Here is a 56,842-nt window from a genome sequence, read left to right on the forward strand (position 1 = left end):
CAGAAGGAATGCACTTATCGCAGCAAGGCCGATTATCCCTATCTTCGCAAAGGCGGTGTGGAGGGTGCTGTGATCAATGAGGGATTTGCAGGCGATACAGTGATGACGGCTGAAAACTTCGCCAAGCTGACTGATCCGGCCTATGCTTACACACCGGTAACGCCAGCAGGCGAAGAAAATATCAAGGTCCCCGCGTGGCTCAACGATCCGATCTGGTATCACAATCGCGGTGATACGACATTTGAAGGGGAATCATCGCGCTATGGTGATTTTGTCGGCCTTGATGATCTGATGACGGAAAACCCGCGCGTAATAGACGGGTTTATCGCAATATTCGGTAACTGGATCGACAAGTACGGCATTGATGGCTTTCGCATTGATACCGCCAAACATGTGAACCCCGAATTCTGGACCCGTTTCACGCCCGCAATGATGGAACGGGCTAAAGCCAAGGGCATCCCCAATTTTCATATATTTGGCGAAGTCTATGCCCATGAAGTCGATCCCGGTTTTCTCGCCCAGTTTACCAAGCGCGACGAGCTGCCAACGGTGCTGGATTTCGCCTTTCAGGTAGCGGCGCACGATATGCTGACGGGCAAAGCGGGAACCCATCTTTTTGGCAAGCTGATTGATGGAGATGTCCTCTATGCGGGCGGCGAAGCTACGGCTCGCCAACTGCCAACCTTCCTTGGCAATCACGATATGGGCCGGATAGCGCATATGCTCGATAAAGCTTATCCCGATGCCAGCGAAGAGGAGCGGCTGGCGCGCATTTCGCTGGCTCATGTGCTGCTGATGACCACACGCGGTGTACCCACAATCTATTCCGGCGATGAACAGGGTTTTGTTGGCGACGGCGGAGATCAGGCGGCGCGTGAGGACATGTTCCCCAGTCAAGTCGCCAGTTATAATGACAACCGTTTGATCGGCACTGATGCAACCACTGCTGTCGCCAATTTCGATGATCAGCATCCGCTGTATCGGTTAATTGCCCAGCTTAGCGAGATAAGGAAACAGACGCCGCAATTGCGCTACGGCCGAACCAAGCTCCGCGCCAGCAACGAGAAGCCCGGTCTGCTCGCCTTTACCCGCGGAGATGATAACGGAACCGAAACCTTCGTCATGCTCAATATGACTAATCAGCCGATCAACCAAAATGTCGAAGTCGGCATCAACTCGATCAGCTTTTTGACCTTGATCGAACAATGCCCAGCCGCCGTTTCCGCGCCCGGATCGGTTTCCATCAACCTCCCTCCGCTTGGTTATGCAATATGCCAAGCCGCTCCCCAGGACAAGAAGTGAACACGTGCTCCAGAAACTGAAGAAGATGACTGAAATTGATCCCGAAACCTCCACCCCCTGGTGGAAGGGCGCGACCATTTATCAAATCTATCCGCGCAGCTTTGCCGATAGCAATGGCGATGGCATTGGCGATCTCGCTGGTGTTACGGCACATCTCGATTATGTCGCCAAACTTGGCGTGGATGCGATCTGGCTATCGCCCTTTTTCAAATCACCGATGAAGGATTTCGGCTATGACGTTGCCGATTATTGCGATGTCGATCCCATCTTTGGCAATCTGGACGATTTTGATGCTCTTATAAAGCGGGCGCATGAGCTGAATTTGCGCGTCACGATTGATCAAGTCTATTCACACACATCCGATCAACATGCATGGTTTGCCGAAAGCCGCAGTAGCAAGGATAATGCAAAGGCCGACTGGTATGTCTGGGCCGATGCCAAGCCCGATGGCTCACCCCCATCCAACTGGCAGTCTGTCTTTGGCGGTCCAGCATGGACCTGGGATGCCCGGCGCGGGCAATATTATCTGCACAATTTCCTGTCGAGCCAGCCGCAGCTTAACGGGCATAATGCCCAATTGCAGGATACGTTGCTTGGTGTCGGCCGCTTTTGGCTTGATCGCGGCGTCGATGGCTTTCGCATCGATGCACTGAATTTTGCGATGCATGATCCGGAATTGCGGGACAATCCTCCTGCACAGCAGTCGAACAAGAAACGCACGCGCTCGTTTGATTTTCAACAACGGCTCTACAACCAGTCGCATCCTGATATTCCGGTATTTATCGAGCGCATCCGCGCGCTTACCAACGAATATGAAGGCTGTTTCACCGTCGCCGAAGTTGGCGGCGATGATGCCGAGCGCGAGATGAAATTATTCACAGCCGATGACACCCATCTCAACAGCGCCTATGGTTTTAACTTTCTCTACGCCGATGCTTTGACACCCCGCCTTGTGCGGGAGGCGGTCGAGCAATGGCCAGATATTCCGGGCGTGGGCTGGCCCAGCTGGGCGTTTGAAAATCACGATGCCCCGCGTGCCGTTTCACGTTGGGTCGCTCCGGAATATGCTGATGCATTCGCCCGGATGAAGATATTGCTGCTGGTCGCGCTGCGCGGCACGATCATCATCTATCAGGGCGAAGAACTCGGACTGACACAGGTCGATATTGCCTTTGATGATCTGCAGGACCCTGAGGCCATAGCCAACTGGCCATTGACGCTCAGTCGCGATGGCGCACGGACGCCCATGCCATGGCAGTCGGGCGCGCTTCACGGCGGGTTTTCGGAAGTCCAGCCGTGGTTACCTGTGTCCGTTGATCATAATGCGTTAGCCGTCGACGTGCAGACTGATGATCCGTCATCGCTACTAAATCTGACCCGGGCACTGATCCAGTTGCGCAAAAACCACGAAGCTTTGCAGTCCGGCGGATTGACCATCCTGCAAGCCGATGGTGATCTGTTGGTCTTTGAACGCGAAGTTGGCGGTGAAACGCTGGTCTGTGCGTTTAACATGGGCCCTTTTGATCTGACATGGAAAGCAGAAGAGGGCGTTTTGATCCATTCGGTGAATGAAGCCACAAATAGCAACTTGCCCGCCTATTCCGGCATCATGTTGTCCAAAAATCAAGGAGAATGAATGTGGTCAAAACCCCCCTCCGCAATGTCCTGCTGTTGATCGTAGCGTTTCTGTCCACTCCGGCTTTGGCAGAAGATCTTGCCTCCGCGACCTCTCCTAACGGCCAAATCACCGTTTCGGTGATGATCAATGGCGAAGGCCGTGTGCAATATGGTGTGGCAAAGAATGGCGCAGCGATTATTGCGCCGTCGCAAATGGGCTTTCAGTTCACCGATGCCATCCCGATGGCACGGGGTTTTGCATTTGATGGTGCTGAAACCAAAACGGTTGATGCCCAGTGGGAGCTGCCTTGGGGCGAACGCACGACCGTGGTGGATCGTCATAATGAACTGGCCGTCAAAGTTCACGACATGGGCGGCGACAAAGAAACAACCAAGCGTCCTATGACCATCCGGTTTCGGGTGTTCAACGACGGTATCGGATTTCGCTATGAGTTTCCCGCACGGACCGACGGCAAGGCATGGAATATTGCCGACGAAAATACCGAATTTGTGATTGCGCAAGAAGGTAAATCCTGGTGGACGCCTGCTGGCGATTGGAACCGCTACGAATATCTCTACCACGAAACCTCAATTGACAGTGTTTCGTCGGCTCACACACCGATCACCATGAAGCTGGCTGACGGTACGCATTTGTCTTTTCACGAAGCGGCTCTCGTCGACTATTCCGGTATGTGGTTGAAGCGGATTGAAGGGCGGCGTTTTCGTTCTACTTTGGCCCCTTCCAGCCGCGATGCGCGGGTCACCCATGCGGGCGCATTTAACACGCCCTGGCGCACCATCCGTATCGCTGACGATGCGGCAAAATTATATGACAGCGATCTGGAACTTAACCTCAACGAACCCAATAAACTCGGGGATATGAGCTGGGTGGAACCGTTTAAATATATCGGTGTCTGGTGGGAAATGCATCTCGACACGGCCAGCTGGGCTTCCGGTGAAAAACATGGCGCGACCACGGCCAATACCAAACGCTATATCGACTTTGCCGCCAAACATGGTTTCCGCGGCGTGCTGGTGGAAGGCTGGAACAAGGGTTGGGATGGCAATTGGTTTGGCAATGGCCGCGACTATTCCTTCACCGAAACCTATCCTGATTTCGACATCAAGGGGCTGAGTGATTATGCTCGCGAAAAGGGCGTGCGACTGATCGGCCATCATGAGACCGGCGGCAATATCAAAGTTTATGAAGCGCAACTGGACGATGCGATGGCGCTTTATGAAAAGCTCGGTATTGATGCGGTGAAGACAGGCTATGTGGCCGATGCTGGCGGGATTATCGCGCCCGGTGACAGTGCCGATGAGGAACGCTTTGAATGGCATGATGGGCAGGCGATGGTCCGCCATCACATGAAAGTCGTGGAAACCGCCGCCAAGCATAAAGTCGCCGTTAACCCGCATGAACCGATCAAGGATACTGGCTTGCGCCGGACTTATCCCAATTGGGTGAGCCGGGAAGGCGCGCGGGGTATGGAATATCAGGCATGGGGTGAACCGGGTAACGGGCCAGATCATGTACCGACGATGATTTTTACTCGGATGCTGTCCGGCCCGATGGATTATACGCCGGGTGTATTCTCGCTCAAAGGGCGTGGTGGTCGTGATCTGGAATCAACGCTGGCGCGGCAGTTGGCGCTTTATGTGGTGGTCTATTCGCCCATTCAAATGGCGGCGGACCTGCCCGAAAATCTGGCCAAATATCCGAAAGAGCTGGCGTTCCTCGAACAAGTACCCGTCGACTGGTCCGAGACAAAAACACTCTCGGGCGAAGTGGGTGATTATGCGGTTATCGCACGCAAGGACAAAGCGAGCGATGACTGGTATATCGGCGGCGTTACCGATGAAGAGGCGCGTGACATAGCGGTCGATTTATCCTTTCTGCCAGAAGGCACAGACTATGTTGCGACGATCTGGCGCGATGGCGATAAGGCCGATTACCGGACCACCGCACGCCATGATATTGCGATCGAAAGCCGCAAGGTGACGGCTAAGGTCAAGCTACCACTGCGCATCGCACCAGGCGGCGGCTTTGCCATCCGTTTAACGCCAGCGCGCTAAACTGAGCATCAGAATGCCATGACCGATCCCGCAGCCAAAGATTTCGTCATATTGGGCGGCGGGACAGCGGGATGGATGGCGGCCTGCTTGCTGGCAGACCAATGGGGTGACCGCGGCGCGAAGGTCACGCTGATTGAAAGCAAGGATATCGGCATAATCGGTGTGGGCGAAGGTTCCACGCCGCAATTGAAAGCCTTTTTTGACCGGCTTGGCATCGCTGAAAGCGAATGGATGCCTGCCTGTGATGCCACCTACAAGAACGGTATTGGCTTTCACGGCTGGTCCGATCGCCCGGGCTATGAAAGTTACTTTCATCCTTTTCCGACCCCGCTGGACAACCACAGCGCCGCGCAGTTTTTCTATAATACACGAGCACGACGGACCGGACGGGATGTTGTGGCCCATCCTGATCGTTTCTTTCTACCCGCTCTTTTGGCGGCGACAAACAAAGCGCCCATAGCGCCTCAGAATTTTCCATTTGATCCCACTTACGGCTATCATTTCGATGCGCATAAAGTTGGCGCCTTTTTGGCTGGTCATGCGACCGGCAATCTTGGTGTCAGACATATTGAAGGCAGGATCGACACTGTCGAACGCGACGAAAATGGCGATATCAGCGGGTTAATCGCCGAAGATGGTTCCCGCATCACCGGCGACTTCTTCCTCGATTGCAGCGGTTTCCGGGCAGTCCTGTTCAATGGTGCCTTGGAAGAGCCGTTTCTGTCTTTCTCTGATAATCTGTTCAACGACAGCGCGGTGGTCATGCCGACTGCTCGCGCAGAGCAGGCCCCCTTGCCCAGCCAAACCAAGGCGACGGCCCTCTCGGCCGGTTGGGTGTGGGACATTCCGCTAACGACCCGCACCGGCAATGGCTATGTCTATTCCTCTGACCATATTGATGCAGCGGCGGCAGAACTTGAACTGCGCCAGCATCTTGGCGTCGACGATCAGGGCGAAGCGCGGCATCTGAAAATGCGGGTGGGCCGTGTGCGCAACAGCTGGTCACATAACGCCCTGGCCATTGGTTTGTCTCAAGGGTTCCTCGAACCGCTGGAAGCAACCGCTCTGCATATTGTTATGGCAACGGTAGAACAATTTATCGAATCGTTTGAGGCTGGTGCGTTCACCCCGCAACATCGCGATAGTTTCAACGCTGACATTGCGGCCCGTTACGAAGGTATCCGCGATTATATTATCTGTCACTATAAGGTGAATCGCCGGGAAGATGTCGATGGGATTGATTATTGGGCTGCCAGCCGGGGCAACCACAATCTTTCAGATGATTTGAAATCTATACTGACCTGCTGGTACACGGGCGGAGACCTGAGTGCGGAAATCGCGAACCTCGGCATCAGCAAATTTTACAGCCCCATTAGCTGGCACAGTCTTTTGGCGGGCTATGGCACTTTTCCGGATGATACTAAGATCAGCCCGCCCGGTGATGATATTGTCAAGCATGACATGGATGAAATTGGTGTTTTCCTGGATCGCTGCGCGCTTAATTTCACGGACCATGCCTCAGCATTGTCGATGTCCATTCCCAAAGCGCATATCTAAAGAAGATAGCGCTTTCCTACAGCATGCCACCTATGCGATGTCATGCTAGGCGCGTTGAAAATCAAATCTATAGCGCACAGCATTTTGGGCACGAAAATCCGACCGGTTTTTTATCGATTCAGTGTATAAGCCGTATAAACTGTCAGCAAATTGGTAAGAAAGCTGAACGAATCACAAATTTCTATTTGCGATAGTCCAGCGGTGGATCGCGGTCACCGAGCAGGGATTTATATTTATAATCGGGGCCGCGCGCTTTATCGAATTCAGCCTTCGCTTCTTTGCGTAATTCCGGATTGGTATAAAGCTCAATCGCGGCAAGAGTTAGCGTTTTGGCCGCTGCCTGCGTTCCTTTGAAACCGATTGACATGCCGCTTGCCGCAGAGGACTGCCAGCTATGCGCAGAGGTGCCAGGAACCCATGTTGCGGTGCTCAGGCCAACTGTTGGCGTAGCATAAGACACATCGCCGACATCTGTTGAGCCATAGCCCAAGGTTACATCATAGGGTTGAATTTCGGACTCACTGCCGAGTTTCAGTTTCGGACTGTCAAAGCTGGCATAAATGCCTTCGGCAAATTTCTGCTCTTCGGCAGTGTAGCTGATTCCGCCGACCTGACGTAGCTTGGTGTCCATCATCTTGGCTAGTGGTTCGTTGACCAAAAGGGGGTTGTTGCCGTGAATGACTTCCCAATCCACTTTGGTGCCGGTGCCAAGGGCTGCTCCGCGAGCGGCGTCTTCCAGCCGTTTCCAAATCGCATCAACGCCATCTGGATCAGGGTGGCGGACATAGTAAAAGACTTCGGCAAAATCGGGCACTACATTGGGCGCTGTACCGCCTTCGGTGATAACATAATGAATCCGAGCGTCCTGCGGAACATGTTCGCGCATCATGTTGATCATCAGGTTAAATGCTTCCACGCCATCAAGCGCTGAACGCGCTTTTTCGGGCGCACCAGCGGCGTGAGCAGATACACCGCGGAACCGAAACTTGGCAGAGCGATTGGCCAGAGTGGTACGGGCGGCGGCCGAATTTTCGTCATCGCCATGCCAGTGCAGGGCGAAGTCGACATCATCAAATAATCCTGCGCGGACCATATAGACTTTTCCGCTGCCACCTTCTTCTGCCGGGGTTCCATAGAGCCGAACGCGGCCCGGTGTTCCGGTTTCATCCAGCCATTTCTTGACGGCAATGGCGGCTTCCAATGATCCGGCACCGAACAGGTTATGGCCGCATGCATGGGCCGCGGTCTTGCCAGCGATCGGGGATCGTGTAGCCACCGCATCCTGATTGATCCCGGGCAGAGCATCATATTCGGCCAATATAGCGATTACCGGTCCACCCTTGCCATATTCGGCCACGAATGCAGTGGGAATTTCTGCGACGCCGGTTGTTATCTTAAACCCTTGAGCGCGCAGATTCTGTTGCAACAGGGCGCTTGCTTTTTCTTCTTGATAGCCAACTTCTGCCCATTCCCAGATTTGGCGGGCAACGCTGGCGGTTTCATCATAGCGGGCATCAATTCCCTCCAGTATCTTTGCCTCCTGCGCGTCTTGCGCAAAGGCCGCAGAGGGCAGGGCCGCGAGGGCGAACAAGATACCGAAACGTTTCATAAATTTCCCCATAACAAAGCTGATTTTCGTGAGGATGGCATAGTTGAAGGCCCCCACGCAACATTATTACCTGAATCGGGAAATTGCGATAAGTGCAAGTCAATTGCAAAAATGCAACTCGCGGGTGCAACATTTCACATTGCAACTTACTTTTATGTCAATACATTGGCCTGGCAACCTCCCCAAACCTGAATGGAGACTAACCATGAACAAATTTGCTTCAATAATCCTCACAGCGGCTGCCCTTTCTTTGACCGCTCCTGCCGCTTTCGCCGCAGACGTAGAGCGTAATGATCGCCTCTATGACGCCTCTGGATCCAGTGTTGCCAAAGTCAACCGCGTAACGGCAGACGGCGACGTGCTGGTTATCTACAAGGGCAAAGTGCGCCGCGTTCAGGCTGAAACCCTGTCCAATACGGATGGCAAGTTGATGACAACATTGACCAAGAAAGAATTGCGCCGCCTCAAATAAGCGGATGAAAGATTTCTCGCCTTTGGCGAAAATAGGAGCCGGTGCATCCCCTCATGCGCCGGCTTTTATATTTGGGTTTCGGCCTCGGCGAGGTCTTCCGGTGTATTGATATTCATGAACATCGCTTCGTCCGGCCATTCTACCAATTGTGCATCGCATTGCCGTGTCAGCCAATGCAGGGAAGGGGACTGCTCGCCGATTTCATGGGTTCCGCGCACGCTGTTGACGATATCGCAGCGCCAATAGCCAAAGACTGGGTGCAAACGTTCCGGCCCCTGCGCTGCCGCACAGCCCGGCACTGCGCTGAGCCGTCCGATAAGATTATCGGGAGCAAAGGGCGCATCCACCGGTATTGTGACAAAGCCAATGGCTTCGGGACAGAGTATCGGCAAATGAGCGGCTATCGTATAAATCGCGCCAACCGGCCCGCCCGGTGCGTCAGGATCATCGGTGATGATATCAATGCCGGTATCAAAATCACTGGCCGCCGAGAGCCATATCCGGTCGACAAGCGGGCGGTATCGCGCAATTGCCCGATCGACAAGTCGCTCCCCACCCAGCGAGATTTTGGCTTTATCCTTACCCATCCGGCGGGATTGGCCGCCCGCTAATATGACAAGACAGGTGGGAGGATTATCATTCATCGTCATCGGCTCCGGCACAGATGGTGCGGAATCAATTTGCCGTCAGCTGCCGACGCTGTCCAGCAATTCTCTAATTAAATCAGTCGGCTGGGAATCTGCGGACTAGTTTTGATGATGATTGGCAGGCTCTTATCCCAGTCATTCAGGATAGGACTGGGAAAATCACGGCCTGCAACGCAAGCAGGATTGGCACTACTGAACGGCCGAGCTTTGTCAGTGATCGCGTTGCGCGCTTCTGTTGCTCAATCTGCATATTTCATTAGCTGCCGGAAAAAGAAGAACCGACCGCTAAGTTTGATGGTTAACGCTTTGTAACCGTGCCGCCCGCTACCTGAAAATGCAACGCATCATCGGGGACGTCTTCAAAGAGCCCCGGTTCCGTGCCGGTCAGCCAGACTTGCCCGCCCTTTTCCTCCAGCTTGCTGAAAAGCGCTGCTCGGCGCTGCGGGTCGAGATGGGCTGCGACTTCATCGAGCAACAAGATAGGACGGCTTCCCCTCTGTTCGGTGATGAGATCGGCATGGGCCAATATGATCGAAAACAGCAGAGCTTTTTGTTCACCGGTGGAGCATTTCTCAGCCGCCTGATCTTTGGCGCGGTGAAAGACGGTCAAATCCGCCCGGTGTGGCCCAGTCGAAGTTCTGCCAGCTCTGCGATCTGCCTGACGGTTCGCCCGAAGCGCCTCGAGCAGCGCCTGTTCGCTGCGTTGTTGTTTGTCGTCGAGATGGAGCTTTGCCGACGCAAACAGCCCATCGTAGGTGATCGCCAGCGCAGCATTCAAGGCCTCCGTGATGCGAAAGCGGACCTCGGCAACAGCGCTGCCAAATCCGGCTAGTTGTGCGTCTAGCGCATCCAGCCATTCGCTGTCCGGCATATATTCGTCTGCCAATAGCCGGTTACGCTCCCGCCTTGCAGCGTCATAGCGCGTGCAGTTTCTGGCATGTTCCGGTTCCAGGGCCGTTACCAACCGGTCGAGAAAATTCCGCCGTCCAGATGCGCCTTCCATGAATAGTCGGTCCATAGCAGGAGTTAGCCACAATATAGACAGCCATTGCGCCAAATCATTAGTCGGCACGGCGGCTCCATTAACCCGCGTTTTGCGGCGTTCCGGATATTCCATGCTGGTGCCGGTTCCCAGTTGAATGTCGCCTAGCTCTGCCGCCACCGCAAAATCGCCGCTGCTTTCCTCGTTGGCCATATCCTTTATGGAGGCGCGTCTTAGCCCGCGGCCGGGCGATAAGAGTGATACTGCCTCTAATATATTGGTCTTTCCCGCACCATTATCGCCACTGAGCACTACAAAGCCCGGCGTGGTTTCCAGGCGCAGCTGCGGATAGTTCCGAAAATTTTGTAAAGTGAGGCGGGAGATCGTCATGACAGGCCATCCTGTCTAGCCTTGCAGCGATATAATGAGAAGGAAATTCGCCCCCGCCGTCGTCGCTGTTCATTTTTCATTCATAAAATGCTAAAAGTTGGTAAAAAACACCACATATCGGTTTTACAGAATTTGACGTTCACAGCTAATACCGACTAAGTAGCTGAAAAATAAAAATATCTTAAAACTGGCACGGCCTGTGCAGTGTATGAGACATCTTCGCTAACACAACCGCGAAGCCCAGTTTTTAAATTAGAAGGAAATCAAAATGTTCACGAATGTATCAAACAATATCGCCGCCGCTTTCGCCGCCATCGTTTCAGCCAGTGTTCTTATTGGTGCCAGCGTTGGACCAGCGATCAACAATGCCGGTTCTCTTGTAATCTAACTTTACTCCCAACCCCCTGAAAGGAAATATCATGACCTACGACCTACAAAATAAATTTCTCGCTGGCTTCGCCGCTCTTTTCTCCGCCGCAATTTTTGTCAGCGCCAGTATCGCTCCAGCGATCAACAACGCCGGTTCCTTGGTGATCTAATGTCAGACAAAAACAAACCCACCAGCTGGCCCGAACCTATTTCATCAAACAAACGGAAAAATAGCCCTATGAAAAACAAACTTAAACTCGACAAAGCCAATGGCAAGCTGATGGGCGTATGCTCCGGTCTTGCAAATTGGAGCGGTATGGATGCCAATCTTCTGCGGATCATCTTTGTACTTGCAACCATCTTTGGCTTTGGTTCTGCGATCATCATCTATCTCGCGATTGGCCTGATTGTCGATTGATCGCGAGATCACATCTCGCATGAATGATATAACATACAGAAAACATTGAATAATAATCATAGACCGCTCTGATAAATCTGTGTATTTAATGGCAAGCAGCCATTGAGTAATTTATCGGAGCGCAGATGTCCGGCCATCATCACCATCACGGGCATATCTCTCACAGCCACCATGATCGCCACGGCCCGCACGGCCATATGCCTACAAATTTCAGCCGTGCCTTCGCCTTCGGCATAGCGCTCAATACCATCTACATCATCATCGAGGTTATTTATGGCCTCCTCTCCGGCTCCATGGCGCTGCTTGCTGATGCCGGGCATAATTTGTCTGATGTACTGGGGTTGGCGGTCGCATGGGCCGGAGCGGAACTCGCTAAAAAGCCCCCCAGCAAGCAATTTACCTATGGCCTTGGCGGATCGTCGATATTGGCCGCCCTACTAAACGGCTTGTTTCTGTTGGTTGCCTGTGGGGCGATTGCTTGGGAAGCGATAGAGCGGTTTAATGCCCCTCAGGCAGTAGCTTCGCAAACGGTTATCATTGTAGCGTCCATCGGCATCGTGATTAACTTCGGGACCGCAATGCTGTTCATGCGCGGTCAGAAGGAAGACATAAATATCCGCGGCGCATTTTTGCATATGATGGCCGATGCCGCTGTTTCGGCGGGCGTTGTCATTGGCGGCATAGCGATATTCTATACCGGTAAAAACTGGATTGATCCGCTGATCAGCCTGTTCATCGTTGCACTGATCTTCTGGAGCACCTGGGGCCTGTTGACCGAAGCCGTGCGCATGTCATTGGCCGGGGTACCGCGAGGCATTGATGCGGAAGAGGTGCTGGATGCGCTTTCGGAACTTCCCGGGGTAGAGACGGTGCATGATCTGCATATCTGGCCGATGAGCACGAGTGAAAATGCGATGACGGCCCATCTGATTATCCCTGGCGGTCATCCGGGCAAAGGATTTCTCGCCGATGTTCAGACCGCGATGAAAAAGCGTTTTGCGATCCACCATATTACGATCCAGATAGAATTAGAGGATGAAGAGGCGGATATGTGTCAAACGGATTGCAGCGCTTAGGTGCTGTTTTTTTGGACATCGGCTCGGAACAAACGGAGACGAAGTTCACAACATGCACATAGTCCTTTAAGAGTTTTTTGGCCGCAGGATCCATTTCAAAGTTCACACAAATCACACCCTCGCTATAGGCCTTAAAAGCGGGGCCAATGGTCAATATTCAAAGATGAGAAAGAGCCGCCAAATAATATCACAACGCGGCTTATGTAGGAAAGCCTAGCGGGCCTGCCGTGCCGGTTTGCGGTGATCATCGTAACTTGAGCGCCTTTCATCCGAAAAACCTTCGCTGTTCAGCAATCAGAATGAGACCATCGTGTTTATTACCATCCGACGGGGGCAGGTTTTTCAGGAGTTTGGTTATGAGATCATTTGCACAAAAGCTATCAATCCTCTCGATCACCATAGTGTCAGCGATATCCCTTACCGCCTGTGCCGGGAACTATGCCGGCGAAGGCGCGGCAGCCGGTGCGGCCACAGGTGCGATTATTGGCGCGGTAACCGGCGACACGGATGATGCCCTAAAAGGCGCAGCCATTGGCGCCGCGGCCGGAGCAGCAGCAGGCTATTTCATCGACAAGGATGACAATTGCGACGGCTATAATGACGACGGCGAACTGGACGATGATTGCCGTGGAGAGCCCGGCTATCCCGATTGATTGAAGGTTGGGGGCGATTTGCACTAAGTTTCTAGTGTCGGCTTTGAGCGCAAAAGCGGACATTTAGAAAACACTGGTAACTAGCGGTTTTCCATCCAGGAAATTCTCTATGTTGTTTTGTGTCAATTGCGCTTGTGCAAACAGCGTTTCAAAAGTGGTTCCGCCCTGATGCGGGGATAGGATTATATTGGGTACGTCAACCCATCTGGAACTGTTCGTCGGTTCAGGATCGAATACATCAAGCCCAGCGCCACCTATTCGCTTTGATCTTAGAGCTGCAATTAGCGCCTGTTCATCAACGACAGTTCCTCTCGAAACGTTCACGATCACGCCATCACTGCCGAGTTGATCAAGCAGTTTTTCGTCTATCAGATGGTGTGTGGACTGATCAGGGCGGCAACACACGACCAAGCCGCGACTTTGTTGCGCCAGTTCACTCAACGACGCGACGTAAGGAATGGAAATTTCGGTTTTTGGGTTTGGTCCCCACCACTTGATATCGACGCCGAATGGCTCAAGGCGTTTTACAACCTCCTTGCCAATCGAACCCAGTCCAACAATGCCGATGGGCATATTGCGCACTGAATGCCGAATAGGGCCGCTCTTGGTGATCCATTGATCCGACATGATATATTGATGGTTTTGCGGAATGTTCAAAAGCAATGATGTTAACATCGTTACAGCAACATCGGCGACATCGCCGGCGTTTAATCCAGGGGCATTCGTAACAGCAATTTCCCGAACTCTGCATTCATCTAGATCGATATTGCTAAATCCGGCAGAAATGGATGCAATCATTTTGAGATTTGAAAACCGGTCAAGCATCTCTTTGTCGAGTTTTTCAATGCTTGCCGAGAGGAGGATCTCGACGCTACTTCCCACATCCGCGATTGCCTGGTCAACATTGCCCTCGGTATTGATAAACTCCCAGCGATCAGGCCTTGCGGGGAATAGGCCTTGCATACCCGGATGCATCGCCAGAATTTTGGTTGGATTTTCCACAGAGATGTTTCCTTCAAAATATCCTCAAAAAGAAATGACAAGCCCTGAGACTTAGATGCTCAAGTCAAAGAGGTTGTAATCCTTGAGACCAGCCTTGGCCTCCGGGTTCCAAGTGTATGATTCGCCCGATTCCTCGAAGGGTTTGTAACTGTACGGTTGTTCATTTGGATATCTCCTCTGCCGTGCGTCAATCGCATAGCCGATGACCTTGGAGCGTTCCTTGATCACATCCTTGTCGTAAACGGCCACTGGGCTGTGAATTCCTGCGCCTTCAACGTCGAGCACAGATGATCGCTTGTGGAAACCAAAATTGATGGTGAGGCGCGGTTCAAAGCCGGTATTGGCAAAGGAGCCATGGACCAATTGCCGGTTGCACATGACCACGTCGCCGGATGCGCATACAATCGGCACAGCGTCTCTCAGTCGTTCGCCGCCTGATTCATTGACCATCTGCTTGATATCCATCTTACCCAGCTTGTGTGTCCCTGGCACAACCCAAACGCCATTGACCGGCGAGCTGCCATATGCCTGCGCCATAAAATTGAAGCCGTGAATATTCTCGTCAAAATCCGGATTGTCCCAATGGGTATCACCATCCTGATGCCAGGAAACAGCGGCGCCAAGACCAGGGTCCTTGATGAACAATACTTCGTTGAAAGGTGCGAAATCCTCACCATTTATGCTTGCTGCTACTTTGAGCAGTTCCGGATGGCCGTAGGTACGCATCGCCGCATCAGAAAATTGCAGGGAGCCAAGCAAAATGAATGGCGCTGCTTCTGGTGCATCATCCGCAGCTTCCAGTTCTTTCAACTTAATCTGGTGGCGGCCATTGGCAATTTCGGTTCCGCCCAGAGGGTCGCTCAATGGCTTGCTCCAGGTCAATCCGGGAGCCTTGCAGTCAACACCGATAGCCGGGCGCCCCTGCGCATCTACTTCCGAGCCTGGGTGTGTGGGAAAGCGGCTGCGTAGGTCGGTGAGATCTTCCTCAATATCGATCAACTCTTGCGATCCGATCACGCCTTCGAAGACATAGAAACCATACTCAGAGTAAGCATCGATAATATCCTGGTGCAATGCGCCATCTTCATTGAAGCGGATCGGCCCACGATTCCCGAGCGAAAGCGCTTTGGCCTGTCCTTCGAGCATATAGTTTTTTACGGCTTCTGCTTCCTCCCCATAATGAGCAGCACAGGCTTCGATTGATCGCGTGAAGTCAAAGTCAGGCACAATTTATCTCCGACGTGTTTTTAACAATGTTTAAATATTTAACATCGTTAAAATCTTGAGTCAAGCTGCCCCTTGATCTATGCTCACAGCATGGAAAACTTATCGGTTCCCAATAATGGCTCGGCGAGGGTTGTGAACAAAGAAAAGCGACGCAGACGGATACTTGATCACGCTCGTCGGATTATCGCCAAAAAGGGCTTTGATGCTCTGAAATTGCGCGAGCTTGCCGCCAGTGCAGATGTGACCGTTCCCACCATCTATAACTTGATAGGCGGTAAACCAGAAATGCTGCGGTTTATCATCGAAGAACTGGTAGAACGGCTGCAAGAGGTCCAGAATCAGAGTGATTTGGAAGATGTGGAAGCGGCATTTGAATCGCAAATTGAGGACCTCGCCAAGCTTTTTGCTGAAGATGAGGATTATTACAGGGCTGCGTTTATTGCAGGAGACCGGAGCGGTCTTTTTGAACAAAGTTCTAGCTCCGGAATATTTGCCCGTTCGGTCCAGCTCCCGGTGGAAGCATGCAAGGTTGCACAGTCGGCCGGCCTTCTCGCTGGCAGTGTTTCTGCCGAACAGATGGGACGGCAGATTTATGGGTGCTACCGGCTCGCAAGGCAAGATTGGGTCAATGGATATTTTGATCTACCGGGCTTCCGTGATCAGGCTTTGACAGGTATTTTTCTCTGCCTCGCGGCAGATGCAAATCCAGAATTTCACAATCGATTGATCAATAGACTGTCCTCACTCCCGGTCACAATGAGCTAAATCAAGAACTGTGACATTCTCACAAACTACCAATGCTTGCTAAAACTTCGCATCTAAATGCCCGCCATTTCGCATTGGCCGATAAGGTTCTTCCTGTACCGCATGTCCTAGAACCATTTTGACGAAGAGACATGGAATGAACCATTCCAACCCTACTCCCAAGGGCAAGAACAACTGACTTCCAAACAAAGCTAGCAAGGTGATCGCTGTGGCACCAGCACGTCGCAAATAGAGCGGCATAGCAAGCGTTATAGCAACGCTGATTTGAAGTAGAATATACCAACCGACAGCGTTGAAAACGTCGCCGCCGAAAGCATAAGCGGCGATAATTGGATGAACGTGGATCATGGTAAACACTCGTGGGTTTTTGGCCATACGAGCGGCAATTTTTTCGCCGGGCTGTAGCTCACTATGATAGAAGCGTTTGCAGGAATTCAACATGTTGGCGACCGCACCGCCGGCAATATCAAATGTGAAGAAGGCGAGTAGAACCATGCTCCATCCTTCTGCGATTGGCGCATCGCGATAAAAGTCTACAGCAAGAATGATCGCTGTGAGCAGTGTCGCCATCCCATATGCGAGCCATCGTTCAGCGCGCGTAGCTCCGGTGCCGCAAAGCAGGTCGGCATTGCCAGAGTAGCTCCATCCTATTGGCACTATTTGCATGTCCTTGTCCTTTTTTCAAAAATCCGATTGCTTTGTGGCGCACAATGCTTTGAGATTTTATTATGACTAGCTGGTCAGTTTAATATTCAATTTTATTATGACTGTCTAGTCATAATAAATGGTTGCAAAAATGACCGTTCGGTCATAATAAGAAATTTGCCGAGTTGGGACAGCGAGGCAAATCAGGAAGCAATTACAAAGGATGGCGATAAATGCCCAAAGTTGTGGACAAGGAGGAAATGCGAAATGCCATTCTGGACGCTGCCATGGGTGTCTTTGCGGACAAGGGCTATCACGCAACTTCAGTGAGCGATGTCGCGGAAGCGGCTGGCTTAGGAAAAGGTACGATCTACATCTATTTCAAAAGCAAGGATATGCTAACCACGGCAATTGTGGATCGTCACTTCACAAATATTTCTAAGCAAATCATGGATAAAAAACCCTGCGAGACCCTCGATGCGTTTCTAGATGGACTGAAGCAGGCAATTGATATTCCGGCTGAGCAGGTCGGTTTTTACCGGGTGTTTTTCGAAATATTTGGGCCCAGCTTCGGTTCGGATGCGTTTACAGAAAATGTTGCTCGGTTTTTCAACAAGTTAGGATCGCATTATGCAAAACAGATCACATATCTTCAGACGGCTGGAGAGATCGCGGAAGATCACGATGCGGCCTCATTGGGTCGTGTGTTTGCCAGCATGCTGGACGGAATGGTCCTACATCAAGGCCTATTCTCTATTCCTGCAAGACGTCATCGCCGGATGATCAAGGAGGCCGTCGCTGTGTTGGGCATTGGCTTGCAAAGCGGACCTCGCAAAACACATCCTTCATGAGAAAGAACAGAACATGCTAGTAAAACTCGGTGCTGCCCTGGCAACTCTGACAGCCCTCATCCATATTTTTGTTGGCCATTTTGATACGCTTCTGCCGCTTCTATCGAGCGACTTGTCCCCTGCAGTTCTAGGTAGCTTTCACGCATGTTGGCATATCGTGAGCGTGTTTCTTGCCTATTCCGCTTGGCGCTTTTGGTCTGGCGGGCAGATTGCTGTTCACTTAGCAATTATATGGATATTGTTTTCGGTGATCTTTGTTGCCGTTGGAATTTGGCAACTCGGTTTGGGCGGACTGTTGATACTACCGCAATGGGTTCTTCTTGGTCCATCCGGGGGCTTGGTTCTGATTGGATTGCGTTCAGCTAAACAGTCTATGGTTTAAATATCTGAAACAACGGCTTGGTTCCGAGCATAAGCTATATTTGCCTGCCAGAACCATCTAGTCCTAGAAAAACCGCGCAGTCATTGATTTTTGTTTACCTCAAGAATAGACCTATTGTCATCTGTAGAAGGAGTTTCATGCACAGAAGTTAAAAATTGGGCCGCACGGTTGCGGCTTTGGTGACCGACCCTTTCGGGTCGTGTTCTCCTGTGACTACTCAAAATACGGAAATACTATGACAGATTTCAAAATACAGATTCGCGCCTATGAGACAGCGGATCTCTCTCGGCTATCATCAATCTGGTTCGATGCGTCTCAGCAAGCGCACCCTTTTCTTGGAGCAGCTCGCTTGCGGAAACAAGGGACTCTGATCGAGAACGTATATCTACCCAATTCAGAAACCTGGGTTGCATGTGAAGCCGGTGAATCCATTGGCTTTATAAGTTTGCTGGGCACATCTGTTGGTGGTCTGTTTATAGAACCAAGGCTCCAAGGCGGCGGCGTAGGCCGTGCATTGATCACTCATGCATTGAAATTGAAGGGAGAGCTGAGCCTTGAGGTTTATGCAGCCAATGTAAGGGCCTATAAATTTTATCAACGGCTTGGCTTCGAAGAAATTACCCGGCGAGCGAAAGATGACGAAGGCTTACCATTCGAAAATGTTCAAATGCGGCTGACTACCTATAAAATCCTGGAGGGCGCCGACAATTGATCTTTAGCGTATTTCCATCCTTCTCTATGATCAATGAGAGGACAACCGCACTTGCAAAAGATTTGTTCTACAGTGTCCTTTTGCGCGTTTACTAATGCGCGCAGTATATTGCTCTTTGCACACTATAATCGCGTCCAATGTCTAATGTCCGCTTTGCGCCCAAAGCGTGTCCGTCGTCAGATAATTTGAGACAGATGGGCAGTTAAGATAGGCGAGTGTTTGGCATCATCTGGTTGGTTGATATTAAGCTGCGCGCTTGCGGTGAAGCAAGCGCCTTTGTTTAAGTGTTTGTTGTTTGATCCTTTCTCGTTGTTTTAAGATGGTTCGAGCTCTGCCGAAATAGGCATCAGCAGGCGTTACGTTGCTGAGACTCTCGTGATAGCGCTGGTTGTTGTAATGCTCGACGAACGCTTCGACCTGCGCTTCCAGATCATCGGGTAGGTAATAGTTCTCCAGCAAGACGCGGTTCTTCAAGGTCTGGTGCCATCGTTCGATCTTGCCCTGCGTTTGCGGATGGAACGGAGCACCGCGAACATGGCTCATATTCTTATCAGCAAGATATTCGGCAAGCTCCCCTGCAACGTAACTGGGTCCATTATCGCTGAGTAGACGCGGTTTATGCAGCACATGCACCTGATCACAGCCCAATGCCTGTAATGCCATCTCCAGCGTATCAGTGACATCCTCAGCTTTCATCGTGGTGCACAGCTTCCATGAGATAATATAGCGGGAGAAGTCATCGAGGATGGTGGACAGATAATGCCAGCCCCAACCAATGATCTTGAGATAGGTAAAATCCGTCTGCCACAGCTGATTGATGGCGGTCGTCTTGTCCTTGAACTCGCTGACAGCCTTCATCACGATAAAGGCAGGACTGGTAATCAGATCATGGGCCTTGAGGAGCCGGTAAACACTGGCTTCCGACACAAAGTAGCCTTTGGTGTCGGTGAACGTTACCGCCAGTTCTCTGGGCGACAACTCGGATCGCTCCAACGCCATCTCCAGTGTCCGCTTTCGGGATTAAGCAGTCGCAACGTTGGTGTCTGTCATGGTCACAAAGCGCGAACATTAGCTTACATGCGAGCAACAGTTTAGTAGTTGCTCGATGTCGCGCCATTCTGCGCCGATTGCACCGCGCCCGGTTTGGTTGCCTTGGCGATCAGCTCGCGCGCTTTTTTGGTCGCGGCCTCGGCATCCATTTCACCGTCGGCGATCTTGGTTCCCATTTCCAGCAACTCGCCACTGATTACGGTACCGGTTTGGGCTTCTTCTTCAATCGTCACACCATTGTTCGATGCAAAAGTGGTTTCCCATGTTTTGCGTACTTCAGCCCAATAGTCTTTGGTTTTTGCCCAATAATCTTCGGCTGCTTGCACATTATAGCCGTCAAATTTGGTGTAGGTGTTGAGCACATATTCCTGAACAATTGGTGCCAGTTTGCCGTCGACCATCCCCATTTTTGTGTTGTCCTGAAAGTGGATCCAACCATTGGGCATTGGGCTGTGGCGGTTGATGGAATAGTACCGATCATATGCGGGATCCCGCACCGCGTCGCGTCGCGCCAATGGCCGCCAGGTCCAACTGGAGCGCCAGCGCCGGACACCGCCTTGTGTTTCCCATTCGCCAAGACCGGCATAGCGCGGGCTGTCATCCACCTGATAGACGGTTTGCGACCAGCGTCCATTGCGGCGCTTTTCGGATATCGGTTGATATTCCCAGCTGTTGCGGTCCGAGTAAGCGAGAATTTTTTCAGGCTCATATTCCCAATCCTGACGCCAATGTTTGACGATAAAATCGCTTTCACCCGTATCGACGACCAATAGATGCTGGAGCACGATTTTCGTACCAGTATCTTCAACGATTTTCACAACTTCATGGCCGCCGGAAATTTTCCGCTCACGCGCTTCGTAATCCGATGTCCAGGGCGTCGATTCTTGCATGTCAAAGCGGACTTTGAAATTACCTGCCATTGCCAAGATATCGGCGCGGTCGGCCTCAAAGGCGGTCTTTTCGATATCGGCAGGGCGATCCGGTATCGGGGGATGGGCCAATGCTGGCGATGTTATGAGGGCTAGTGAAAATAAGGCGGTGCCTAGCTTTGCGGCATATTTGATAGACATAAAGTTTCTCCCAAAATCTAGAATGACAAACTGATCGATACGCTGGCGTTGCGGCCCGGTTGTGTGAAGGCATCAAATGGAGGCTGCGTCGGCAATCCAGCAGCGTTAAGCGGCACATTATCTCGCAAGCCTCTGACATCACTCCACAAGGAATATTTCCTGTCGGTGATATTGAAGATACCGGCACGGATTTTGACATTATCGGTAATCCGGTAAAATGCCGTAGCATCAAAAATAGCAGATTCTTGCGGGCGGAAACAGGCGTCGGCGCATACGCCAACAGTCTCGTTCGCTTCTTTGCGTGCATTGTAGCTCACGATAAGTTCGCCGCCGAAAGCGCCGTCGGGATCACGATAGCCAACGCCCAATATCGCGTTGAGCGGGTCAATGGTCGAAAGGGATTGGTCTGGTTCGCCCGGCCGGCCAGTTTCGCCATCTGCAAAAGCAATGGCAAAGCGGGCGCGGAAACCATTGTCCGCCTCGTAACTGGCTTGAGCTTCAAATCCCTTCACTTTGACATCGGTAATGTTGACGAACTGGAAAACCGCAGGATCGCCCGGCCGGAATGAACCGCCCACTTGTTCCTGACTGATGAAATCATCATAGTCTGCATAAAAGCCGGTCAGTCCAAGACTGATCCCATCGGCCGCATATCTTATGCCGGCTTCAAAGCTGGCACTCGTTTCCGGCGTGAGGTCAGGATTGGGTTCCGATGTATAACCAAAGACGAGATTCTCGAAGAAATTATTGACCTGGCTTGGCGTTGGTGCACGGAATCCTTGCGCGTAATTTCCGAACAGGCGCACATCTCCCAATTTGACGACGGCCCCCAGTTTTGGTGAGAATTTTGAGCCATTTTGACCGCTTGGAGTGAATGTCGGTAGCAAAGGGTCATTGCGAGTGGGATTGAGATCATAGAAATCAAAGCGGACGGCAGGATATAAAGTCACTACCCCTTCGCCAAATTCGATCGCGTCGCCGAGATAAATGCCGCCCAGCGTGAAATCCGTTGATGGAAAGGCGCGGGATGGAAAGATTTCTGCAAAGGGCGGTTCAACCCCGTCACGCAAACCGTCTTGCTCTGTTTTGCTGACGTCGCCGCCAAAGGTGAGTGTGTGTTTGACAGGCCCGGTGTTGAACGTGGAACGAAAATCGGCAACCGCGCCATAAACCGTGTTGTTGAACGTGTTTAATCTTTCCCGGTCCGGGCGCGGTGTTGCGCCGGTTGGTGAACGATCTTCATCCGCAAATTGCCGATCTTTCCCATCCTGCCAATAGGCAGCGAGATGAGCATAGTCGATAATCCCGCCGCTATCTTCGCCTGCATCATAAGTATAATCGATAGATGCACGGGTCCGTTCGGTTTCGTCATTTGCGGTCAGGCTGTCGACAATCCAGCTGGGCGGTCCAGGGAATAGAAAGACCGGGCCACGACCAGAGAGAATATCGGAAGAAACTTCCCGTTCAAAATATTCACCCGTCAGGCGGATTTTGTGATTTTCATTTTCCCAGACAAGCTTGCCCAAAAAGGCGTTGGACTCTCCGTCCTGCGGATTTGGTGCCGATCTGGTGACCCCTTCGCCGCCGACTGTCCCTTGATTGTCCAGTTCTTCGAAATCGCGGCGTGAATAGGCCAGCATCGCGGAGAAGTTTCCGGTCTGACCTGCGACAGCAATGGTTTCGGAAAATTCCTGATCGGCGGAGCTATATTGCGCTCTCGCAAATCCGCCAAAATTGGAACCGTTGTTTAGGAAGTCGACCGGATCCGATGTTATGAAACTCACCGCGCCGGATAGGCCGTCACTACCATAAAGTGCGGAGGCAGGGCCGCGTAAAATTTCCACGGACTTGATCAAGCCGACATCCGTGGCATTGCCGCGCCCGACATCCTGCGCGCCAAAGCTAAATCCTTGCGGTGACCTAATGCCATCCACTTGAATGAGGACGCGATTGCCGCCGATGCCGCGAATGTTGAAATCTTCGTTCCCGGCGCGGCCCGTGGTTCCAAGCGCGGCACCAAAGCGGGCAGGCGCACGGCGTACTGTAATGCCCGGTTCAAAGCGAATGATGTCGCGGACATCGGTTGCCAGTTCGTCCGCGATGCGTTCTTGATCAATGACCGTCACCGTTGCTGGCGCATCCTCAATCGCGACAGGTGCACGCGTCGCGGTGACGGTGATCGTGTCATCTTCAAAAACGGAGCTACCTTCATTTGCTGCCATTGCAGTCTGAGCAAAACCCAATGCTAGAATGCTGCAAGAAAACGCCATCCCCCGGCGTCGGAAGTCTGATTTCATTATATTGTCCCTCTTTCCCTTGCATTATTGCTAATGCAAATGATTCGCATTTGTAATTAGGGAAGGAGGTTAGAGTCTGTCAATCGCGATTTTCACAATAGCAATATTTTGGCCCGCCAAACCTGTTTACGGGGCGGTACGGATGCGCCTCTGTCATTGGCTAGCGCTGCTGAGAAACCGGCCTGGATCGAGCTTGATCAGGGACCCGATATCGCGCTTGGTAAAAATTCTGAAAGAGTTTCGCTAGCGCCTTTTGTCTGGCTCAGGTAACGGGCAGATATGGTTAGCGCAGCGCACTCTTTTCCATCACCCAATCCGTGGCGTCGCGAAGCCTCGGTAACGTTGAAGCTCGCCTGGCCGCTTATCCTTTCCAATCTGACCATGGCGCTCATTGGCGCGACCGATGTTTTGATGATCGGCTGGCTCGGTGCGCGTGAATTGGCGGCTGCGACACTGGGCTTCAACCTCGCCATGAGCTGCGCGATTTTCTGCATGGGTTTGGTAACCGCGTCCGCGCCAATGATGGCCAGCGAAATTGGTCGTATGGGCCACAGCGTCCGCGATGTGCGCCGGACATTTCGGCAAGCGATTTGGGCGGCCGTGACAGTCATTATACCGTTCTGGATCTTGCTCTCGAATACAGAGGCTATCCTAGTTTTCTTTGGCCAGCAGCCTGATCTGGCGCATAATGCCGGGCTATATATATCCGCCTATATGTGGTCGATACTGCCGTTTTTATGCTTTATCATATTGCGCAATTTCATCTCTGCGTTGGAGCAACCGGTTTGGGCGCTGATTATCAGTGTGATTGCGGTCATGGCCAACGCGCTGTTTAACTATGCTCTGATTTTCGGAAAATTCGGTGTGCCAGCTTTCGGGGTGATTGGGGCCGGCATTGGCAGTGTAATGACCAATGTGCTGATGTTTGGCGGCATGGCTCTGGTGGTTGTTTTGCACAAACGCTTTCGCCGCTACCATCTGTTCGGTCGTTTCTGGCGTGCCGACTGGCAGCGTTATCGCGCTTTATGGAAATTGGGATTGCCGATCGCAGTGACGATGGGACTAGAAGGTTCTGTCTTTGGCATTGCTGCTTTGCTCATGGGTTTGATCAACGCCGAATCCGTTGCTGCTCATGCGATTGCGCTTCAGCTGGCATCGCTGACCTTCATGGTACCAATGGGATTGGGGCAGGCGGCCACCGTCCGCGTGGGCATTCAATATGGCCGGAAAGATCACGCAGGGATTACCCGGGCAGGCTGGGTCAGTTTTGTTCTCGGGACATCCTTTATGGCCGCAATGGCGGCGGTCTTTGTTCTGGCTCCCGATTTCCTCATAGCGATTTTCATTGATGCCAATGCGCCGGGTAATGAGAAGGTGGCGGCGCTTGCGGTCAGCTTTCTGGCCATTGCCGCGATTTTCCAGATTGTCGATGGCGCGCAAGTCGTTGGCGCCGGTATGTTGCGCGGACTGCATGACACGACGGTGCCAATGGTTTTCGCGTTAATGGGCTATTGGTTCATCGGTATCGGTGTCGGCGCGGGGCTTGCCTTTTGGCAGGGCTGGGAAGGCATTGGTGTCTGGACCGGGCTTGCGAGCGGGCTGGGCATTGTTGCGGTGCTGATGTTGGTGCGCTGGATGATGCGGGAACGGATTGGTTTGCTGCCGTAATCAGGCGATGCCCGTGCCGCTCGCATAAGGTGGGACCAGTTTTGATAGCAAAAAGCTATGAATGGCGGGCAATCGTTTCGATTGGATCAATCGGGATATCTTTGGCAGATATTGTTTTAGCAATTCAACCAAGGAGGCCGTTATGAAAAACTATGTCGATGAACTTGTGAGACGCCACTGTCGGTTAAACCGCTTGATCGACAATTGCCGTGCCGCTGGCCGGCAACAGGAAATGCAGAAGCTGAAACGCATACGCCTGAATATCAAGGACAAGATCGCTGCTGCAAAGCGCGATCTGGCGCCTGTTACGACCTAACAGGCCAGAAGTTGGGCGGTATGCACCGTGTTTCACTCCCCGGTCCCCGCCGGAAACTAAGGCATATCGCCCAACATTTTTCCCCCAAATATCCCCCTAAACCCCATTTAGGATATGCAATGACCTCTCATTCTCCCGATGGCTCCGGCGCCCAGCAACCAGCCCCAGCCATGCCTTGCCCGGTTTGCCAAGTCAGCCTGACTATCAGCGAAAGACAAGGGGTGGAGATTGATTTCTGCCCGCAATGCCGCGGTGTATGGCTCGACCGCGGTGAAATCGACAAGATTATTGAAAGGTCACGGCCAGCCGAAGCACTGCGAGCAGAGCAGACCTACCGGCCAGATCGCACTATCTACAGCGATAGCTATGATAACCGGCGCTATAAGAAGAAGCGCCGCAAATCGTTTTTAGAAGATTTGTTTGATTAGGCGTTAGAACGGAACCAATCCAACAAATTGCTCGGCCTGAAAGCCATTTTTCAATCGCGCGCCCTGCTTGAGCAGAAAATCATGCCGGACAATTTCGGCCTGCTGTTCAAGCCCATATTTTTCAAATGGCTTGCCGAGCTCGAGGTCATAGTCATAGCGACAAAATGGATGCCGGGAGAGCGGCAAGAATACGCCCTGCTGATGCTGCCAGACGTGGACCATTTCATGAATGAACAGGCCCTGCAGGTTCAGGTCGCTGTTGCCATAGTCATCCCGGAACAGGCCGCCTTTGGGATGAAACCACATATTACCATCGGGAGCCATCGTGACTTTCCGGGGCTGGAAAGGCCACCATTTGCGGTTAAATATCCGGACATCTCGATAGTCGATGGCATCGCCAAATACGGACCGGCATAAATTTATTTCCGCTTCGGAGAGCGGACGGCCTGAGTTAACGCCTGCAGTCACTTATGGCGCGCTATCTTCAGCCGCATCTGATGTTTCGGCATCTGCTTCCGGTTTTTCAGCCTTTGCACCGCCAACCTGTTTAATGATTCCATCGACCTGAATCCGGTCATCATTGGAAAAGATAAAGATCATCCGCAATGAGCCGCGATGGATAGAACCGCCGCCAACACCCCAGATCATCAGGTGCTTGCCACCGGGCTCGAATTTGACTTTTTCACCAGCAGGCACCGCAACTTCTTTCAAAGTCTGCATTTGTGCCATGCCGTCTTTTTCAACCGTTTCATGCATTTCCATGCGCATAACGTCATCGGCGATCACACTGACCAGCGACACATCGTCCGGACCGCCATGAATAGTCATATACCCAGAGGATGGATTACCATCGACGGGGGAAAGATTGACGACGACTTCATCGACACGGAGCACATCGCCCTGACCACAGGCGCTGAGAAAAATTACCGCAAGGCTCGCAAAAATAATCGAAAGCTGTTTCGTCATGACTCGCAGAAAACTCCTGAATTTGGGGGCAATTGGATCGTTTCTTAATATGTAGAGCCTCCGCGCGCCTGTGCCAAGACTTGTGCCAAAGAAAATGCCACCTATATCCCATTTCGAAGCCGTAGCGGTGCCACTTGAAAAGGGCCGGGCGGTTATTTTGCTAATTTAGAAAATATTTGAAAATTGAATTGAGGGAAAAATGGCTAAAGTTATCGGTATTGATTTGGGCACCACCAATAGTTGTGTTGCCGTTATGGACGGCGGCAAGCCGAAGGTTATTGAAAATGCAGAAGGCGCACGGACGACACCGTCTGTTGTTGCTTTTGCAAAAGACGGCGAACGCTTGATCGGACAGCCGGCCAAGCGCCAGGCGGTCACCAATCCGGAAAGCACCATCTTCGCGGTGAAACGCCTGATCGGTCGCCGGTTCGACGATCCGATGACGAAAAAAGACATGAAACTGGTTCCTTATGAAATTGTAAAAGGCTCCAATGGCGATGCATGGGTGAAAGCGGGCGGTGAAGATTATTCTCCCGCGCAGATTTCTGCCTTCACGCTTCAGAAAATGAAAGAAACCGCCGAGGGCTATCTCGGTGAGACAGTTACACAGGCTGTTATTACGGTTCCGGCTTATTTTAATGACGCACAGCGTCAGGCGACGAAGGATGCCGGTAAAATTGCTGGCCTCGAAGTCCTGCGCATCATCAACGAACCAACCGCTGCGGCTTTGGCTTATGGGCTTGAGAAAAATGACGGTAAAACCATCGCGGTTTATGACCTTGGTGGCGGTACGTTTGACATCTCGATCCTTGAAATTGGCGATGGCGTTTTTGAAGTGAAGTCCACTAACGGCGACACGTTCTTGGGCGGTGAAGATTTTGATGCCAAGCTGGTCGAATTTCTCGCTGAAGATTTCAAAAAGGCTGAAAGCATTGACCTGACACAGGACAAGCTGGCGCTCCAACGTTTGAAAGAAGCAGCAGAAAAGGCGAAGATCGAACTGTCTTCGGCGCAGACAACAGAGGTCAACCTGCCGTTTATCACTGCTGACCAAAATGGTCCGAAGCATCTGGTCAAGTCGATCACCCGCTCAGACCTGGAAAAGCTGGTTGGTGACTTGATCAAGCGCACGCTCGATCCGTGTAAGAAAGCAATCAAAGACGCTGGAATTAGCGCATCGGAAATTGACGATGTGGTAATGGTTGGCGGCATGACCCGTATGCCGAAAGTGCGTGAAACCGTGCAGGAATTTTTCGGCAAAGAACCGCATACCGGTGTGAACCCGGATGAAGTTGTTGCCATGGGCGCCGCCATTCAGGCCGGCGTTTTGCAGGGCGATGTCAAAGACGTTCTCTTGCTCGACGTGACACCATTGTCGCTGGGTATCGAAACTCTGGGCGGCGTATTCACTCGCATGATCGACCGCAACACGACGATCCCGACGAAAAAATCGCAAGTTTACTCGACCGCTGACGATAATCAGCAGGCCGTGACCATCCGTGTGTTCCAGGGCGAACGTGAAATGGCAGCCGACAACAAGATGCTCGGCAATTTCGATCTGGTGGGTATCCCGCCAGCACCGCGCGGTGTGCCGCAGATTGATGTGACGTTTGATATTGATGCCAATGGTATCGTCAACGTTTCAGCCAAGGATAAAGGCACCGGCAAAGAACAGCAGATCAAGATCCAGGCTTCTGGCGGTCTGACCGATAATGACATCGATCAGATGGTTGAAGATGCCGAGAAATTTGCGGAAGAAGACAAGAAGCGTCGTGAAGAGGCTGAAGCCAAAAATAACGCGGAAAGCCTTGTGCACACAACCGAGAAGCAATTGTCCGAACATGGTGACAAGATTGACGCCGATCTGAAAGGTCAGATCGAAGAAGCCGTCAAGGAAACCAAGGAAGCGATTGAAGGCGGCGATCCGGAAGCAATGAAGACCAAGTCAGAAGCACTGGCGCAGGTTTCCATGCAAATGGGTCAGAAAATTTACGAAGCCGAGCAAGCCGAAGGCGGCGATGCTGCAGATGCGGCGGCAGCCGATGCAGCTGCCAAGGCGGATGATGATGTGGTCGACGCAGAATTCTCCGAAGTGGATGATAGCGACGACGCTGATTCTGACACCAAAGAAAAAGCAGCTGAGTAAGTAAAATCCACCTACCGGCACTCTTCCTGAACTTGTTGCAGGGGGAGTGCCGGAGGCTTCGGCAGGCGCGCCCTGAACGAAGTATGAGTATGGCTTCGGGGGAAGCAAAGTAATGGCAACCGAAATGGACTATTATCAGCAGCTTGAGGTCGATCGCAGTTGCGACGGCGCAATGCTGAAATCATCATATCGCAAGCTGGCGATGAAATATCATCCGGACAAAAATCCCGGTGATGCAGCCGCTGAGGCAAAATTCAAGTCGATCAGCGAAGCTTATGATGTTCTGAAAGATCCTCAAAAGCGTGCAGCCTATGACCAATATGGCCATGCAGCATTCACCAATGGCGGCGGCAATAATGCTGGCGGCGGCGGTGGATTTGGCGGCGCAGCGTTTAACGATATTGGTGATATTTTCGAGACGATTTTTGGCGGCGGCGGTGGTGGCGGCTTTGGCGGTCAACAACAGCAGCGCGGCCCAGCCCGTGGTGCGGACTTGCGCTATGACATGGAAATCTCTCTGGAAGATGCTTTCCATGGCAAGCAAACCGAAATTGAAATTGATGTTTCCGTTGGCTGTGATGAATGCGACGGATCAGGCGCAGAACCGGGCACGGGCGTAAAAACCTGTCCGACCTGCCACGGTCACGGCAAAGTCCGCGCGCAGCAGGGTTTTTTCGTTGTCGAACGCACCTGTGCCAGCTGTCAGGGTCGCGGCGAAGTGATCGAGAGCCCGTGCCATGTCTGTCTTGGCGAAGGCCGGGTCGATAAGCCGCAATCTTTGGAAGTTGAAATCCCCGCTGGTGTAGATAGCGGCACACGTATCCGCTTGACCGGTAAAGGCGAGGCGGGTGCACGTGGTGCCCCTCCCGGTGACCTTTATATTTTCATCCACTTGGCCCGCCATGATATTTTCGAGCGTGAGGGTACCACCCTGTTTACGCGTGCACCGATTAGTTTTTCAGTTGCGGCGCTTGGCGGTGAGATTGTGATCCCCGGCCTTGACGGCGCCAAACATGAAATTCGTATCCCGGCCGGCATTCAGTCCGGAAAACAGATCCGCCAGCGTGGCGCTGGCATGCCGGTGCTGCGCGGCCGCGGCCATGGCGATATGGTTGTGCAGATAGAGGTTGAGACCCCAACCAAACTGTCATCCAAACAAAAGGAACTGCTGCGCGAGTTTCAGGAGACCGAGACCGGTGATGAGAGCCCGCAATCGAGCGGCTTCTTCTCGAAAATCAAAGAAGCCTGGGACGGTTTGGCGGATTAAAAAGTTCGCCTTCGCGGCAGATAGTAGTTCCAGCCAAAATCAGGTTTTCTGTTACAAAATACCCATGGCATCAACATGTTCGTATTTTCTATTGGTATCGTCGCACGAATTTTATTCTCAATAACTGATAATAGAGATATAAAGTAATATAGGCGGGGCGTGGGAGCTATTTTTATAATAGGCTTAGCTCGCGCTGAGGGTATGGGATCGTTAGTCGGTCGAAAAAGCGTTTAATGCGATGGCCAGTTGCCTGTATCCGGAGATGAAGCTATATTTGCTTTGTACTTTGGGGAGCACAGTTGGATCAGTTTGAACTAGAATCGGCGCGAGTCGCAAAATTGACTGCCAAGCAACGCGAATGTTTGCATTTGGTGGTGCTCCGGAAATCTTCAAAAGAAATCGCTCGGATATTGGAAATATCAAAGCCAGCAGTCGATCAGCGGCTGGATAGTGCACGGCGTACGCTGGATGTAGCCACGCGGGATGAGGCTGCGATTATCTTTGCCAGGGCTACTGGTGACTATGATCGGATCATATATGATCCGGCCTATCTTCCCAATCAGCCCGATTCCGGCGCAAAAGCTTTTCAGGGCGATCAACCACAGGCCGTCATGTTAGAAGAAGTCGCCGTACCATATGACTTCAATTCCAAGCATGAGACCGATCGTTGGTTGAAAGCCCTGAAGGAACCGAGTGGTGATCTTGGGACCGTTCAACGACTAGCTATTATCGTCGGCATGACTGTCGGCATATTGGCAATAGTTTTGATCGGACTTGCCGTCTCTCAGTCTCTTTCAGGTCTACTGGGCTAACTAAGCCAAGACCTACCTAAAAATTAATTTTTTGGAATTCGCGTTTCGCGGAAAGGGAAGCTTATGTCTTACGAAATCAAAAAAGCCAAAGATCAAATCAGCCAGGATATGCCGCATAGCGAGTATAGCATTGATCAGGCGCTGGTATCTGTGTCTGACCTTATGTCAACATTGGTTAAAGCGCGTTTGAATACCGGCGTACCGGCCTCCACTGGCCAAGCAGCGATCCTGCGTCTAGCCAAAGCGCAAATGGCGCTTGTCGATGCCAGTAGCGATGTACTCCGCGTGCATGGTGAGTTGAAGAAAATTGGCCGGGAGCAAGGTATCGGAGATTCACACAATGAGTGTCCACCCGCACATGGCTCGGTTGATGAAAAAACCCATCTTTCAGTGGTCGGTTGACTGTGACGCTATTGACTAGAATGGTAAGGCGTGTTCCTTTGGCGACATGCGGGTCATGCTGTTCTTTCTGCTCCTCGGTGCGAGCGTTATATATGCATTGTATCGAGGAGGAGGTCCAGAGAGGTGGACCGCTTCGGTCCTCCTTTGCGGAGTTTCTCTGGACCCGCTGGTCCATCTTGTTACTCCTCTGGAATATTCGAAATTGGACCCAGGGCATTTTGTGGTTGACCTATTCGCGTGGCTTGGTTTTTTTGTCATTTCGCTACGGGCAAAAAGGTTTTGGCCGCTGTGGATAGTGGCGTTACACACGATTACAATGGTGGCGCATGTCACGCGTTTTATGGATGTCTCAATACATCCCAGAGCGTATATGATAATGCAAATCGCATCGTCTTATCCCTTGCTGCTTGCGCTCGTATTGGGAACCTATCACCACCAGCGCCGGTTGAAAGCGAACGGTACCGATCCATCTTGGCGCAGCGGCTAGGACAGGCTGTATTTAATCGTTCCAGGCGGTTAGCTGCGTTTCTCAGGTACAGGCATTTTGAACAATGCGAATTGCAATATTCTACATACTATTCGCGATATGCACACTCTATGCTTTTTGGCGAGGAGGAGCACCGGAACGTGCAGTCGCGGGATCTTATTTCGGGATCTGGATATTGGACCAAGCTCTGCATGCCGTTTACACAACGGATTTTACAGAAATGGATCCAGCTCATCTGGTTATTGACGTCACGATCTGGATTACCTTTCTTACCGTGGCTCTCCGGGCGAGAAGATTCTGGCCGTTATGCGTAGTCTCTTTACAAACAACCGCGCTGGTGGCGCATTTGGCGAAGCTGATGGATGTGTCGATACACCCGCAGGCATATTTGATCATGCAAGTCGCTTCTTCCTATCCCTTGCTCATAACAATTGCGATCGGAACATATGGCCACCAGCGCCGGTTGAAGGCCAACGGGACCGATCCGCCCTGGCGCAGCTGATAGCATCTGTGGCCCCTGATCAGGCCTCCGCGTTATCGGATGCGCTGCTGAACGAATTTGGATCTATTGGCCGGATATTGTCTGAATCCGAAGAAGCGCTCCGGCGTGTATTGGGATCGCAGAATGCCGTGATTGGCTTGCTGATCGCAACAGAAAAGCTCTTCATGGCGCAATTGCGAAATGAGTTACCGAAGAAGCTGATATCGACAACAGATGAAAAGCTGATCCGATATTTGCAGGCGAGTATGGGATCGCTTGCGATTGAGACGATGCGAGTTCTTTTTCTCGACAATGCGAACCATTTGATCAGTGATCAGGTCTTTGGTCATGGCTCTCCGCGTAAAGTGGTTGTTCCGCCGCGCAGCATATTGAAACGATCGCTGGAACTAAATGCCAGCGCGATCATCTTGGTCCATAATCACCCTGGCGGCGATGCCAAGCCTAGCCCATCGGACGTGAAATTTACGATGTTGATCAAAATGCTCTGCCGAGAGCTGGAAATAAAATTGCATGACCATATCGTTATCGCGGGCAATAAATGGTCGAGTTTTCGCAAGATGAAATTGTTGTGACCGAACGTCATTCGAACAACTATGAGCGTCCACAATATAAGCACGCTATCTTGGAAGGCTAAATCGCCTCCAACTGCCGATCCTCGGCCTGCCTTTTCCACATTTCAGCATAGAGGCCATTCTGGGCGAGCAGGGCGCGATGATTGCCGCGTTCGGCAATACGACCATCATTCAGCACGATTATCTCGTCGGCATGGGTGATAGTCGATAGACGGTGCGCGATGATCAGGGTTGTGCGACGCTCCGAAATTTTCGCTAGCGTCGTCTGAATTTCATCTTCGGAGCGGCTGTCTAACGCAGATGTGGCCTCGTCCAATATCAGCACCGGGGGATTTTTCAGCAAGGTTCGGGCGATCGCAACCCGCTGTTTCTCTCCGCCGGAGAGTTTCAATCCGCGCTCGCCAACTTGTGTGTCATATCCATCGGGAAGCTTGGCAATGAAGCCATCCAGCGCCGCGCCGCGTGCCGCCGCTTCAATCTCCGCCTGGGTCGCGCCTTCCCGGCCATAGCCGATATTATAGCCGATGGTGTCGTTAAACAGGACGCTGTCTTGCGGTACGATCCCGATCGCGCCGCGCAAACTGTTCTGGGTGACGTCGGATATATCCTGACCGTCAATCAATATGCGGCCAGCTTGCGGATCATAAAAACGGAACAAGAGCCGCGCCAGTGTAGATTTGCCAGCACCGGAGGGTCCAACAATGGCAAGCGTTCCATCGGGCGGCACTTCAAAACTCAAGCCCTGAAGGATCGAACGGTCCTCATCATAGGCAAAGGCCACATCTTCGAACGCCACCTGACCGGCTCCGACATTCAGTATGACCGCGCCAGGCTTGTCAGTAATTTCCGGATCCGTGTCGATCAGTTTGAACATCGCATCCATATCGACCAGCCCCTGACGGATGGTGCGATATACCATGCCGAGCAAATCCAGCGGCCGGAATAATTGCATCAGGAGCGCGTTGACCAGCACCAGATCGCCGACTGTCAGCTGCCCCTGACTCCAACCATAGACACTGTAGCTCATCGCTCCGAACATCGTCAGGTTGGTAATCATCGATTGCCCGATATTGAGCATGCCTAGCGAATTTTCCGATTTGACCGCCGCGTTGGCCCAATCCTGCATCGCCTGATTGTAACGCGCGCCTTCGCGGTCCTCGGCGGTGAAATATTTGACAGTCTCATAATTGAGCAGCGCATCAACTGACCGGCCAATGGCGCGCGTGTCCATGTCATTCATTTCTGCGCGCAGGGCGTTGCGCCAGTCTGTCACCTTGCGAGTGAAGGTGATGTAGATGGCGACCATCGCCATGGTGGCCGCGACCAGACCGAAGCCGAATTTTACCTGAAAAATGATCAGAACCGCGATCAGTTCGATCAGCGTAGGGGCGATATTGAACAGCAGAAAATAGAGCATGATATCGATGCTCTTGGTTCCGCGTTCAATGACTTTGGTGATTTCCCCGGTGCGGCGACCCAGATGAAAGCGCAGCGAGAGTTGGTGCAAATGGGCGAAAACATTGGTCGCGAGACGCCGTGCGGCTTCCTGCCCGACTTTTTCGAACACGATGTTGCGCAAATTATCGAACATCACCTGACCAAAACGCGCCAAACCATATGCGGCGACCAAGGCGAACAGCACGGTAAGCGCGGCTTGGGTACCAGCCGTCATGCCATCGACCACGGCTTTATAAGCAAAGGGCATGGATAGCACCGCCGCCTTTGCGCACAGCACGAGCAGGCCAGCGATAATAATCCGCAGGCGCAAAACCGGCTCATCCTTTGGCCACAAATAGGGCAGGAAGCGCTTAAGCGTAGGGATCATCGGCGGGTCGATCTGACCCTTGGTACTATAGTTGGGCGGCATCCCCCGGATGTAGGGATGCCGCGCTCAATTGTCTATGTACACCGCAATGAGGTTTAGAAACTGCCGCTAACCGTTATGCGGTAAATCAGACCAAATTTCCGGGTACGGTTTTCAACAAATCCAACCGGACCATCGCGGCGACCGCGAATGAAGGCACCTGTATCATCAAATCGACCATAGGCGGTGCGGACAAAACGCTCGCCGCGATTAAACAGGTTACCGAGATTGGCGTTTACGGTCAGTCCGAATACATCCTTATGCTCGACAAAAATCCAAGAATAGGGGGCAAGCACGTCAAAATCGGCTATCTGGTCGAGGCGAATATTGCCGACATCGTCGAAATTCTCGATTCCGGCGCCCCAGGCCCAGTCCGATCCGGGAATGTCGTGGCGCAATGAGACTTCATAGCTGTACCTATCATCCTGACCGATGCGGCGATTGCGGCCGGTGATAGGATCCTGAACACTGCTTTTGACCGCTTCTGCCTCGATATCAATCTTGGCACCCTTCCAGCCGATCGGGTCCAGCAACAGGGTCGAAACCACTTCTATGCCATAGCGGTCAGCACTATCGATATTGCCGCGCGCTTCGGTGGTCGGGCTGATAGGAACGGTGTCCACAATATCGCTGATCTTCTCGCCGAACAGGATCACGGTTGCAGAACCAAACGCGCCCAGCTTCTTGGTCGCTTCCAGTTCCGCGCGCCATTTCTGTGGTGGTACCAGATTAGGGTTTCCGGCGTCGACGACATCATTGGATACTTCAACGGAAGCAATGAAATCGAAAAAGTCGAGCTGGTCCACCTCGCGGGATAATTTGAAGCTGAGATCAAAATCAGCGGCCGGTTTCCAGGCCAGTGCGACCGACCCTTTTGGCCGGACGAACGAACGGCTCTGATCGCCTTGACTGATTTCGCTATACTCACCCCCGAGTGCCGCCTGCAATGTCAAATTGCTTGATAGAGGGCGCCCGTAGGTCGTTATAAATTCAGCCCTTTTCTCTTCGACACGGGTATTGCTGTTATCGAGGTCGCCGCCGGACAACTGCGCTTCACTTTCCAGGAAATTATAGGCCCCCTCCAGACTGAATCCCCAGTCGGTGCCGCCAGTAGTTTTCCAGCCATATTCGGCGCGGAGAACCGATTCCCCTTCATCGACCGTGCGATCGAACTCGCTGATGAAAGGTTGGCGACCATCGGTAAATGTGCGGCTGAAAAAATCTTGCGTGGGACTATGCTCCAGCCGTTGCAACCCGATCAATTTCAACCGACCACCACCCAGATCAAATTCATAGTCTGCACTAAACTCGGCATTCCACTCTCTTTCACGGCCGGTGAACAGTTCAAATATATCTGATTCTCCCGCCTCGGTCCGGAGCGTCTCGACCCGCTGGCTGAAATGGTTGAGCCCATATTCACCGCTGACATTGAACACCGACCCAGCGTCACTGGTACGGCTATAAGAGACATTGATCGAGGGTCGATCGCCGCGCACACGGGCAACTTCGTCCCGCTCAAACAGCAGATTGCCCAGTCCATCGGTGACCCGCTCCGGCCCTTGAGCGCCATTGCGAAAGGCGTCATTTTCGACCGCGATGGTGAAATCACCTTTGCCTAGCTTGCCACTGATCGATGCTTCGCCAGCGAACCAGTTATTACCGGCTCGCCGCCATTGCGGACGCCATTTGAAATTGCCGGTAATGCCAGCGGCTTCGTCGCTGCTGGTGACTAGATTGAGGACCTGACCAGACAGGCCGGAAATGCTGAGGGTTGCTCCATCAACAATTTCCACTCGCAGGACATTAGACGCCGAGATACGACCCAAGACGGTGAAGGCGTCATTATTCTTGCCGGCAATACGGGCACCGTTGATCAAAACATTTTCATCGGCCTGACCAAGTCCGCGCGCGCTGTCATCGCCGGTATCAATGATAAAGCCCGGCACCTGCCGGACAAGGTCTAGCGCTGTACGGGGATTGAAGCGGGAAAATTGCGTGGCATCGTAAATCTGGCGACCATTTTCGGTCCGTGGCTGCAGATTGGTGCTGGCGGGGATTTGATCTTGTGCGCTTGCCGCCGATGGGAAGGCGCAAGATACTGAAATGGCGCAGACTGCAATACCGAAAGATAACCGGTTGGTTTTGTGCAAGATAATCCCCCCTTACGGAATCAAACATATGTTTTTTTGGCTTCGTTCTTGCCCGCCTGCTATGACCGGTTGGTTACATGGGATACCGTCTTTCGACAAACTACATCTGTAGTCGGATCAACAACTTTACACTTCTGATCCGTGATTCAGTTCTATAAACTATTCTGCATTAATGTTTGTTTGAAAATAGGACATATGCGCCAGCACCATTGGCAAGGGTGTATACGCCATAAAAGATTACAGCAGTGAGCATTCCCATATTGGCGAAGATCAGAGCCGCTGCGAGCATGATGAATTCCAATATATAACTGCCATAAGGGCCAAGAAATTTGGAAAAACTTCCCCGCGCTTCAGTGATCATCGGATGTTTGCTCTCCATCATCGCCTTATGCATGGCGAAATTTCCGATCCCGCAGATAAAGATGATGAAAACATACATAGTGCTTATATAGTGCGTGTTAGCGCTATTGTCAGTCATTGCTGGTGATAATTTGTAATGGTGGTTTTCATGTGACAGATAACGGTGCGGCAGGGAGGAACAAATGAATTGTGCAGACAAGACAGTGGTGATCACAGGTGGTGCGACCGGCATCGGCCTGGCCTTGGGGCGCGAGCTCGGAAAGCGGGGTGCGCGGCTAATCCTGTTTGAACCGCGCGCGGAACGCCTTGATGAAGCAGCTGCCAGTCTCGCTGCAGATGATATTGATGTGAAAGTTTTTCAGGGCGATGTCACCAACCCGGATTCGCTTACCGCACTGGCGGACTTCGCATGGGCCGAAAATGGCCGGGCGGATATGCTGATCAACAATGCCGGCGTTGGCGGTTCGATGAAATCGGTGATCAAGACCGACCCGGCCGACGCGCGGCGCATATTCGAGGTGAATTTCTGGGGCATGTGGTCTGGTATTTCCGAATTCGGTCGGCGGTTTCTGGCCGAAGAAAAGCCTTCCGCGATCTATTCCGTCGCGTCGGAAAATTCCCTGTTCAATGCCTTCCCCTTTGGCGGCGGCGGCTATGTTTCCAGCAAGCATGCGATTTTTGGCCTGATGGACGTGCTGCGCCGGGAAGCGCCCGATTGGCTCACCACCGGGGTTATCATTCCCGGCTGGGTGAAGTCCGAACTGTCTGAAGCCAATCTGACGATATCTGCGGCGATGGACACTGCGGCCTACGCGAAGATTATCGCGCCGCAGATCGAGGCAGGCGAATATTATGTGGTCAGCCACGGCTATAATGTCGTCCGGTTCGACGAACGTTATGATGAAATGAAAAAAGCCTTCGATAAATATGCCCCTCGCAGCGAAGGCGACGAGGGTTATGATGTGCAGAGATTTTTTGCAGAGATGCAGAACTGATGAACATTGATCTACCGGACGGCATCGTCCGCGCCGCGCCGGCCGACTGGCGCCGGTTGGCCGACATCACTGCAGAGGCTTTGGTTCTTAATACCTGCGATGCCAAAGACATTCCCTGCTATCTGGAAAACAGCAACCCGGAAAATCATGGCTTCTACGCCCATCATGGATTTGAGCGGCGAGAGATTTTTGCCTGCGGCGAAGGTGGTCCGTCGCTTGAAGCTATGTGGCGTGAACCGAGATAAACGGGCCGTCTGCCGGAATAGTCTGAAACGCCGTTAAAGCGAAGAGGCCAAAGCCATGATGACGCCGATACCGACCAATAATATGCCGGTGAGTTCGCCGCGACTGAGTGGTTCCTTCAGATAGAAACGCCCAAAGCCGAGCGTATAGAGGATTTGCGTCTGGCCAACGATACCGACCAGCGCAACCGGCGCATGGGCATAGGCGATGAACCAGCCCGCCGAAGCTGTGGCGGCTAGCACGCCCACTTGCGCCGTGACACGCCAACGGACCAGCATGGCACGAAACTGGTCCGGTTCGCGGATGATGACATAAGTACCTTGCATCAAGGCCTGAAAGCCGAGAACGGCGGTGAGTACAATTAATCCCGCATAGGTTCGTTCCACATCGACAATTGCGTTGGCTGATTGTTTGATGAAAATAGCGGTCAGTGCGAATAGGAAACCGGCGCTGAGCCCGGTGAGCGCCGCCGGTTGTTTCAAGCCGCGCAACCATTGCCACAGTCCGCGCGCGCCGCCTTCGACCGACACCGACAATATGCCGAGAAAGGCGATGGCTATGCCCAGCCATGCCAGCGGCGCTAGCGTTTCACCCAGGATCAACCAGCCAAGAAATGCTACAATCAGGGTTTCGACCTTCATATAGGCGGTGCCGCTGACCAGATTGCGAAAGCCGAAGGACATGATGATCAGGTTTGTCGCGAGCATCTGTGCAAAGCCGGCGGCCCAGGCAAACCACCAGAAGGAAGCATCAAGCGCGGGCAGGGCGCTGCGTCCAGTCACGGCCATATAGGTTGCCAGCATCGCGCAGGCGATTGGCCAGCCAAAGAAAAAGCGCGATAGCGCCGCCGCATTGACCGACATTTCGGCGCGGATGCGCTGCTGCACCGCCATCCGCCAGGCGAGAAATAGCGCGGCCAGTAAAGCGGCGGGTATCCAGATCGGAAATGTCAAAGAGGTCGCGCGTCCACTGTCTCGGCAAGAAAATCCAATATCTTCTGCGGCGTGCCGGGATCTTCTGGCGGATCGTTGCGGGTTTTATAAGCGGCTGTCAGACCAATGGCGAGCATTACCGCCGGAATACCGGAGAAAATGAGATTGAAAAACAGCGGGGCATCATCGACGAACCAAAGAGCCAGGGAGAACAGGAAAAACAGACCCACAAAACCGTTCCAGAACAGGAAAAACGGCATGGCTTTGCCTTGCTTGATCGTGCCTTCGATCAAGGTGCCGCCCTCATGCTCGCGCATCTTGGCCTTCAGGATTGGTTCCGCACCGACTTTCAGGCCCGGGCGCCGATAGGTGAGGAACATTTTGCGTTCGGTTCCGTTGCCAAAGACATGATAGCCCTTGCGCTTCTTCCGGCGTTTCATTTCCGCTTTTAGCTTTTTAGCTAGCGGGATTGGGACCAATGGGGAATAGAGTTTGATATCTTCTTTCATATAGAAAGCCGATCAAACGCCTTCGAGCAGCTTCTCTTTCTTGATTTTCTCTTGCCAGACCAGTGGCGCGAGATGGTGGACGCTTTGGCCCTCGGCATCGACCGCAACCGTAACCGGCATGTCCTGCACTTCAAACTCGTATATCGCTTCCATGCCGAGATCTTCGAAGCCGACGACCTTGGAGCCCTTGATCGCACGGCTGACCAGATAGGCGCTGCCGCCGACCGCCATCAGATAGGCGCTTTTATGTTTCTTGATCGAACCGACGGTATCGAGTCCGCGTTCAGCCTTGCCGACCATGGCGAGCAGGCCCTGTTCCAGCATCATGTCGGTAAACTTGTCCATCCGCGTGGCGGTGGTGGGGCCGGCGGGGCCGACCACTTCCTCACCGACCGGATCGACCGGTCCGACATAATAGATAACGCGTCCTTTAAACTCGACCGGCAGTTCTTCGCCCTTGTCGAGCATATCCTTGATCCGCTTATGCGCAGCATCGCGGCCGGTGAGCATTTTGCCATTGAGCAGCAGGCGGTCACCATGGTTCCAGCTTGCTACTTCCGCTTCGTCCAGTTGATCGAGATGAACGCGCTTGGCTTCGGATGATGGGGTCCAGTTGACGTCCGGCCATTCATCCAGCTTAGGCGCTTCCAAATAAGCTGGCCCGCTGCCATCCAATGTGAAATGCGCATGGCGAGTGGCAGCGCAATTGGGGATCATCGCAACCGGCTTGCCCGCAGCATGACAGGGCCAGTCATTGATCTTGACGTCAAGGATAGTGGACAATCCGCCAAGCCCTTGTGCGCCGATGCCCAGCGCATTGACCTTATCGAAAATCGTGATGCGCAGTTCTTCGATATCATTGCGCGGCCCGCGTTGCTTAAGCTGGCCCATATCAATCGGATCCATCAGCGATTGCTTGGCCAGCAGCACCGCGCGTTCCGCCGTGCCGCCAATACCGATGCCGAGCATGCCCGGAGGGCACCAGCCAGCACCCATTTGCGGGATCATGTCGAGCACCCAATCGACAATATTATCGCTCGGGTTCATCATCTTGAACTTGGATTTATTCTCCGACCCGCCGCCTTTGGCCGCGACATCCACGGACACTTTGTCGCCCGGCACCATTTCAACATGCAGCACGCTGGGCGTGTTATCCTTTGTATTGCGCCGCGTGAAAGCCGGGTCGGTCAGGATTGAGGCGCGCAGCTTGTTTTCCGGGTGGAGATAGGCGCGGCGCACGCCTTCATCGACAATTTCCTGCATCGATTGCGACGTTTCATCCAGCCGACAATCCATCCCCCATTTGACGAACACATTCACAATGCCGGTATCCTGACAAATTGGCCGGTGTCCCTCGGCGCACATTCTCGAATTGGTCAGGATTTGCGCAATCGCGTCCTTGGCCGCCGGTGATTTCTCTGCCTCATAGGCTTCGCCCAACGCCCGGATATAATCCATCGGATGATAGTAAGAGATAAATTGCAGGGCGTCGGCGACGCTTTCAATCAGGTCGGCGGTCTTTATCGTGACAGTCATCATGGCTCCGGAAATAGTCTAAGGATGCGATCCTGGTGCCTTTTGGCTGATATGTTGAAATTCGGCAAGTTTTCTATGTGTTACGAGCCTGTTGGCCCACGCCGTTAAGCGGATATCAGCACGCCGCGATACAGGGGGTCTTCAAACGCCTGACCTGCGCCTTTGGCGACACAGGTCAAGGGGTCATCGGCAATGGTCACGGCCAGTCCAGTCTGCTCGGCAATATGCTCATCAATCCGGCCGAGCAGCGCGCCACCGCCGGTTAGGACAATGCCTTGATCGACAATATCGGCGGCCAGTTCGGGGGCGGTGTTTTCGAGAGCATTGCGCACGCTGTCGGTAATCTGACCCACCGGCTCTGCAATCGCATAGGCAATTTCGGCTTCGGTGATGATAATCTTTCGCGGCATGCCTTTGACAAGATCTCGGCCTTTGATGTGCATGGTCCGCCCGTTGTCGACCGGACTGACTGCGCTCGCCATTTCATGCTTGATGGTTTCTGCAGTAGACTCGCCGATCGCAAGATTATGTTTACGGCGAATATGCGAGGCTATGGCATCGTCAATCTTGTCGCCACCCATGCGTCCGGATGTACTATAAGCCAGCCCTTGCAGGGATAAAACGGCCACTTCTGTTGTTCCGCCGCCAATATCTACGACCATTGCTCCAATCGGTTCCGCCACTTGTATTCCAGCACCAATGGCCGCCGCCATCGGCTCTTCGATGAAAAAGATACGCGACCCTCCGGCATTGGATGCCGCATCACGCAGGGCCCGGCGCTGCACATTGGTCGAACCGGACGGAATACAAACCGCAATATCATAGCGCCTTAAAAGCCCGGTCTTTTTATCATGCACTTTATGGATGAAATGCTTGATCATCTGCTCCGCGACATCAAGGTCAGCGATCACGCCGTCTTTGAGCGGACGAATGACCTTTATGTTCGCAGGCGTTTTGCCCATCATCAACTTGGCATCCGCACCTACCGCGCGCACTTTGGTTACACCCTCATTGGTCTCCAGCGCGACCACCGATGGTTCATTGAGCACGATTCCTTGATCCCGCAAATAGACAAGCGTGTTGGCCGTGCCGAGATCGATCGCAATGTCATGCGACTGGAGTTTGAAGAAACTACGCATATATAATGGGTTACTTTTAAATAGAGAGACCACATCAAAGATGTGACATGTTTGTGAAGGGATAATGGTTCCGCGCCAATGAACCTATGCTGTCTAGTCAAGCTGTGCTGAAAATGGGTTTGTTCCTGAAAATTTGCTAATTGGATGAAGCTGGTCCAGCATCAAAAGCAGATTGAATAATGATCGGGGAGATGATTCATGCGTATATTTGTAACCGGCGCATCCGGTTTTGTTGGCGGAGCGGCAAGCAAGGCATTGATCGCGGCCGGACACCAAGTCATGGCTATGTCGCGCAGCGAGAAATCAGATGCGGTGATCCGCGATCTGGGGGCGGAGCCGGTTCGCTGCGATCTGGAAACGATCACCGCTGATCATATCGGAAATGCCGAGGCCGTTTTGCACAGTGCTGCCTTTGTGGAGGCCTGGGGTCCAAAAGACGCTTGGCATCGGTACAATGTATTGGGAACACAGGCGGTGCTGGATGCTGCGCAGGCGGCTGGCGTGCAGCGGTTCATCCATATTGGCACCGAGGCGGGCATCTGTCATGGCCAGCATGTGCGCGACGCCGACGAAACGGTTCCGCTCGCGCCCAATTCACCTTATCCCTATTGCGCAACCAAGGCGCAGGCGGAGCAGCGTGTGCGGGATGCCAATCGTGACGGGGTGTTTGAAACCATTGTCCTGCGGCCGCGTTTCATCTGGGGCCCGGGTGACACCACATTGCTTCCGATGGTCGAAGCCATGGCCAAGAGCGGCAAGTGGATGTGGATCAATGATGGCAAGGCGATGACATCAACAACTCATATTTCCAATCTGGTTCATGCGATAATGTTGGCATTGACCAATGGCCGGGCCGGGGAGGCCTATTTCATATTGGATGACGGGACGATCAGTATGAAAGACATGATTGGGGGAATGGCTCAGGCAAAACATCTGACATTGGCAGATAAATCCATATCGTCAGGGCTGGCCGATTTTGTCGGAGGTGCATCGGAAAAAATATGGCGGACATTGGGTTTGAAAAGCGATCCACCACTGACCGCTCATGCCGCCATGGTCATGTCGCGCGACTGCACATTGATCGGATCAAAAGCCGCCGCTGATTTGGGTTATCAACCGATTGTGAGCCGAACGGAAGGACTCGCCGCTTTGTGACAAAGTCTATCCACTCCGGATTGGCGGCATTGAAATAATATTTCCCTGCGTTGAATCATTCAAACACCATATATGGTGTCACAAATGAGTCATTCACACTTGTGCATGAGCTGTGGATAATTTTTTTGTAAAATTTGACCCACCCTATTGCGTTCTTGCCAAGGCCTAGAAGGTCCACGCGTCGCTGCGCTGCACCATGAATCGACCGTCGACGAAGCGATTCATTTATACGACGAACAGAGTCGTTAAAATGTCATTTACCCTCTTGCATATAATTCTGATTCAGCCACTATAGGTTGTGGTTAGGCCAAGGGGGCACACCAACGTCTAGTATTACACGCCGGTAACACCGACTCGGTGAACGGCTCCCTTTGGCTTAAATCGCAAGTGATTTTTTCGGGTTTTTGGGCAAAATAAAATGCCCGCCCAGGCTGTAAAAATGTTATGTTCGCTGGCTTGGTTTTAGATAATCGTCCGAGTCGAACAATACAAGAACAAATGGCCCGGTATTAAACCCACCAGAAGGCTGGCCTTATGGCTGGCAAAAATATTGGTTTGGTAGTTTGATTAGGGGGCTTTGATGGATTTTAGAGATAGCCGGGATGATGCCGGGAATAGTGGTAGAGATATGAGTGAGAGTGATATGGGCGCCGAAGTTTTGGACACGCCGAAAGACAAATCCAAGAGCACTGAAAAAACAGCACCAGTAAAAGAACCCGAGATCAGCAAGAAGGCTGAATCCGAAGCGGCTGCGACAAAGAAAAATGACGAGAAAGAGCTGAAAGCGGAACGCGACAGTCATAGTGTCGAAAAACGCCGGTTCAAAATCGTTCAGGATGATGCGCGCGATGATCTGCTGACCGACTTTGGCAAGGAAACGCTGAAAGACCGTTATCTGCTTCCTGACGAGAGTTTTCAGGATCTCTTCTCCCGTGTGGCCGATGCTTATGCGGATGATCAGGATCATGCGCAGCGGCTCTATGATTATATCTCCAAGCTCTGGTTCATGCCAGCGACACCTGTGCTGTCCAATGGCGGCACCGGTCGCGGGCTACCGATCTCCTGCTATCTGAATAGCGTGGACGATAGCCTTGGCGGAATCGTCAACACCTGGAACGAAAATGTCTGGCTCGCCTCCAAGGGCGGCGGCATTGGAACCTATTGGGGCAGTGTTCGCGGTATTGGTGAGCCCGTTGGCCTCAACGGTAAGACATCTGGTATCATTCCGTTCGTGCGGGTGATGGACAGCCTGACGCTCGCGATTTCCCAAGGCAGCTTGCGGCGCGGTTCGGCGGCTTGCTATCTCGACATTGATCACCCGGAAATTGAAGAATTTCTTGAAATTAGAAAGCCTTCCGGTGACTTTAACCGAAAGGCTCTCAACCTGCACCATGGCGTTCTCCTGACCGATGAGTTTATGGAAGCGGTCCGCGATGGCGCGGAGATGAATCTGAAATCACCCAAGACTGGTGAAGTGCGCGGTACGGTTGATGCGCGTTCATTGTTCCAGAAACTGGTCGAGACGCGTCTCGCCACGGGTGAGCCTTATATCATCTTCAATGACACGGTGAACCGGATGATGCCGAAGCATCACCGCGATCTCGGTCTGAAAGTATCGACATCCAATCTGTGTTCCGAAATTACACTGCCGACGGGTCGCGATCATTTGGGTGAGGACAGAACGGCAGTGTGTTGCCTGTCCTCACTCAACCTCGAAACCTGGGATCAGTGGAGCGGTGACAAGGACTTTATCGAGGACATCATGCGTTTCCTCGACAATGTTCTGCAGGACTATATCGACCGCGCACCCGATGAAATGGCGCGCGCCAAATATAGTGCCAGCCGCGAACGCAGTGTTGGTCTGGGCGTCATGGGCTTCCACAGCTTCCTGCAAGCACGCGGCCTCGGCTTTGAAAGCGCGCTGGCAAAATCGTGGAATATGAAGATCTTCAAGCATGTTTCGGCGAAAGCGTCCGAAGCCAGCATGATGCTCGCCAAGGAACGTGGACCTTGCCCTGATGCAGCGGATCAAGGCGTGATGGAGCGCTTCTCCTGCAAAATGGCAATCGCACCAACTGCATCGATTTCGATCATCTGCGGCGGAGCGTCAGCCTGTATCGAGCCGATCCCGGCGAATATCTATACGCACAAAACGCTGTCCGGCAGCTTTGTCGTCAAGAACCCGCATCTGGAAAAACTGCTCGCGGAGAAATCCAAGGACAGCACCAATGTCTGGAACAGCATCCTTGAACAAGGCGGCAGCGTTCAGCATCTCGACTTCCTGAGTGCCGAAGAAAAAGATGCGTATAAAACCAGCTTCGAGATTGATCAGCGTTGGCTGCTTGAACTCGCGGCAGATCGCACGCCCTTTATTGATCAGGCGCAGTCGCTGAACCTGTTCATTCCGGCCGATGTCGACAAATGGGACCTGCTGATGCTGCACTTCCGTGCATGGGAACTGGGCATCAAATCGCTCTACTATCTGCGTTCGAAATCGATCCAGCGCGCTGGCTTTGCCGGTCAGGATGAAGCGGCCGATAGTAAAGGTGGCGGCGTGGAGGCGGACAATACGCTCGACCCGAAAACGGTTGAGCTGATGACCACCGCCGGCAGCACCGACTATGACGAGTGTCTCGCCTGTCAATAATTAGGCAGTTTGCCCACTGCCTCCTCCCTTTGCTCCTTTTGGGAGGAGGCCGTTTTTTTTAAGATATAAAGGATGCTCGGCCTATGGTGGCCAGATGATATACACCCATATGATGTATATGATGAAAAGTACGAAAGCGGAGAACGAGTAAAAATGTCACTTTTGGAAGCACGCAAAACCTATAAGCCCTTTGAATATCCATGGGCCTATGACTTCTGGAAGCGGCAGCAGCAGATTCACTGGATGCCGGAAGAAGTGCCATTGGGTGAAGATTGCCGCGATTGGGCGCAGAAACTGACCGATCATGAGCGCAACCTGCTCACGCAGATTTTCCGTTTCTTCACCCAGGCGGATGTTGAGGTGCAGGATTGCTATCACGACAAATATGGCCGGGTGTTCAAACCGACCGAAGTCAAGATGATGCTCACCGCGTTTTCCAACATGGAAACCGTCCACATCGCCGCTTATTCGCATCTGCTCGACACGATCGGCATGCCGGAAAGCGAATATAGCATGTTCCTCGAATATGAGGAGATGAAGGACAAGCATGACTATATGGGCACATTCGGCGTCGACACCGACGAAGATATTGCCAAGACGCTGGCGATGTTCGGCGGCTTTACCGAAGGCTTGCAGCTGTTTGCCAGCTTCGCGATGCTGATGAACTTCCCGCGCTTCAACAAGATGAAGGGCATGGGGCAGATTGTGTCCTGGTCGGTGCGCGATGAATCGCTCCACTGCGAAGGCATTGTCAAAATGTTCCACACATTTGTGCAGGAACGCGATTGCCTGACCAAGAATGTCAAAGAAGAGATTATCGACTGCTGCCAGAAAACTGTGCGGCTGGAAGATGCGTTTATCGATCTGGCGTTTAGCGACGGTCCGGTAACCGGCATGACCGCGAAAGAGATTAAGCGCTATATCCGCTACATCGCCGACTGGCGTCTGGGTCAGCTGGGCTTCCAACCGATCTACATGATCGAAGACCACCCGCTGCCTTGGCTCGCTCCGCTGCTTAACGGTGTCGAGCATGCCAACTTCTTCGAAACCCGCGCGACCGAATATTCCAAAGGCGCCACCAAAGGCGACTGGAACGAAGTCTGGAGCAGCTTTGACCAGCGCAAAGGCGGCAAGATTATCGGTATCGAAGAAACCGATAATGATGACGATGGCGAAGATATGTTTGAAGCGGCGGGAGTTGCTGCGGAGTGATTGAGTGACGTTCTATGCCCAACCAGACTATTCGAAAACGCGCGTCGATAAAGCTGGATCCAATGTCGCAAATGGCAATTTTGGTGACGATGATGTTGAAATAGTTGAGAACTGGAGGGCATCTCACGCGCAGATTCTGAACACATTTAAGCAAATCCTATACAACAGAGCTCGAAAAATTGACTGTTTGGTTGTGCAACGGTTGAAGCGGCGTCCAACTATAATCGACAAGTTGTCTAGAGATCCGAATATGACTGTTCGATTATCGCAGATGCAGGATATTGCAGGTTGTCGGTTGATTTTTGGTCAGAAAGACGATCTTTATAGCTTTAAAGGCCTGATGGATAAGGGTAGCTTTGCCCATAAGCTCGCATACGAGCGAGACTATATACTAGAACCCAAAGAGGATGGGTATAGAGGCCTTCATCAAATATATAACTATAATGTTGAACCTCGAAAAGGACATGCGAGTGAAAATCAGCCTTGGAATGGAATGCGTGTTGAAGTTCAATATAGAACTATAACGCAACACATTTGGGCTACCGCTGTTGAGACTGCGGGCTTGCTTACTGCAAATAATCCAAAATTTAAAAAAGGCAGTCAGTCTTTCGTGGACTTTTTTAAGGTTTGTAGCGAAATGCTGTCGCGCAGTGTGGACAGTGTTACAGCAGTATTGCCGGGTTTGACCAACGTAGAATTAGTAGATGAATATCGTCGCCTAAATAACGATACGCATATCGTCGATATCTTCGAGCGTGTAAACGCGCGAATTGAAGATGAGAAATTTTCAAAGACATCCATTTTGATTTTTAATCTTGAGAAAGACGCGCAGGGTTCCGAGATTCAAGTTCTATCATACGACTCTATGAATTCCGGGATTAAGGATTACGACCGCCTAGAAAAGGAACTAGCTGGAAAGGCTGATTTAGTTTTGGTTAAGGCAGATGCTGAAGAAAGTATGAGGTCTGCTTACCGAAACTATTTTGCGGATACGGTGGAGTTTCTGCATTTGATTAAGGAAGCAGAATCTAACTTGCCATCCCAGGATCACTTGGAATTGTCACTATAGATTGCAAAAACGCAATTCGAATTACAGTGACAGTTTTCTAGATACACAAGTATCAAACCACCACCCACCATCACCGCCAATAATCATCCCGCTCCGCTCCATCATAGCGACCGGAGCGTTGGGATACCGAAGCAAGTTTAAAGCGAGTATGGCCGTTAAGGAAGCTATTCACTGCAGCGTATCAATTCCAACAAACCCGATATCACGGTGTTTCGTTCTTTTTCCGTCCAGCCGCCATGTTGTCCCGCATCATTTCCTTGTGGGTGCGGTCGAAATCTTTGAGATGGCCGTTACAGCTACTATGGCACAGTGCGAGATTGTCGAGCGCCCAAGTGCCACCCTTGGTCAGCGGTTGTAGATGCTCAATCGTCGCTGATTTTCGGGTATTGGGTATGCCGCCAAAGCGCATCACGTTGCCGCAATACCAGCAATCATCTCCATCCCGTTTGCGCAGGGTCTTCCGCTTCGACTGTTTGGCCTTGCGCTGGAAGAACCAAGACTGCCCGGGATAATATCGCCATTTCGCCGTCGCAGCCATCAGCACCAGCCCCGGCGATAGCCCTGCCATTCCTCTGCCAGTCCTTCGTCAACCAGCTGTGCGCCAAGGCTCTTACCAGAGCGGGAGACTACGCGCAGGGCGCGGCCATATTGGTCCGTGTCGTTGAACATATCGCCCTTCAGATCGAAATTGCCTTCATTCAGCAATGCCAGCAGCCGCATTTTGGCACGTTCACCCAATCGCTTTTCAGACGCGCACCCGGGGTTGGATATTTCCGGCGTGTTGATATCGGCGATGCGGATCTTGCGTCCTTCAAACCAGAATGTATCGCCATCGACCACGCAATTGGTGCGAACTGAACCGAAGCAAATGCCAAAGCTGGCACGATGCGGATCAATCACAGCGCTTTGCGAGCTAGGCGGCCCACCACTGAACCAGATGGCAGCGAATAAGGCAGTGCAGGCGGCCAATGTGATAATCGTAAAAGCAGGCCAGCTGAGAGAGGGTTTCGGCTTTTCCGATGGCCAGGGGTTTCTCGGTTTACGCTTGGCACGTCTCAACGCCTCGCGTTGGCGAGCCGGGGGGAAGGGCTTGACGTTGCTCCTGCTCATCCGGAAAAATTACCGGAAGGAGGTTTAGGAAAGGCTAAAACAGCATTTCTACGGTGGCCATATTCCCAACAGCTCCAAAAACCGCTTTCCTACATATCCCGCTTTATGCCTTAATCCTGCGCATGAAAAACAACCATTCCCCCAAACCCGATCCGCGCAGCGCGGCGGTGCAGAACCGCCGCATATCGCGCATCCCCGCCTTCACCCCTGCCGAGCTGCGTGTGCGGCGGGATGGGTGGACGCCGCTTAAACAGGCGGAGTTTATTGGCCATCTCGCCGAAACGCGCTGCGTCAAACGGGCGGCGGAGCGGGTGGGGATGAGCCGGGAGAGCGCCTACCGGCTGCGCCGCAAGCCGGGGGCGGCGGAATTTACCGCCGCGTGGGACGAGATTTTGGGCGCGCCGAATATGCCCCGGGCAAAGGTCACACTAGAAGGGTTGTTTCAGCGCATCCGCCTGGGCCGCTACCGCCCTGTGCTGCGCGGCGGGCGCTATGTCGGGACGCTGAAAAAAGACGATAATTCTGCGCTTTTGACCGCCTTGTCGCATCTCGACCGGGTAGTGCCGACAGAGGATTAGATGGGCGCAGAGGCGAAAGGTCACAGAAAATAAAAGGGGCCTTTGGTGTGACCCTTTATGCTATGAAAGGCGCCATGAAAACCACGCGCATTATCTTTGGGCTCGCTGCGCTTTATGGCATAGCGGTGCTGTTGCTCGGTCTGTTCGGCGAGGCGCAGTTTAACGCCGCGATGCCGCCAGCGATCACGCATCCTGAATTTTACTATGGTTTTCATGGCGTCGCGCTGGTGTTTCAATTGGTCTTTGTCCTGATCGCCATCGACCCGGTGCGCTATCGCCCGCTGATGCTGGTGGCGGTGCTCGAAAAACTCGCCTTTTTCGGTCCGGCGCTGTGGCTCTATAACAGCGGACGCTTGGCGGAGGGCGGGCTGTTCCATGGCGCCATGATTGACGGGTTGTGGGCGCTGTTCTTTCTGCTGGCATGGGGAATGATCGGGGCGAAGAGAGATGCGAATGGGTGACGGGCGGTTCCGCCGCTCCTTGTTTCTGCACCGGTTGCCGACATGCCATCTTGCCCCGGCCGTAATCCTTCTATACGCTTTCCGTTCGGGGCTAGACTGATGAAGGGTTTCCTGTTCCGGAAACGGACCGAACAAAGATAGGCTAGACGATTGAGTTTTTCGGAATTTGCGATTGCCATGGCGTTGGCGCACGCACCGGCAACCGCCACACCCCCGCCGACCATTGCGGACCAACCCATTGATGTAGCCACTGCCGAGGTGCAGGATAGGCGCGCGCCCGTGTCGCCCGTGTCGCCCATTTCGCCCATTTCAATAGCGTCGCTATCGGCGCAGGCACAGCTATTTGGCGCTCTCGCCATCGCGCCGGGAGAAGCGGCGCAGGCGGAACCGTCTGCACCGCCCGCGCCCGCACCATGGCCGGTGCCGCTGGAGCCGGTGCCTTTGGAGACAGATTCTGCCCCGCCTGTGCTGGATGATCCGCTCTTGCCGGTTGATCCTGCGGCACTCGATGAGGCGGCGACTGATCAGGCAGATGGCAATGAAATTGTCGTCACCGCCCGTCCGCGCCCGCCCAAGAGTGATCCGTTGCAAGGACTGAACGCGGATACATTCAGCACCATTCAGAATGTCGACGAAGCGGTGGTTGGCCCGGTTGCGCTGGCTTATGAAGATACCGTGCCGGGGCCGGTACGCAGCGGCCTTTCCAATTTTCTCAGCAATCTTGGCGAGCCGATTGTGTTCCTCAACTATCTGTTGCAGCTCAAGCCCGGCAAGGCGATCGAGACGCTGGGCCGGTTCACCATTAATTCGACCATCGGAATTGGCGGGTTGGTGGATGTTGCGAAAAGGCCGCCATTTAATCTGCCCAAACGTCAAAATGGTTTTGCCAATACGCTGGGCTATTATGGTGTCGAGCCGGGGCCATTTCTGTTTCTACCGCTGATCGGGCCGACGACTGTGCGTGATTTATTTGGCCGCGTTGTGGATCTGTCGGTGCTGCCGGTTGCGGTCGGCAAGCCGTTTAACCAGCTTGTCTATACGCTACCCGCCGGGATCATCACGTCGCTCGACTTTCGCGCCGAACAGGATGAGCAGTTAAGGGCGCTGCGGGAAAGCAATGATCCCTATACCGCGACGCGGGAATTATATCTGCAACAACGGCAAGCGGAAATTGACGCGCTGCGCGGTAAGGAGCCTGAGGAATAGGGCGATAGGCAAGCATCGCCGGAAAATCATTTGATCCATGCTGTATTGGTGTTATGCATCAATAATACAGCATGGCCGTTGTGGTCCTGCATTTCCACGGGGACCGATTTATGACGCGCACACAAAAGATTCTCTCGACCGCCGTTCTTGCCACCGGCGCGCTTTCTGCCGGGGCCAATGCAGAAACCAAACCCGCAGAGACACAAGAATCGGTGGCCGCCGATCTTCAGGCACTCGATGGGCGGCTGTTCAAGGCGGCGTTTGAGGATTGTGACATGGCGGTTCTGGAAGACTTGCTGGCCGATGATCTCGAATTTTATCATGACCGCGATGGACTATCCTATACCAGCAGCGCGGGCTTTATCGCGGATGTAAAGAAAGAGTGCGGCGGCGGCAAACGTGTGCTGGTCGCTGATAGCATGACCACACATATGATCGGTGATTATGGCGCGATGCAGCATGGCCGGCATGAATTTCATCAGGTCATGCCCGACGGCTCCAGCATCGCTCGCGAGAAAGGCGTATTCATGCATATGTGGCAACGCACGGCAGGTAATAGCGCCGGCTGGCAGATCACACGGGTCATTAGCTATGACCATGAAGGTATGTAGCCTGGCGGGGGTAATATGGTTTTGGTCCTTGGGAGGGGAAGGCGGAGATCGGCCCGATAAAGGCTGTCTCCGCTGACCAGGGTCACTTGCATGATGGCTTTGATCGAGATCAAGGCGGCACACAGAAATTGCTGACATTTTGCGCATTCATGGAAGATGGAATGCAGGTTGACAGATCACATGACACAATGGCCAGTGCTACTCTTTATCGGGATGATGGGCTTCTTCGGCTTGGGGCTAATCTACGCCACGATCGCAGAAGAGTTGAGAGAACAACGGGAATAGAGCTGGTTGTAGCAAGGGGATTACCGTGATGGGCGATATTACAGTCCATAGGTTGGGCAGGGCGCTCGCCTGATCCTCAATATCACTTTCCTACACGAAGCTTGCCTGTCTAACATCGCGTGTACCTATTTCGAATCAGCCAAGCTGGTTTTGGTTCACGGCAGTTCCCGGAAATTGACGCCACCGGCCGTTTACTTTTCACAAAACTGTCATGAAACTGTCCGGATGTTTGCGTTGAGATACGAGTTAGCAGTTTATATGGTTGCCGGGTTGGCAGTTTTGGCACTCGCCTTTTGGTCTGCGGATTTTCGCCATGGCCCTTTTTTCCGGGAAGATGGCATTGTCGAAATGACAGCGGCGATATTATTTTTTGTCGCGCTAATCATTGGCGTGCAGCGGCAGTTATACCGGACGCTGGTTGGGTTTGCCTTTTGCGGGCTCGCGCTACTCGCCTGTTTGAGCGAAATCAGTTTTGGCGCGCGCCATTTGGGGTTTGCAATGCCGGCTATGCCGGGCGGCGGCGAGTTGGATGGGGCGCAGGATCTGGTGATGCTGGCTTATCGTGCTTTGGTGAACGCCGATATGCTGTTGCTGGCTGCTATTTTGGCGATTGCCCTGCTCACACTTGTTGTGACACTGGCCTATCGCAGCGCCTATGCAGCACGGGTGATAATATGGTTGCGCGCCGACCATGGGCGGTTAGCCATTTTGACTGCCCTGACGGTCATCGGGATAGCAGTGGTCATTGATATCATAGAGGTCGCGCGCTTTGCCGAGGAGACATTGGAACTGTTCGGAGCCTTGCTGATGGCAACCGCTGCGTTGCGGCTACAACGCGGAAAGCCACGACGAGTTTTATCGCAACCAAGCAACGGGCTGGCGACAATCGCGGGGGATGAATAGCCCTGTTGGGTTTCGTTCATATTTCTCGCGTTATTTCTGACAATCAGACGTAACGATGGGAGTTTGAAATGAAGAAGACGATGATAAGCCTTACCGCCGCAGCCCTGTTCCTGCCCGCTACACCGGCATTTGCCGATGTGGGTGGTTATGCCGATGATGGAGGGCCGGTTGCCAGTTTTTATCGGGTTAGCGATGATGATTGGGACGATGATGATGACGATCGCTATTACAAGCCCCGCCGGTTAAAGCGCGGGGATCGCTATTGGCGTGGCCGTGACGGGCGCTATCGTTGCAAGCGCAAAGATGGGACGACGGGATTGATCATCGGCGGTGCTGTCGGGGCGCTGCTTGGCCGGGAGATTGATGGCGGTCGGGACCGGACGGTTGGAACTGTGTTGGGCGCTGCCGGTGGCGCGCTTTTGGGCCGGGAGATTGATCGCGGAAAATTACGCTGCCGATAAAGGGTTGGGCGATAGCGCTTGCTTGAGCCCATCCGGTAAACAAAAACCCGGTCCTGATTGCCTTCAGGGCCGGGCTTTCTTTTGGGGGGCAAGGGATAGGAGATGGGGGATAGGGGATCAGATAATCAGGGATGCGGCGTTTTGCGTAGCGGGGACGATGCTGGCGCCAACAAACAGGGCGGAGGAAATAAGGGCGGCGATGGCGGCGGTGATTTGGGCAGTGAAATTACGGGGCATGATGAAATCCTTTGGGGTTTGGTGCCGGTCCGCTGATTAGATCATCAGGGACGCGGCATTTTGGGCAGCTGGGCCAACACTGGCGCTAATCATTACTGCTGCAGAGAATAGAGCGGCGAAGGCGGCGAATACTTGGTTCTGAATATTGGAGGTCATGATGGCGTTTCCTTTGAAATTTGATTGAGAGATTAAGCGATGAAAGAAGCGGTGTTTTGAACAGCTGGGCCGACACTAGCGCTGATCAGAACAGCGGCGGAGAACAGAGCGGCAAAAGCGGCAACAACTTGGTTTTGGATATTTACGTTCGACATTTTAAAATTCCTTCTTGGTTTAATTTGGTCCCTCGCGGTTGTGTTTGCGAAGATGTCTGTAGCTCTGCACAGGGCGTGCCAGTTTTTGAAAATATATATAAAACAAATACTTAACTCATATAGTCAGTTTGGTCGATAATAGTAAAAACCGACAAATAGGAAAATATGCCAATATTTGGTTTGGAAAGAATCGAAATGCCTATTGGTACATCCGAGCGATGCCTACGGGATGTTAAGAATGGCAGTTTAGGAGGTCCAAGATGTTTGGACCTCGCCTCACCCGCGTCTTTGCCAGCCGCAATAATGCGCTGTGGTGGTCAGCCATGGTGCTGGTGACCGCCTATTGTGTTGCGGCTGAACCACCAGTTATGCCGGCATCGGGTTCTCAAGACGGAGCGGTGGCCAAAATTGATGGACGGGAAAAATCCACTGATCCATGGGCTGGCATGAAAGAGGTAGCGAAAACGCGTCAGGAAACATTGCCCTAAGCTAAGCGGGCTAGCTATCTATAAATTGTCACCATGTCCGTCGGGCATCTCAATCTTATCGACAAAGGCACTGGCCTCCATCAGGGACATACCCGTGCTCTGCCTCACTCGCGCTATCGCATCTATCTTCTTGCCGCGATGAAGAGCGGCACGAACGTCCCGCATCATCAGCTCTTCCTCGCTATAGTCACTTTCGTTCCTAACCTTACCGGTGGTTGCTTCCGGAGCGACCATCATTTCAATAGCGGGTTTCGGCTTGGGTTCGGAGTGAGCCACCGCGGCATGATTGTCAGCCGACATATCTTTCGGGGGCTTTGTAAGATCGGGACCATTGTGGCTAGGCCATAGCCACCATATTACAAGCAACAGAAGAATGGTTGCACCGATAGTCAGCTCAAGCGCGCCAATTGTCATTCCTGTGATCCTGCCATGGTCACATTGCTAATATTGCGCTGTGCCCCCGTCAACGCTCAGCATGGCGCCGGTAATACCTGCACCTGCATCAGAGGCCAGCAGCAACGCCATCGCCGCGATTTCCTCTACCGTATTGGGCCGCTTAAGCGCGCTTTCCTGTGCAAACATATCGATCATTTCTTCGAAGGTCATACCAAGGCCCTTGGCAGTGGTCGGTCCATTTTCAAGGATTAGGTCAGTCAACACCAGGCCAGGGCAGATAGAATTAACTGTGATTCCCATAGTGCCCACTTCCTGGGCAACTGCTTTGGTCATGCCATTAATACCATGCTTTGCGATGGTGTAGGGTGCGAAAGTCGGCTTGCCCATCTTGCCCTCGGTTGAGCTGATATTGATTACACGGCCTGATTTTTGTGCAATCATTGGTTTGAGCGCCCGGCGTGTCGCCCAGAATGTAGAATAGATATTCCACTTCATTGCCTCGTCAAAGGCATCATCGGTAAGGTCCGCCAGTGGAGCAAGGGCACCGGCGCCACCAGCATTGTTGACTAATATATCGACGGTTCCAAATTTTTCGACAGTCTGATCGATGAAGCCTTCGACCGAATCCTGCTGCATGACGTCGCCAGCAATAAATATGGCACGGTCGCCTACCGCCAACTCGTCGAGAAGTTTTGCACCCTTTTCCGGATTGCGTGCCATCAAGGCTACATTGGCCCCTTCCGCTAGAAAGGCTTCGGCAATAGCGCGTCCGATACCGGCGGTGCCGCCCGTGATAGCTGCTGTTTTTCCTTCGAGTTGCATGACTTTCTCCCAATTCTCTCTTTGATTTAGAGCTATCGATAGCTGGCCGGTGCGGCAATGATTTAAAAGAGTAGGTATCGAATAAACCGTTGCTCAAGTCTCTGATAGATAAGCAAAATCGTTATTTTGTTCATAAAAACATGCCTGAATATGAACCTTAGATAAAACCAACATTCAGCAAGCGGTCAACCGGTGCTGCCTAGAACCAATCTTGTCGGGCATCAAATGAGTCGGATCACGACAGATCTTTTTGGAGTAGAGACAATGATCAACAAGGTTTTAGGAACACTCGCCATAACTACCGCTGCTGTTTCAGCGATGGCCTTTGCAACGCCTGCTGAAGCACGGGGTGGATATAACCAAGGTTATAATGATGGTTACTATCAGCAAGTTCGCAATGACCGCCGCAGCTATCGTCGCGGCGACT

The 56,842-nt window shown here is 52.7% G+C and carries 56 protein-coding genes and 1 pseudogene (2 of these 57 only partly in view); 34 read left to right on the forward strand and 23 right to left on the reverse strand.

Annotated elements, in window-relative coordinates; all coding sequences use genetic code 11:
* The 4 genes in view from ABJM21_RS03120 to ABJM21_RS03135 are tightly spaced (at most 25 nt apart) and all read left to right on the forward strand, a layout consistent with a single transcriptional unit that may run on beyond the window.
* On the forward strand, positions 1–1,302 hold the 3' portion of the coding sequence (locus tag ABJM21_RS03120; RefSeq protein ID WP_348302857.1) for an alpha-amylase family glycosyl hydrolase. It extends 576 nt beyond the left edge of the window; only the last 1,302 of its 1,878 coding nucleotides appear in the window; its start codon lies off the left edge, out of view; it ends in the stop codon at positions 1,300–1,302.
* A 25-nt stretch (positions 1,303–1,327) separates the two neighbouring features.
* On the forward strand, positions 1,328–2,938 hold the full coding sequence (locus ABJM21_RS03125; RefSeq protein ID WP_348302856.1) for an alpha-glucosidase: 1,611 nt from the start codon (positions 1,328–1,330) through the stop codon (positions 2,936–2,938).
* Positions 2,939–2,940: 2 nt separating this feature from the next.
* Positions 2,941–4,995, forward strand: a complete 2,055-nt coding sequence (locus ABJM21_RS03130) for a glycoside hydrolase family 97 protein (RefSeq protein ID WP_348302855.1) — start codon at positions 2,941–2,943, stop codon at positions 4,993–4,995.
* An 18-nt stretch (positions 4,996–5,013) separates the two neighbouring features.
* Positions 5,014–6,552 carry a tryptophan halogenase family protein gene (locus ABJM21_RS03135; protein ID WP_348302854.1) on the forward strand — a complete coding sequence of 513 codons (1,539 nt, stop codon included), beginning with the start codon at positions 5,014–5,016 and terminating at the stop codon, positions 6,550–6,552.
* A gap of 181 nt (positions 6,553–6,733) precedes the next feature.
* On the opposite strand, the gene ABJM21_RS03140 is transcribed toward ABJM21_RS03135, so the two are convergent.
* Positions 6,734–8,161: an amidohydrolase gene (locus tag ABJM21_RS03140; RefSeq protein ID WP_348302853.1), complete on the reverse strand. Its 1,428-nt coding sequence runs from the start codon at positions 8,159–8,161 to the stop codon at positions 6,734–6,736.
* Between the two features lie 205 nt (positions 8,162–8,366).
* Here ABJM21_RS03140 and ABJM21_RS03145 point away from each other — a divergent pair, with 205 nt between their 5' ends.
* The gene (locus tag ABJM21_RS03145) at positions 8,367–8,633 is read left to right on the forward strand and encodes a hypothetical protein (protein WP_348302852.1); all 267 of its coding nucleotides are present in this window, start codon (positions 8,367–8,369) and stop codon (positions 8,631–8,633) included.
* A 65-nt stretch (positions 8,634–8,698) separates the two neighbouring features.
* Here the strand turns inward: ABJM21_RS03145 and ABJM21_RS03150 are convergent, their stop codons facing one another.
* Positions 8,699–9,277 (reverse strand): molybdenum cofactor guanylyltransferase, encoded by a 579-nt coding sequence (locus tag ABJM21_RS03150; protein WP_348302851.1) that lies wholly within the window; start codon positions 9,275–9,277, stop codon positions 8,699–8,701.
* A 301-nt stretch (positions 9,278–9,578) separates the two neighbouring features.
* Positions 9,579–10,652 carry a DNA replication/repair protein RecF gene (gene recF, locus ABJM21_RS03155; RefSeq protein ID WP_348302850.1) on the reverse strand — a complete coding sequence of 358 codons (1,074 nt, stop codon included), beginning with the start codon at positions 10,650–10,652 and terminating at the stop codon, positions 9,579–9,581.
* 607 nt (positions 10,653–11,259) lie between these two features.
* Here recF and ABJM21_RS03160 point away from each other — a divergent pair.
* The 3 genes from ABJM21_RS03160 to ABJM21_RS03170 all read left to right on the forward strand — a co-directional run bounded on the left by ABJM21_RS03160 (position 11,260) and on the right by ABJM21_RS03170 (position 13,168).
* Positions 11,260–11,439 carry a PspC domain-containing protein gene (locus ABJM21_RS03160; protein ID WP_089132939.1) on the forward strand — a complete coding sequence of 60 codons (180 nt, stop codon included), beginning with the start codon at positions 11,260–11,262 and terminating at the stop codon, positions 11,437–11,439.
* A 125-nt stretch (positions 11,440–11,564) separates the two neighbouring features.
* Positions 11,565–12,515 (forward strand): cation diffusion facilitator family transporter, encoded by a 951-nt coding sequence (locus ABJM21_RS03165; RefSeq protein WP_348302849.1) that lies wholly within the window; start codon positions 11,565–11,567, stop codon positions 12,513–12,515.
* A gap of 356 nt (positions 12,516–12,871) precedes the next feature.
* Positions 12,872–13,168, forward strand: a complete 297-nt coding sequence (locus ABJM21_RS03170) for a YMGG-like glycine zipper-containing protein (RefSeq protein WP_348302848.1) — start codon at positions 12,872–12,874, stop codon at positions 13,166–13,168.
* A 63-nt stretch (positions 13,169–13,231) separates the two neighbouring features.
* Here the strand turns inward: ABJM21_RS03170 and ABJM21_RS03175 are convergent, their stop codons facing one another.
* Both ABJM21_RS03175 and ABJM21_RS03180 read right to left on the reverse strand, forming a co-directional pair.
* Entirely contained in the window at positions 13,232–14,170 is a 939-nt protein-coding gene (locus ABJM21_RS03175; RefSeq protein WP_348302847.1) for a 2-hydroxyacid dehydrogenase, read from the reverse strand.
* A gap of 51 nt (positions 14,171–14,221) precedes the next feature.
* Positions 14,222–15,397 (reverse strand): phytanoyl-CoA dioxygenase family protein, encoded by a 1,176-nt coding sequence (locus ABJM21_RS03180; RefSeq protein ID WP_348302846.1) that lies wholly within the window; start codon positions 15,395–15,397, stop codon positions 14,222–14,224.
* A 132-nt stretch (positions 15,398–15,529) separates the two neighbouring features.
* Here ABJM21_RS03180 and ABJM21_RS03185 point away from each other — a divergent pair, with 132 nt between their 5' ends.
* Positions 15,530–16,162, forward strand: a complete 633-nt coding sequence (locus ABJM21_RS03185) for a TetR/AcrR family transcriptional regulator (protein ID WP_348302845.1) — start codon at positions 15,530–15,532, stop codon at positions 16,160–16,162.
* A 39-nt stretch (positions 16,163–16,201) separates the two neighbouring features.
* Here ABJM21_RS03185 and ABJM21_RS03190 read toward each other — a convergent pair whose 3' ends face one another.
* A complete protein-coding gene (locus tag ABJM21_RS03190) occupies positions 16,202–16,828 on the reverse strand; it encodes a hypothetical protein (protein ID WP_348302844.1) in 627 nt (208 codons plus the stop codon).
* 212 nt (positions 16,829–17,040) lie between these two features.
* On the opposite strand from ABJM21_RS03190, the gene ABJM21_RS03195 reads away from it, so the two are divergent.
* Complete coding sequence (locus ABJM21_RS03195) at positions 17,041–17,658, forward strand: TetR/AcrR family transcriptional regulator (RefSeq protein ID WP_348302843.1); 618 nt, start codon at positions 17,041–17,043, stop codon at positions 17,656–17,658.
* A gap of 617 nt (positions 17,659–18,275) precedes the next feature.
* Positions 18,276–18,752: a GNAT family N-acetyltransferase gene (locus ABJM21_RS03200; protein WP_348302842.1), complete on the forward strand. Its 477-nt coding sequence runs from the start codon at positions 18,276–18,278 to the stop codon at positions 18,750–18,752.
* A gap of 243 nt (positions 18,753–18,995) precedes the next feature.
* On the opposite strand, the pseudogene ABJM21_RS03205 reads toward ABJM21_RS03200, so the two are convergent.
* From ABJM21_RS03205 to ABJM21_RS03215, 3 genes and pseudogenes are all read right to left on the reverse strand, one after another.
* Positions 18,996–19,757: pseudogene (locus ABJM21_RS03205) on the reverse strand (IS3 family transposase); the annotation flags it as partial.
* An 86-nt stretch (positions 19,758–19,843) separates the two neighbouring features.
* A complete protein-coding gene (locus ABJM21_RS03210; RefSeq protein ID WP_348302841.1) occupies positions 19,844–20,872 on the reverse strand; it encodes a DUF6607 family protein in 1,029 nt (342 codons plus the stop codon).
* Between the two features lie 17 nt (positions 20,873–20,889).
* Positions 20,890–23,169, reverse strand: a complete 2,280-nt coding sequence (locus tag ABJM21_RS03215; protein WP_348377224.1) for a TonB-dependent hemoglobin/transferrin/lactoferrin family receptor — start codon at positions 23,167–23,169, stop codon at positions 20,890–20,892.
* Positions 23,170–23,448: 279 nt separating this feature from the next.
* On the opposite strand from ABJM21_RS03215, the gene ABJM21_RS03220 reads away from it, so the two are divergent.
* The 3 genes from ABJM21_RS03220 to ABJM21_RS03230 all read left to right on the forward strand — a co-directional run bounded on the left by ABJM21_RS03220 (position 23,449) and on the right by ABJM21_RS03230 (position 25,581).
* Positions 23,449–24,837, forward strand: coding sequence for an MATE family efflux transporter (locus ABJM21_RS03220; protein ID WP_348302839.1), 1,389 nt, complete (start codon positions 23,449–23,451; stop codon positions 24,835–24,837).
* A 142-nt stretch (positions 24,838–24,979) separates the two neighbouring features.
* Entirely contained in the window at positions 24,980–25,153 is a 174-nt protein-coding gene (locus ABJM21_RS03225; RefSeq protein WP_348302838.1) for a hypothetical protein, read from the forward strand.
* Positions 25,154–25,272: 119 nt separating this feature from the next.
* Positions 25,273–25,581 carry a zf-TFIIB domain-containing protein gene (locus ABJM21_RS03230; protein WP_348302837.1) on the forward strand — a complete coding sequence of 103 codons (309 nt, stop codon included), beginning with the start codon at positions 25,273–25,275 and terminating at the stop codon, positions 25,579–25,581.
* Positions 25,582–25,584: 3 nt separating this feature from the next.
* On the opposite strand, the gene ABJM21_RS03235 is transcribed toward ABJM21_RS03230, so the two are convergent.
* Both ABJM21_RS03235 and ABJM21_RS03240 read right to left on the reverse strand, forming a co-directional pair.
* Entirely contained in the window at positions 25,585–26,049 is a 465-nt protein-coding gene (locus tag ABJM21_RS03235) for a vgr related protein (protein WP_348302836.1), read from the reverse strand.
* Entirely contained in the window at positions 26,050–26,547 is a 498-nt protein-coding gene (locus ABJM21_RS03240) for a copper chaperone PCu(A)C (protein WP_348302835.1), read from the reverse strand.
* A 199-nt stretch (positions 26,548–26,746) separates the two neighbouring features.
* Here ABJM21_RS03240 and dnaK point away from each other — a divergent pair, with 199 nt between their 5' ends.
* The 5 genes from dnaK to ABJM21_RS03265 all read left to right on the forward strand — a co-directional run bounded on the left by dnaK (position 26,747) and on the right by ABJM21_RS03265 (position 32,735).
* Complete coding sequence (gene dnaK, locus ABJM21_RS03245; protein ID WP_348302834.1) at positions 26,747–28,693, forward strand: molecular chaperone DnaK; 1,947 nt, start codon at positions 26,747–26,749, stop codon at positions 28,691–28,693.
* Between the two features lie 112 nt (positions 28,694–28,805).
* Positions 28,806–29,960, forward strand: coding sequence for a molecular chaperone DnaJ (gene dnaJ, locus ABJM21_RS03250; protein WP_348302833.1), 1,155 nt, complete (start codon positions 28,806–28,808; stop codon positions 29,958–29,960).
* Positions 29,961–30,298: 338 nt separating this feature from the next.
* Positions 30,299–30,772 (forward strand): helix-turn-helix transcriptional regulator, encoded by a 474-nt coding sequence (locus tag ABJM21_RS03255; protein ID WP_348371528.1) that lies wholly within the window; start codon positions 30,299–30,301, stop codon positions 30,770–30,772.
* A 63-nt stretch (positions 30,773–30,835) separates the two neighbouring features.
* Positions 30,836–31,174: a hypothetical protein gene (locus ABJM21_RS03260; protein ID WP_348302831.1), complete on the forward strand. Its 339-nt coding sequence runs from the start codon at positions 30,836–30,838 to the stop codon at positions 31,172–31,174.
* A gap of 793 nt (positions 31,175–31,967) precedes the next feature.
* The gene (locus ABJM21_RS03265; RefSeq protein WP_348302830.1) at positions 31,968–32,735 is read left to right on the forward strand and encodes a JAB domain-containing protein; all 768 of its coding nucleotides are present in this window, start codon (positions 31,968–31,970) and stop codon (positions 32,733–32,735) included.
* 58 nt (positions 32,736–32,793) lie between these two features.
* On the opposite strand, the gene ABJM21_RS03270 is transcribed toward ABJM21_RS03265, so the two are convergent.
* The 3 genes from ABJM21_RS03270 to ABJM21_RS03280 all read right to left on the reverse strand — a co-directional run bounded on the left by ABJM21_RS03270 (position 32,794) and on the right by ABJM21_RS03280 (position 37,143).
* On the reverse strand, positions 32,794–34,602 hold the full coding sequence (locus ABJM21_RS03270; protein ID WP_348302829.1) for an ABC transporter ATP-binding protein/permease: 1,809 nt from the start codon (positions 34,600–34,602) through the stop codon (positions 32,794–32,796).
* Positions 34,603–34,655: 53 nt separating this feature from the next.
* Positions 34,656–36,749, reverse strand: coding sequence for a TonB-dependent receptor plug domain-containing protein (locus ABJM21_RS03275; protein WP_348302828.1), 2,094 nt, complete (start codon positions 36,747–36,749; stop codon positions 34,656–34,658).
* A 169-nt stretch (positions 36,750–36,918) separates the two neighbouring features.
* Entirely contained in the window at positions 36,919–37,143 is a 225-nt protein-coding gene (locus ABJM21_RS03280; protein ID WP_348302827.1) for a hypothetical protein, read from the reverse strand.
* A 148-nt stretch (positions 37,144–37,291) separates the two neighbouring features.
* On the opposite strand from ABJM21_RS03280, the gene ABJM21_RS03285 reads away from it, so the two are divergent.
* Both ABJM21_RS03285 and ABJM21_RS03290 read left to right on the forward strand, forming a co-directional pair.
* Positions 37,292–38,104 (forward strand): SDR family NAD(P)-dependent oxidoreductase, encoded by an 813-nt coding sequence (locus tag ABJM21_RS03285; RefSeq protein ID WP_348302826.1) that lies wholly within the window; start codon positions 37,292–37,294, stop codon positions 38,102–38,104.
* Positions 38,104–38,349 carry a hypothetical protein gene (locus ABJM21_RS03290; protein ID WP_348302825.1) on the forward strand — a complete coding sequence of 82 codons (246 nt, stop codon included), beginning with the start codon at positions 38,104–38,106 and terminating at the stop codon, positions 38,347–38,349. Before ABJM21_RS03285 ends, ABJM21_RS03290 begins: the two co-directional genes overlap by 1 nt.
* A gap of 33 nt (positions 38,350–38,382) precedes the next feature.
* On the opposite strand, the gene ABJM21_RS03295 is transcribed toward ABJM21_RS03290, so the two are convergent.
* From ABJM21_RS03295 to ABJM21_RS03310, 4 genes are all read right to left on the reverse strand, one after another.
* Positions 38,383–39,300, reverse strand: coding sequence for a DMT family transporter (locus ABJM21_RS03295; RefSeq protein ID WP_348302824.1), 918 nt, complete (start codon positions 39,298–39,300; stop codon positions 38,383–38,385).
* A complete protein-coding gene (locus tag ABJM21_RS03300) occupies positions 39,297–39,788 on the reverse strand; it encodes a hypothetical protein (protein ID WP_348302823.1) in 492 nt (163 codons plus the stop codon). The genes ABJM21_RS03295 and ABJM21_RS03300 overlap by 4 nt, the downstream gene beginning before the upstream one ends.
* Before the next feature lie 12 nt (positions 39,789–39,800).
* Complete coding sequence (locus ABJM21_RS03305) at positions 39,801–41,324, reverse strand: fumarate hydratase (RefSeq protein WP_348302822.1); 1,524 nt, start codon at positions 41,322–41,324, stop codon at positions 39,801–39,803.
* Between the two features lie 104 nt (positions 41,325–41,428).
* Complete coding sequence (locus ABJM21_RS03310; protein WP_348302821.1) at positions 41,429–42,463, reverse strand: rod shape-determining protein; 1,035 nt, start codon at positions 42,461–42,463, stop codon at positions 41,429–41,431.
* Between the two features lie 198 nt (positions 42,464–42,661).
* On the opposite strand from ABJM21_RS03310, the gene ABJM21_RS03315 reads away from it, so the two are divergent.
* The 4 genes from ABJM21_RS03315 (at position 42,662) to ABJM21_RS03330 (ending at position 48,546) form a co-directional block, all read left to right on the forward strand.
* The gene (locus tag ABJM21_RS03315; RefSeq protein ID WP_348302820.1) at positions 42,662–43,618 is read left to right on the forward strand and encodes an NAD-dependent epimerase/dehydratase family protein; all 957 of its coding nucleotides are present in this window, start codon (positions 42,662–42,664) and stop codon (positions 43,616–43,618) included.
* A gap of 580 nt (positions 43,619–44,198) precedes the next feature.
* Positions 44,199–46,265, forward strand: coding sequence for a ribonucleoside-diphosphate reductase subunit alpha (locus ABJM21_RS03320; protein WP_348302819.1), 2,067 nt, complete (start codon positions 44,199–44,201; stop codon positions 46,263–46,265).
* Between the two features lie 153 nt (positions 46,266–46,418).
* Entirely contained in the window at positions 46,419–47,477 is a 1,059-nt protein-coding gene (locus tag ABJM21_RS03325; protein ID WP_348302818.1) for a ribonucleotide-diphosphate reductase subunit beta, read from the forward strand.
* A 4-nt stretch (positions 47,478–47,481) separates the two neighbouring features.
* A complete protein-coding gene (locus ABJM21_RS03330) occupies positions 47,482–48,546 on the forward strand; it encodes a RelA/SpoT domain-containing protein (protein ID WP_348302817.1) in 1,065 nt (354 codons plus the stop codon).
* 202 nt (positions 48,547–48,748) lie between these two features.
* On the opposite strand, the gene ABJM21_RS03335 is transcribed toward ABJM21_RS03330, so the two are convergent.
* Together ABJM21_RS03335 and ABJM21_RS03340 are read right to left on the reverse strand one after the other, a co-directional pair.
* A complete protein-coding gene (locus ABJM21_RS03335) occupies positions 48,749–49,114 on the reverse strand; it encodes an HNH endonuclease signature motif containing protein (protein ID WP_348302816.1) in 366 nt (121 codons plus the stop codon).
* A complete protein-coding gene (locus ABJM21_RS03340; RefSeq protein WP_348302815.1) occupies positions 49,084–49,656 on the reverse strand; it encodes a thermonuclease family protein in 573 nt (190 codons plus the stop codon). Before ABJM21_RS03340 ends, ABJM21_RS03335 begins: the two co-directional genes overlap by 31 nt.
* A gap of 53 nt (positions 49,657–49,709) precedes the next feature.
* Between ABJM21_RS03340 and ABJM21_RS03345 the strand changes: the two genes are divergently transcribed.
* The 7 genes from ABJM21_RS03345 to ABJM21_RS03375 all read left to right on the forward strand — a co-directional run bounded on the left by ABJM21_RS03345 (position 49,710) and on the right by ABJM21_RS03375 (position 54,434).
* Positions 49,710–50,234 carry a hypothetical protein gene (locus ABJM21_RS03345; RefSeq protein ID WP_348302814.1) on the forward strand — a complete coding sequence of 175 codons (525 nt, stop codon included), beginning with the start codon at positions 49,710–49,712 and terminating at the stop codon, positions 50,232–50,234.
* 47 nt (positions 50,235–50,281) lie between these two features.
* Entirely contained in the window at positions 50,282–50,695 is a 414-nt protein-coding gene (locus ABJM21_RS03350; protein ID WP_348382200.1) for a hypothetical protein, read from the forward strand.
* A gap of 150 nt (positions 50,696–50,845) precedes the next feature.
* Positions 50,846–51,901, forward strand: a complete 1,056-nt coding sequence (locus ABJM21_RS03355; RefSeq protein ID WP_348302812.1) for a VacJ family lipoprotein — start codon at positions 50,846–50,848, stop codon at positions 51,899–51,901.
* A 110-nt stretch (positions 51,902–52,011) separates the two neighbouring features.
* Positions 52,012–52,512 carry a nuclear transport factor 2 family protein gene (locus ABJM21_RS03360; protein WP_348302811.1) on the forward strand — a complete coding sequence of 167 codons (501 nt, stop codon included), beginning with the start codon at positions 52,012–52,014 and terminating at the stop codon, positions 52,510–52,512.
* A 543-nt stretch (positions 52,513–53,055) separates the two neighbouring features.
* The gene (locus ABJM21_RS03365) at positions 53,056–53,700 is read left to right on the forward strand and encodes a hypothetical protein (RefSeq protein ID WP_348302810.1); all 645 of its coding nucleotides are present in this window, start codon (positions 53,056–53,058) and stop codon (positions 53,698–53,700) included.
* Positions 53,701–53,768: 68 nt separating this feature from the next.
* Positions 53,769–54,161, forward strand: coding sequence for a glycine zipper 2TM domain-containing protein (locus tag ABJM21_RS03370; protein WP_348302809.1), 393 nt, complete (start codon positions 53,769–53,771; stop codon positions 54,159–54,161).
* Positions 54,162–54,302: 141 nt separating this feature from the next.
* Positions 54,303–54,434, forward strand: coding sequence for a hypothetical protein (locus tag ABJM21_RS03375; protein WP_348371375.1), 132 nt, complete (start codon positions 54,303–54,305; stop codon positions 54,432–54,434).
* Between the two features lie 152 nt (positions 54,435–54,586).
* On the opposite strand, the gene ABJM21_RS03380 is transcribed toward ABJM21_RS03375, so the two are convergent.
* On the reverse strand, positions 54,587–54,709 hold the full coding sequence (locus tag ABJM21_RS03380) for a hypothetical protein (RefSeq protein WP_259371339.1): 123 nt from the start codon (positions 54,707–54,709) through the stop codon (positions 54,587–54,589).
* Positions 54,710–54,969: 260 nt separating this feature from the next.
* Here ABJM21_RS03380 and ABJM21_RS03385 point away from each other — a divergent pair, with 260 nt between their 5' ends.
* Positions 54,970–55,197 carry a hypothetical protein gene (locus tag ABJM21_RS03385; protein ID WP_348302807.1) on the forward strand — a complete coding sequence of 76 codons (228 nt, stop codon included), beginning with the start codon at positions 54,970–54,972 and terminating at the stop codon, positions 55,195–55,197.
* An 18-nt stretch (positions 55,198–55,215) separates the two neighbouring features.
* Here the strand turns inward: ABJM21_RS03385 and ABJM21_RS03390 are convergent, their stop codons facing one another.
* Both ABJM21_RS03390 and ABJM21_RS03395 read right to left on the reverse strand, forming a co-directional pair.
* On the reverse strand, positions 55,216–55,611 hold the full coding sequence (locus ABJM21_RS03390) for a hypothetical protein (protein ID WP_348302806.1): 396 nt from the start codon (positions 55,609–55,611) through the stop codon (positions 55,216–55,218).
* A 27-nt stretch (positions 55,612–55,638) separates the two neighbouring features.
* Positions 55,639–56,415 carry an SDR family NAD(P)-dependent oxidoreductase gene (locus tag ABJM21_RS03395; RefSeq protein WP_348302805.1) on the reverse strand — a complete coding sequence of 259 codons (777 nt, stop codon included), beginning with the start codon at positions 56,413–56,415 and terminating at the stop codon, positions 55,639–55,641.
* Between the two features lie 264 nt (positions 56,416–56,679).
* Between ABJM21_RS03395 and ABJM21_RS03400 the strand changes: the two genes are divergently transcribed.
* Positions 56,680–56,842: the start of a glycine zipper 2TM domain-containing protein gene (locus ABJM21_RS03400; RefSeq protein ID WP_348376545.1), read on the forward strand. It continues 260 nt past the right edge of the window; only the first 163 of its 423 coding nucleotides appear in the window; the start codon lies at positions 56,680–56,682; the stop codon falls past the right edge of the window.

The organism is Parasphingorhabdus sp., assembly GCF_039977335.1.
Classification (GTDB): domain Bacteria; phylum Pseudomonadota; class Alphaproteobacteria; order Sphingomonadales; family Sphingomonadaceae; genus Parasphingorhabdus.

Bases quoted from the DNA above. Each gene is read 5' to 3' on its own strand.
- dnaJ (WP_348302833.1), top strand. From the start codon at position 28,806: ATGGCAACCGAAATGGACTATTATCAGCAGCTTGAGGTCGATCGCAGT.
- ABJM21_RS03135 (WP_348302854.1), top strand. From the start codon at position 5,014: ATGACCGATCCCGCAGCCAAAGATTTCGTCATATTGGGCGGCGGGACA.
- ABJM21_RS03210 (WP_348302841.1), bottom strand. From the start codon at position 20,872: ATGTCTATCAAATATGCCGCAAAGCTAGGCACCGCCTTATTTTCACTA.
- ABJM21_RS03370 (WP_348302809.1), top strand. From the start codon at position 53,769: ATGAAGAAGACGATGATAAGCCTTACCGCCGCAGCCCTGTTCCTGCCC.
- ABJM21_RS03170 (WP_348302848.1), top strand. From the start codon at position 12,872: ATGAGATCATTTGCACAAAAGCTATCAATCCTCTCGATCACCATAGTG.
- ABJM21_RS03290 (WP_348302825.1), top strand. From the start codon at position 38,104: ATGAACATTGATCTACCGGACGGCATCGTCCGCGCCGCGCCGGCCGAC.
- ABJM21_RS03125 (WP_348302856.1), top strand. From the start codon at position 1,328: ATGACTGAAATTGATCCCGAAACCTCCACCCCCTGGTGGAAGGGCGCG.
- ABJM21_RS03265 (WP_348302830.1), top strand. From the start codon at position 31,968: ATGCGTAGTCTCTTTACAAACAACCGCGCTGGTGGCGCATTTGGCGAA.
- ABJM21_RS03280 (WP_348302827.1), bottom strand. From the start codon at position 37,143: ATGCATAAGGCGATGATGGAGAGCAAACATCCGATGATCACTGAAGCG.
- ABJM21_RS03390 (WP_348302806.1), bottom strand. From the start codon at position 55,611: ATGACAATTGGCGCGCTTGAGCTGACTATCGGTGCAACCATTCTTCTG.
- ABJM21_RS03145 (WP_348302852.1), top strand. From the start codon at position 8,367: ATGAACAAATTTGCTTCAATAATCCTCACAGCGGCTGCCCTTTCTTTG.
- ABJM21_RS03305 (WP_348302822.1), bottom strand. From the start codon at position 41,324: ATGACTGTCACGATAAAGACCGCCGACCTGATTGAAAGCGTCGCCGAC.
- ABJM21_RS03200 (WP_348302842.1), top strand. From the start codon at position 18,276: ATGACAGATTTCAAAATACAGATTCGCGCCTATGAGACAGCGGATCTC.
- ABJM21_RS03365 (WP_348302810.1), top strand. From the start codon at position 53,056: ATGGTTGCCGGGTTGGCAGTTTTGGCACTCGCCTTTTGGTCTGCGGAT.
- ABJM21_RS03335 (WP_348302816.1), bottom strand. From the start codon at position 49,114: ATGGCAGGGCTATCGCCGGGGCTGGTGCTGATGGCTGCGACGGCGAAA.
- ABJM21_RS03315 (WP_348302820.1), top strand. From the start codon at position 42,662: ATGCGTATATTTGTAACCGGCGCATCCGGTTTTGTTGGCGGAGCGGCA.
- ABJM21_RS03380 (WP_259371339.1), bottom strand. From the start codon at position 54,709: ATGTCGAACGTAAATATCCAAAACCAAGTTGTTGCCGCTTTTGCCGCT.
- dnaK (WP_348302834.1), top strand. From the start codon at position 26,747: ATGGCTAAAGTTATCGGTATTGATTTGGGCACCACCAATAGTTGTGTT.
- ABJM21_RS03320 (WP_348302819.1), top strand. From the start codon at position 44,199: ATGGATTTTAGAGATAGCCGGGATGATGCCGGGAATAGTGGTAGAGAT.
- ABJM21_RS03230 (WP_348302837.1), top strand. From the start codon at position 25,273: ATGACCTCTCATTCTCCCGATGGCTCCGGCGCCCAGCAACCAGCCCCA.
- ABJM21_RS03340 (WP_348302815.1), bottom strand. From the start codon at position 49,656: ATGAGCAGGAGCAACGTCAAGCCCTTCCCCCCGGCTCGCCAACGCGAG.
- ABJM21_RS03190 (WP_348302844.1), bottom strand. From the start codon at position 16,828: ATGCAAATAGTGCCAATAGGATGGAGCTACTCTGGCAATGCCGACCTG.
- ABJM21_RS03140 (WP_348302853.1), bottom strand. From the start codon at position 8,161: ATGAAACGTTTCGGTATCTTGTTCGCCCTCGCGGCCCTGCCCTCTGCG.
- ABJM21_RS03225 (WP_348302838.1), top strand. From the start codon at position 24,980: ATGAAAAACTATGTCGATGAACTTGTGAGACGCCACTGTCGGTTAAAC.
- ABJM21_RS03220 (WP_348302839.1), top strand. From the start codon at position 23,449: ATGGTTAGCGCAGCGCACTCTTTTCCATCACCCAATCCGTGGCGTCGC.
- ABJM21_RS03165 (WP_348302849.1), top strand. From the start codon at position 11,565: ATGTCCGGCCATCATCACCATCACGGGCATATCTCTCACAGCCACCAT.
- ABJM21_RS03240 (WP_348302835.1), bottom strand. From the start codon at position 26,547: ATGACGAAACAGCTTTCGATTATTTTTGCGAGCCTTGCGGTAATTTTT.
- ABJM21_RS03310 (WP_348302821.1), bottom strand. From the start codon at position 42,463: ATGCGTAGTTTCTTCAAACTCCAGTCGCATGACATTGCGATCGATCTC.
- ABJM21_RS03285 (WP_348302826.1), top strand. From the start codon at position 37,292: ATGAATTGTGCAGACAAGACAGTGGTGATCACAGGTGGTGCGACCGGC.
- ABJM21_RS03395 (WP_348302805.1), bottom strand. From the start codon at position 56,415: ATGCAACTCGAAGGAAAAACAGCAGCTATCACGGGCGGCACCGCCGGT.
- recF (WP_348302850.1), bottom strand. From the start codon at position 10,652: ATGACGATCTCCCGCCTCACTTTACAAAATTTTCGGAACTATCCGCAG.
- ABJM21_RS03325 (WP_348302818.1), top strand. From the start codon at position 46,419: ATGTCACTTTTGGAAGCACGCAAAACCTATAAGCCCTTTGAATATCCA.
- ABJM21_RS03385 (WP_348302807.1), top strand. From the start codon at position 54,970: ATGTTTGGACCTCGCCTCACCCGCGTCTTTGCCAGCCGCAATAATGCG.
- ABJM21_RS03150 (WP_348302851.1), bottom strand. From the start codon at position 9,277: ATGAATGATAATCCTCCCACCTGTCTTGTCATATTAGCGGGCGGCCAA.
- ABJM21_RS03360 (WP_348302811.1), top strand. From the start codon at position 52,012: ATGACGCGCACACAAAAGATTCTCTCGACCGCCGTTCTTGCCACCGGC.
- ABJM21_RS03215 (WP_348377224.1), bottom strand. From the start codon at position 23,169: ATGAAATCAGACTTCCGACGCCGGGGGATGGCGTTTTCTTGCAGCATT.
- ABJM21_RS03260 (WP_348302831.1), top strand. From the start codon at position 30,836: ATGTCTTACGAAATCAAAAAAGCCAAAGATCAAATCAGCCAGGATATG.
- ABJM21_RS03195 (WP_348302843.1), top strand. From the start codon at position 17,041: ATGCCCAAAGTTGTGGACAAGGAGGAAATGCGAAATGCCATTCTGGAC.
- ABJM21_RS03270 (WP_348302829.1), bottom strand. From the start codon at position 34,602: ATGCCGCCCAACTATAGTACCAAGGGTCAGATCGACCCGCCGATGATC.
- ABJM21_RS03160 (WP_089132939.1), top strand. From the start codon at position 11,260: ATGAAAAACAAACTTAAACTCGACAAAGCCAATGGCAAGCTGATGGGC.
- ABJM21_RS03300 (WP_348302823.1), bottom strand. From the start codon at position 39,788: ATGAAAGAAGATATCAAACTCTATTCCCCATTGGTCCCAATCCCGCTA.